40 protein-coding genes and 1 pseudogene (2 of these 41 only partly in view) are annotated in these 57,671 nt (G+C 61.6%); 24 read left to right on the top strand and 17 right to left on the bottom strand.

The features are described 5' to 3' along the window. The 4 genes in view from icmH to QCBJ_RS09935 are tightly spaced (at most 15 nt apart) and all read left to right on the top strand, a layout consistent with a single transcriptional unit that may run on beyond the window. A protein-coding gene (gene icmH / locus QCBJ_RS09950) for a type IVB secretion system protein IcmH/DotU (RefSeq protein WP_102060699.1) crosses the window boundary here: on the top strand, positions 1–208 show its final stretch. Its footprint begins 656 nt before the window's first position; only the last 208 of its 864 coding nucleotides appear in the window; the start codon falls outside the window, past its left edge; it ends in the stop codon at positions 206–208. A gap of 15 nt (positions 209–223) precedes the next feature. Continuing rightward, complete coding sequence (gene tssM / locus QCBJ_RS09945; protein WP_102060698.1) at positions 224–3,598, top strand: type VI secretion system membrane subunit TssM; 3,375 nt, start codon at positions 224–226, stop codon at positions 3,596–3,598. Beyond that, positions 3,595–4,308 (top strand): PP2C family serine/threonine-protein phosphatase, encoded by a 714-nt coding sequence (locus tag QCBJ_RS09940; protein WP_102060697.1) that lies wholly within the window; start codon positions 3,595–3,597, stop codon positions 4,306–4,308. The genes tssM and QCBJ_RS09940 overlap by 4 nt, the downstream gene beginning before the upstream one ends. Then, positions 4,305–5,150 carry a serine/threonine-protein kinase gene (locus QCBJ_RS09935; RefSeq protein ID WP_102060696.1) on the top strand — a complete coding sequence of 282 codons (846 nt, stop codon included), beginning with the start codon at positions 4,305–4,307 and terminating at the stop codon, positions 5,148–5,150. Before QCBJ_RS09940 ends, QCBJ_RS09935 begins: the two co-directional genes overlap by 4 nt. Before the next feature lie 4 nt (positions 5,151–5,154). On the opposite strand, the gene QCBJ_RS09930 is transcribed toward QCBJ_RS09935, so the two are convergent. Next, on the bottom strand, positions 5,155–5,484 hold the full coding sequence (locus tag QCBJ_RS09930) for a DUF6388 family protein (RefSeq protein WP_012724689.1): 330 nt from the start codon (positions 5,482–5,484) through the stop codon (positions 5,155–5,157). A 253-nt stretch (positions 5,485–5,737) separates the two neighbouring features. Between QCBJ_RS09930 and QCBJ_RS09925 the strand changes: the two genes are divergently transcribed. Further along, on the top strand, positions 5,738–7,813 hold the full coding sequence (locus QCBJ_RS09925; protein ID WP_043205461.1) for a PTS sugar transporter subunit IIC/EAL domain-containing protein: 2,076 nt from the start codon (positions 5,738–5,740) through the stop codon (positions 7,811–7,813). Here the strand turns inward: QCBJ_RS09925 and QCBJ_RS09920 are convergent. From QCBJ_RS09920 to QCBJ_RS09910, 3 genes are read right to left on the bottom strand one after another with little or no spacing between them, the layout of a single operon-like run. Further along, complete coding sequence (locus QCBJ_RS09920; RefSeq protein ID WP_046034769.1) at positions 7,810–8,643, bottom strand: metal-dependent hydrolase; 834 nt, start codon at positions 8,641–8,643, stop codon at positions 7,810–7,812. The two genes, QCBJ_RS09925 and QCBJ_RS09920, sit on opposite strands and share 4 nt — an antisense overlap. 15 nt (positions 8,644–8,658) lie before the next feature. Continuing rightward, complete coding sequence (locus tag QCBJ_RS09915; protein WP_046034770.1) at positions 8,659–9,549, bottom strand: SDR family oxidoreductase; 891 nt, start codon at positions 9,547–9,549, stop codon at positions 8,659–8,661. Next, positions 9,546–11,084 carry an NAD(P)/FAD-dependent oxidoreductase gene (locus QCBJ_RS09910; protein WP_102060695.1) on the bottom strand — a complete coding sequence of 513 codons (1,539 nt, stop codon included), beginning with the start codon at positions 11,082–11,084 and terminating at the stop codon, positions 9,546–9,548. Before QCBJ_RS09910 ends, QCBJ_RS09915 begins: the two co-directional genes overlap by 4 nt. A 266-nt stretch (positions 11,085–11,350) precedes the next feature. Between QCBJ_RS09910 and QCBJ_RS09905 the strand changes: the two genes are divergently transcribed. From QCBJ_RS09905 to QCBJ_RS09845, 12 genes are all read left to right on the top strand, one after another. Continuing rightward, a complete protein-coding gene (locus tag QCBJ_RS09905; protein ID WP_177410656.1) occupies positions 11,351–12,349 on the top strand; it encodes an alpha/beta fold hydrolase in 999 nt (332 codons plus the stop codon). Positions 12,350–12,643: 294 nt separating this feature from the next. Next, on the top strand, positions 12,644–13,924 hold the full coding sequence (locus tag QCBJ_RS09900) for an alkane 1-monooxygenase (protein ID WP_012724683.1): 1,281 nt from the start codon (positions 12,644–12,646) through the stop codon (positions 13,922–13,924). Positions 13,925–14,056: 132 nt separating this feature from the next. Then, positions 14,057–14,551 carry an alkane oxidation protein activator PraA gene (gene praA / locus QCBJ_RS09895; protein WP_012724682.1) on the top strand — a complete coding sequence of 165 codons (495 nt, stop codon included), beginning with the start codon at positions 14,057–14,059 and terminating at the stop codon, positions 14,549–14,551. A gap of 132 nt (positions 14,552–14,683) precedes the next feature. Further along, positions 14,684–15,187, top strand: a complete 504-nt coding sequence (gene praB / locus QCBJ_RS09885) for an alkane oxidation protein activator PraB (protein ID WP_064052143.1) — start codon at positions 14,684–14,686, stop codon at positions 15,185–15,187. Between the two features lie 127 nt (positions 15,188–15,314). After that, positions 15,315–16,730, top strand: coding sequence for an outer membrane protein transport protein (locus tag QCBJ_RS09880; protein WP_102060693.1), 1,416 nt, complete (start codon positions 15,315–15,317; stop codon positions 16,728–16,730). 657 nt (positions 16,731–17,387) lie between these two features. Beyond that, a complete protein-coding gene (gene praB / locus QCBJ_RS09875) occupies positions 17,388–17,882 on the top strand; it encodes an alkane oxidation protein activator PraB (protein WP_102060692.1) in 495 nt (164 codons plus the stop codon). A gap of 122 nt (positions 17,883–18,004) precedes the next feature. Further along, a complete protein-coding gene (locus QCBJ_RS09870; RefSeq protein WP_102060691.1) occupies positions 18,005–19,459 on the top strand; it encodes an outer membrane protein transport protein in 1,455 nt (484 codons plus the stop codon). A gap of 194 nt (positions 19,460–19,653) precedes the next feature. Then, positions 19,654–22,179 (top strand): acyl-CoA dehydrogenase, encoded by a 2,526-nt coding sequence (locus QCBJ_RS09865; protein WP_102060690.1) that lies wholly within the window; start codon positions 19,654–19,656, stop codon positions 22,177–22,179. A gap of 108 nt (positions 22,180–22,287) precedes the next feature. Continuing rightward, positions 22,288–23,631, top strand: a complete 1,344-nt coding sequence (locus QCBJ_RS09860; RefSeq protein WP_102060689.1) for a 3-oxoacyl-ACP reductase — start codon at positions 22,288–22,290, stop codon at positions 23,629–23,631. 3 nt (positions 23,632–23,634) lie between these two features. Continuing rightward, positions 23,635–24,525, top strand: a complete 891-nt coding sequence (locus QCBJ_RS09855) for a MaoC/PaaZ C-terminal domain-containing protein (protein WP_093541790.1) — start codon at positions 23,635–23,637, stop codon at positions 24,523–24,525. After that, the gene (locus tag QCBJ_RS09850) at positions 24,522–25,820 is read left to right on the top strand and encodes an acetyl-CoA C-acetyltransferase (RefSeq protein ID WP_102060688.1); all 1,299 of its coding nucleotides are present in this window, start codon (positions 24,522–24,524) and stop codon (positions 25,818–25,820) included. Before QCBJ_RS09855 ends, QCBJ_RS09850 begins: the two co-directional genes overlap by 4 nt. A 31-nt stretch (positions 25,821–25,851) precedes the next feature. Further along, entirely contained in the window at positions 25,852–27,555 is a 1,704-nt protein-coding gene (locus QCBJ_RS09845) for an AMP-binding protein (protein ID WP_064052151.1), read from the top strand. 130 nt (positions 27,556–27,685) lie between these two features. On the opposite strand, the pseudogene QCBJ_RS09840 reads toward QCBJ_RS09845, so the two are convergent. Both QCBJ_RS09840 and QCBJ_RS09835 read right to left on the bottom strand, forming a co-directional pair. After that, positions 27,686–27,871, bottom strand: a pseudogene (locus tag QCBJ_RS09840) (gfo/Idh/MocA family oxidoreductase); the annotation flags it as partial. A 221-nt stretch (positions 27,872–28,092) separates the two neighbouring features. Next, complete coding sequence (locus tag QCBJ_RS09835) at positions 28,093–29,208, bottom strand: Gfo/Idh/MocA family protein (RefSeq protein ID WP_102060687.1); 1,116 nt, start codon at positions 29,206–29,208, stop codon at positions 28,093–28,095. 306 nt (positions 29,209–29,514) lie between these two features. On the opposite strand from QCBJ_RS09835, the gene QCBJ_RS09830 reads away from it, so the two are divergent. After that, positions 29,515–30,555, top strand: coding sequence for a YCF48-related protein (locus QCBJ_RS09830; RefSeq protein ID WP_102060686.1), 1,041 nt, complete (start codon positions 29,515–29,517; stop codon positions 30,553–30,555). A 16-nt stretch (positions 30,556–30,571) separates the two neighbouring features. Beyond that, positions 30,572–32,947 carry an RND family transporter gene (locus QCBJ_RS09825; protein ID WP_012724670.1) on the top strand — a complete coding sequence of 792 codons (2,376 nt, stop codon included), beginning with the start codon at positions 30,572–30,574 and terminating at the stop codon, positions 32,945–32,947. A 45-nt stretch (positions 32,948–32,992) separates the two neighbouring features. Here QCBJ_RS09825 and QCBJ_RS09820 read toward each other — a convergent pair whose 3' ends face one another. Next, a complete protein-coding gene (locus QCBJ_RS09820; RefSeq protein WP_102060685.1) occupies positions 32,993–37,891 on the bottom strand; it encodes a dermonecrotic toxin domain-containing protein in 4,899 nt (1,632 codons plus the stop codon). A 141-nt stretch (positions 37,892–38,032) separates the two neighbouring features. On the opposite strand from QCBJ_RS09820, the gene QCBJ_RS09815 reads away from it, so the two are divergent. The 4 genes from QCBJ_RS09815 to QCBJ_RS30355 all read left to right on the top strand — a co-directional run bounded on the left by QCBJ_RS09815 (position 38,033) and on the right by QCBJ_RS30355 (position 40,103). After that, complete coding sequence (locus QCBJ_RS09815; protein ID WP_046034776.1) at positions 38,033–38,320, top strand: DUF5629 family protein; 288 nt, start codon at positions 38,033–38,035, stop codon at positions 38,318–38,320. Beyond that, positions 38,307–39,482: a lactonase family protein gene (locus QCBJ_RS09810; protein WP_102060684.1), complete on the top strand. Its 1,176-nt coding sequence runs from the start codon at positions 38,307–38,309 to the stop codon at positions 39,480–39,482. The genes QCBJ_RS09815 and QCBJ_RS09810 overlap by 14 nt, the downstream gene beginning before the upstream one ends. Before the next feature lie 156 nt (positions 39,483–39,638). Beyond that, positions 39,639–39,818: a hypothetical protein gene (locus QCBJ_RS09805; protein WP_016980181.1), complete on the top strand. Its 180-nt coding sequence runs from the start codon at positions 39,639–39,641 to the stop codon at positions 39,816–39,818. 159 nt (positions 39,819–39,977) lie between these two features. Continuing rightward, a complete protein-coding gene (locus QCBJ_RS30355; RefSeq protein WP_256530428.1) occupies positions 39,978–40,103 on the top strand; it encodes a hypothetical protein in 126 nt (41 codons plus the stop codon). Between the two features lie 157 nt (positions 40,104–40,260). Here QCBJ_RS30355 and QCBJ_RS09795 read toward each other — a convergent pair whose 3' ends face one another. The 10 genes from QCBJ_RS09795 to QCBJ_RS09750 form a co-directional block, all read right to left on the bottom strand. Beyond that, positions 40,261–40,854: a glutathione S-transferase gene (locus tag QCBJ_RS09795; RefSeq protein WP_093541800.1), complete on the bottom strand. Its 594-nt coding sequence runs from the start codon at positions 40,852–40,854 to the stop codon at positions 40,261–40,263. Further along, positions 40,851–44,489, bottom strand: coding sequence for an AAA family ATPase (locus QCBJ_RS09790; RefSeq protein ID WP_102060683.1), 3,639 nt, complete (start codon positions 44,487–44,489; stop codon positions 40,851–40,853). Before QCBJ_RS09790 ends, QCBJ_RS09795 begins: the two co-directional genes overlap by 4 nt. Further along, on the bottom strand, positions 44,486–45,727 hold the full coding sequence (locus tag QCBJ_RS09785) for an exonuclease SbcCD subunit D C-terminal domain-containing protein (RefSeq protein ID WP_012724663.1): 1,242 nt from the start codon (positions 45,725–45,727) through the stop codon (positions 44,486–44,488). The genes QCBJ_RS09790 and QCBJ_RS09785 overlap by 4 nt, the downstream gene beginning before the upstream one ends. 368 nt (positions 45,728–46,095) lie before the next feature. Further along, the gene (locus QCBJ_RS09780; RefSeq protein WP_046034781.1) at positions 46,096–47,736 is read right to left on the bottom strand and encodes a BatD family protein; all 1,641 of its coding nucleotides are present in this window, start codon (positions 47,734–47,736) and stop codon (positions 46,096–46,098) included. Next, positions 47,733–49,472 carry a tetratricopeptide repeat protein gene (locus QCBJ_RS09775; protein WP_012724661.1) on the bottom strand — a complete coding sequence of 580 codons (1,740 nt, stop codon included), beginning with the start codon at positions 49,470–49,472 and terminating at the stop codon, positions 47,733–47,735. Before QCBJ_RS09775 ends, QCBJ_RS09780 begins: the two co-directional genes overlap by 4 nt. After that, positions 49,469–50,557, bottom strand: a complete 1,089-nt coding sequence (locus QCBJ_RS09770; RefSeq protein ID WP_012724660.1) for a VWA domain-containing protein — start codon at positions 50,555–50,557, stop codon at positions 49,469–49,471. The genes QCBJ_RS09775 and QCBJ_RS09770 overlap by 4 nt, the downstream gene beginning before the upstream one ends. Next, the gene (locus tag QCBJ_RS09765; protein WP_012724659.1) at positions 50,550–51,044 is read right to left on the bottom strand and encodes a DUF4381 domain-containing protein; all 495 of its coding nucleotides are present in this window, start codon (positions 51,042–51,044) and stop codon (positions 50,550–50,552) included. Before QCBJ_RS09765 ends, QCBJ_RS09770 begins: the two co-directional genes overlap by 8 nt. Next, complete coding sequence (locus QCBJ_RS09760) at positions 51,041–51,973, bottom strand: DUF58 domain-containing protein (RefSeq protein ID WP_046034784.1); 933 nt, start codon at positions 51,971–51,973, stop codon at positions 51,041–51,043. Before QCBJ_RS09760 ends, QCBJ_RS09765 begins: the two co-directional genes overlap by 4 nt. Positions 51,974–51,978: 5 nt before the next feature. Next, complete coding sequence (locus QCBJ_RS09755) at positions 51,979–52,938, bottom strand: MoxR family ATPase (protein ID WP_003174327.1); 960 nt, start codon at positions 52,936–52,938, stop codon at positions 51,979–51,981. A gap of 259 nt (positions 52,939–53,197) precedes the next feature. Further along, positions 53,198–53,551: a hypothetical protein gene (locus QCBJ_RS09750; RefSeq protein WP_093541808.1), complete on the bottom strand. Its 354-nt coding sequence runs from the start codon at positions 53,549–53,551 to the stop codon at positions 53,198–53,200. 493 nt (positions 53,552–54,044) lie between these two features. On the opposite strand from QCBJ_RS09750, the gene QCBJ_RS09745 reads away from it, so the two are divergent. Next, on the top strand, positions 54,045–57,671 hold the 5' portion of the coding sequence (locus QCBJ_RS09745; protein WP_102060682.1) for an NAD-glutamate dehydrogenase. 1,233 nt of this gene lie beyond the right edge of the window; the window shows 3,627 of its 4,860 coding nt (coding positions 1–3,627); the start codon lies at positions 54,045–54,047; the stop codon falls past the right edge of the window.

Genomic DNA, 57,671 nt, shown 5'->3' with positions numbered 1-57,671 from the left:
TCGGCTGCCGGTATGCATTTCGCCGGAAACCGGTAGGGCCTCTCAGGCGCGGATTCGCCTTGTCTCCACCACCTGGGTCGTCATCTGTGTAGTGGCCTGTTTGCTCGCGATGTATTCAGGGTTCGCCTGGATGTTGGGCCAGGAGCGCATGACGGCGCTGCAACCTTTTCAATCTTCGGTGTCAGTCCCGTCTCGGACGCCCTTGTAACGCTGGGAGCTAGGTATGAACGCATTCTTCAAGGGCGCGGGCGCGGTGCTGCGCAAGAGTTGGGTCTGGAGCCTGTTACTGGTGCTCTCGAGTACGCTGTTGGTGTGGTTTTTGGGGCCTTTGCTGGCGGTGGATGACTACCGTTTCTGGCAAAGCCCGACCTCCCGTTTGCTGACCATCTGCGGGTTGTTGCTGCTGTGGGGGCTGGCGATGGTCGTGGTGGGCGCACGCCGCTCCGCTCGGGCCGATCAGCCTGAACACCTCGACCGTCATCAGCGGCAGGCGTTGGTCAACAACGAAATAAGCCACGTACGGGGGCGTTTCAAGGAGGCCCTGCTGACGTTGAAGACCTCTCGTCGCTACGGTGAGCACCGTCAGGGCTGGCGCAATGAACTGCCCTGGTACCTGTTGATTGGCGAGCGGAGCAGCGGCAAGACCTCGTTGTTGGCCGCCAGTGGCCTGCAGGCTCCGCTCGATCGGACCGAAGCGGCGTTCCCAAGTACTGCGGCTTACTGTGACTGGTATTTTGCCGACGAAGCCGTGATGGTCGAGATGGCCGGCCGCTACCTGGACCAGCCTGACCCCGCGGTAGATGGGGCGGGATGGTCGACATTGCTGGGCCTGCTCAAGGCGTGGCGCAGAACACGGCCGCTCAATGGCGTGGTGGTGACGCTGTGCGTCGACACGCTTTTGCGCAGCAGTGAACACGACCTGGAGCTTCACGCGCGTCACGTGCGTACCCGCTTGCAGGATATCCAGCAGACACTGAATGTGGATGTGCCGGTTTACCTGGTATTGACCCAGGCTGATCGGCTGGCTGGGTTTGCCGAGTTCTTTGATGCGCTGCAGGGCGACAGCACCGAAGATGTGCTGGGTGAGCGTCTGGTTGCAGGCCCGGCCGGCACTGATATTGAACAGGTACGCGAAGCATTCGAAGCCCTGCTGCAACGCCTGGGAGCCGAGTTGATCCCGCGCTTGCACCAGGAGCGAAACCTTGAGCGCCGTGGCCGGATGCTGGATTTTCCTCGGCAGGTTGCACGCCTCGGCGACTGTCTGTGCGTGTTTATCGAGGCTGCGTTTTCCGCCCATCGCCATCAGCGTATCAACGGTTTGCGAGGGTTCTACCTGACCGGTGCGAAGAGCGGCGATGTACGTCCCCATTTTGTCCAGGGCCTGTTCAATCGCGTGGTTTTCGCGCAGGCCGATCTTGCCGGGTTGCATACGCCGGAGCGTCGGCGCCTACGTCGACGCCATGGGTTATTGGCGCTGGCCGCATCTGTCGTGATCGCCGCGGCGGGGGCGCTGTGGCTGCACAGTTACTCGTTCAACCATCAGCGACTGGTGCAGCTTCAGGCGTTGACCCAACCCGAGTCCGCCATTCGCCCCGGTTCGGACCCGAGCCAGACGTTGCTGGCGCTGCTGGACAGTCGCTTGGCGGCGACAGCCGTATTTCCGCTGCCGGCGCAGGTGCGGTGGGTTGATCGGGCGGGCTTGTATCAAGGGGATGTCAGTCGTCCACCATTGACTAGTGCCTATGAACACGCTTTGCATCAACAATTGCTGCCCTACGTGACCACATTACTTGGAGAACAGGTGCGAGCGAGCCTGGGAGACCGTGAACGGCTGCTGGACAGCCTGCGCGCCTACCTGATGCTCAACCTGCCCGAACGACGTGATGCCAGTTGGCTGGCGGAGCAGGTGGCTGGGCAGTGGGCTACCGGGTACGCGGGGGAAGTTGCGGCGCATAAACGCCTGGCCGGACACTTTGCTCGGCTTCTTGAGCAAGGGTTCCAGGCGCCGTTGAACGATGAACTGGTCGCCCAGGCTCGCCTGGCGTTACGGGGTGAGTCACTGGCAGAGGTGGTCTACCGTGCACTGCGGGAGCAAGCCCGGAACCTGGAGCCTTACCGCCTGGCCGAAGGTCCCGCATTTTCCAGGGTTGAGCGACCCATCCCGGGTTTCTACACAAAAAAATACCTGCAGTTTTTCGAAACGCAGGGCCCTCAGTGGGTCAATGCCATTGCCCAGGACAACTGGGTGCTGGGGGAAGCCACCGACCTGAGTGTCATGGACTTACGCAAACTCATGCTGGAGCTGGAACAGCGCTATTTCAGCGAATACGCCGATGCCTGGAGTGATGCCCTGGGGCGAATCAGGCTGTTGGAAAGTGACAGTCTGAGACGCGGCACGGAGCAGCTTGCGAGCCTTACATCCGCTCAGTCGGCGTTGGTGCAGCTGTTGCAGCAGGTGCGTGAAAACACACGACTGATGCCGCTTCACGAACAACTGGGTACGGTGAGCCAACAGGTCGCAGAGTCAAGCGAGAAGGTATCCGGCGCGCTGGCCAAGGCGTTACCGCGCCAAGCGTTGCCCGATAATGCCCGGCGCGCGTTGCAACGCCGCTTCGAGCCTCTGCATCAGTTGCTCGATGAAGAGCAGAACCCCGGGGTCGAGTTGACGCAGGCATTGCGCCTGCTCGATGAGCTGTACCTGCAATTGTCGACACTGAGCCGGGACAGTTCACCGGAGCAGGCCGCGTTCAAGCTGGCCAGGCAGCGGATGGATGGGCAGCAGCCGCTATTGGGCAACCTGCGTGATGCGGCAGCGCGCTTGCCGCAACCACTCAGTGGGTGGTTCGAAGGTATTGCCGAGCAAAGCTGGCGCCACCTGCTTGATAACGCCTATGGGTACGTGAATCAGCGTTATCAAAGCGAGGTGTACGGCTTTTATACGAAGGCGATCCAACACCGCTACCCGTTCAACGCCCATGCTGGCAGCGATGTCGCCCTGGACGATTTCCAGGCGTTCTTCAAACCGAAGGGGGCCATGGAGCGTTTTTATGACGGTTATCTGCGGCCGTTTGTCAGTGTCGAGGGCACCCGCTATCGCTTGCGCGCCCTGGAGGGGCGCAGCTTGCCGATGTCACGTTCGTTGCTGGACCAACTGACCAGGGCCCAGACCATTCGCCAAGGTTTTTTCAACGAGGAGCGGGGTGATTGGGCCGTCAGGTTTACGCTGGCGCCCTATAGCCTGGATCAAGCCGTCAGCCGGGCAACGTTGCAGGTGGGCAGTCAGCAGTTGGAGTACCGGCATGGCCCGATCGTGCCGATGGTGTTCCATTGGCCGAACGCGTCCGGAAATGGGCGCACCAGCCTAGTGCTGGAACGCGGCGCCGAGCGGCCATTGGGCATCGAAAAAGACAGTGGCACCTGGTCGTTGTTCCGGTTCTTCGAGCTGATGCAAAGCGAGCCTGCCAGCGGCAGGGACGCGCAGATACTCAAGGCCGACCTGGCTGGCCTCCGTGCTAATTACCTGCTCACCAGCCAGGGTAACCCCAGCCCTTTCCAGATCGCGACATGGCGCACCTTCCGCCTGCCGGAGCAATTGTGAACCGGGCGCTGCGTTGGCGAAGTGCAGGGCGCACGGCGCAAGGCAAGGGCCGTGCGCGCAACGAGGATGCATGGCTTGATTGCCCGCAACGCGGGTGTTGGGCGGTCGCCGATGGCATGGGCGGCCATCGTGCCGGGAATGTGGCCAGTCAACGGGTGGTCAGCAGTCTTGCCGCACTGCCAGCCCATGGGGGCTTCGAGCAACGGATCGACGCGGTGCGACGCTGCTTGCGCGAACTCGACAGCCAATTGCAAGCCGCCGATGGCCTGGCGGGCATCATGGGCAGTACGGTGGTTGTACTGTTACTTGAACACGACCGTGCAGCCTGTATCTGGGCAGGTGACAGTCGATGCTACCTCTGGCGCAGTCAGTGCCTGTATCAACTGTCGCGCGACCACTCTTTGCAGCAGCAACTGATGGATAAGCAGCAACTGAGCCTGGAACGCGCTCGGGCTCATCCGGACGCCAGGGCCCTCACACGCGCCATTGGTGCCCGACAGCCACTGAGCCTCGAGATACTGGAGTTCTGTGCCCATCCAGGGGATGTGTTTTTACTCTGCAGTGATGGCCTGTATCAGGGGCTCAGCCACAGTGAGCTGGGGAGCGCCATGAGTGCGGGTACGCCGCGCAAGGTGGTGGAGCGCTTGTTCAGCGACGCGTTGCGGGCGGCGGCGAAAGATGACCTGACCGCCGTGGTGGTCCAGCGATGAACGCAGCAGCGGGCCCGCCGAGCCTGCTTGCGGGCCGCTATCAGCTTGAACGGATCCTCGGTTCAGGTGGGATGGGCGTGGTGTATCGCGCCCGGGACCTGCTGCATGAAGCGTTCGGCGAGCCGGACTGCCGTGTGGCGCTGAAGCTGTTGGGCGAGACACTCTCCGCGTGCACCGATGCGCATTTATTGTTGTACAGCGAGTTCGCCCTGACCCGCAGCCTGCGCCATGACCACGTGGTGCGCGCATTTTCTTTCGAGGTAGACACGGCCCACCAAGTGGCATTCTTCACCATGGAAGTGATGCCCGGCCTGACCCTCGACCGCATGCTCCCGGAACGCCCGCAAGGCCTGCCGTGGCAGGAGCTGCAACCGATGGCCGTGCAATTGCTGGATGCGCTGGCTTACACGCATCGGCAAGGCGTCCTGCATGGCGATGTGAAACCGGCGAATATCATGGTGGGGGAGCAGGGGGTGCGCTTGTTTGATTTTGGCCTGGGCCATGCCGAGGCGCAGGCAGGGGTTGGTTTACCGGGTTTGAGCCGCAGTCGCTTGAATGCCTGGACGCCTGCGTATGCGGCACCGGAGCTGATGGCCGGAGGGTTGCCGTCAGCCAGCGCGGACCTGTATGGGGTTGCGTGTGTGTTGTATGAGCTGGCCGAGGGACGGCGTCCCGGCGAGCGCCAACGCAATCAGCGGTTGCCGAGACCTCGGCAACTGCCCAGGCATTGCTGGCCAACGTTGTGCGCCGCACTGGCGATGGACCCGGAGCAGCGAAGGGTATGTGTCGCCGAGTTGCGCGAAGTCCTGGGCGGCAGGCGACGTCGCTGGTTCCTGGGGTAACGCGTCAATCGGCCAGGTCATGCAGTTGGCAGTATTCGACCCAACTCAGGCCGGCCATCTGCGCCACTTCCTTATGCACCTCAAGGCGCTGGGCTTCAAAGGCTTCGCCGGATTCGGCGGTCAGTTTGAGGGTTAACTCCCAGGCAAACAGGCCCTGGCGCTCGGCTTCCGCTTCGAAGGCTTCATGCAGCCGTTCGGCACGGTATTGCGCCAGGGTTTCGCCCTTGGCCTGGGCGGCCAGCGGGTTCAGGGTGTTAAGTTCAGTGGCGACATCGGGATGTTCGTCGAGGAATCTGTCCAGCGCGAGCTGATGGTTATCACCGGGTTGTGACAAGGGCTTACTCCAAACAAAGGCAACGGTAGGGTGACACTCGGATAATGCCCATTGAAGCAGATTCGGACATTGGCCCAGGTCGGAACATTCAATTATTTGGAAAAAACACGGAATTGCCTGTCATCCAATACGGAAAAATCACTTAGATGCGTGGCAAAAGGCTTTCGCTCATCGTGCCTGGACGTGTAGCGTTAGCCCGGTGTTTCCGGCCCTGCCTTCCAAGGACAGTGGGCGATGGGCAGAGGGATGGGTCATGGCGCAAACGCTGTTCAAACTTTTCTTCACCCAGCGCCTGGCCGCCCTGGCCGGCACCGAGTCGCTGCGGGCGATTCGCGAAGGGCTGTTGTGGATCCTGCCGTGCCTGCTGGTGTCGGCGGGCTTTCTGATCTTGTCTGAATCTGCCCGCGTGCTGGGCTTCGACCCGCATTGGGTGACGTTCCTGGCCGGGCTGCACAACCAGATCAGTTCCGTGATCCCGCTGCTGGTAGCCGCTTCGATTGGTTATATGCTGGCGATCCAGCATCGACTCCCACAGCTGCCCGTCGCGTTCCTGTGCCTGGCCCATGTGGTGGTTGCGACGTTTATCCTGCGTGACTACCCCCGGGCCTCAGCCACCTTCGTGCTGTTCATTGCAATTGCCTCGCCGCTGCTGAATGTGCCGGCCATTGCCTGGCTGCACCGTTATCGCTGGACTCGGCTGGTCAACGAAGAGCTGGTAGGGCACAACCTGCGGGGCACCATCAATATGGTCGTGCCGGGCGTCATCACCGCCTTGGCGTTGGTGAGCGTGCTGTCCTTGCTGCTGCAGATCCCTTATGTGGCACAGCTCCAAGGGCCCCAGGTACTCGATGCCCTGGAGTCGCCGTACGGCAGCGGTTTGTTTGTGACCTTGATGAATTCACTGCTGTGGTTTTTCGGGATCCACGGCGTGTACGCCATGCAGCCGCTGTTCAATGTGCTGGATCAGGCGGTGGTGCTGAACAGTGCTGCACTGGCGGCGGGTGAGCCGATCAAGTATGTGTTGAACGGCGGTCTGTTGGGCAGCTTTGCGTTTATCGGTGGCTCGGGCGGCGCATTGTGCCTGTTGCTGGCGATCCTGCTGTTCTCCAAGAGCCAGTCCATGCGCCTGTTGGCGGTGGCGAGTTTGCCGCTCTCACTGTTCAATGTCAGTGAAGTACTGTTGTTCGGTTTGCCGATCATCCTTAACCCGCGTTTGTTCATACCGTTTCTGATCGTACCCGCGTTGAACGCCATGCTGGCGTTGACGGTGGTGCAGATGGGGTGGGTGTCGCCGGCGGTGGTCAGCGTGCCGTTTACGGCGCCGGTGCTGCTCAATGCCTATCTGAGCACCCACGGTGATTGGGTAGCGGTGGGCCTTCAAGTGGCGTTGCTGGGGCTGGGCACGCTGGTGTATGCGCCGTATGTGCGCGCGATCCACCGCCAGGCCACCGAAGGGGGCACGGTGTACCTCAAGTCCCTGGACATGACCTTCCGTGGCCTTGAGGAAAAGGGCCGTCTGCGCGAGCTGGACCCGGTGCTCGCGTCCCACAAGACCCTGGCGCGCCAGGCCAATGAACTGAGCCGCATCCAGCAGATCAGCGACTACGAGTTCTATCTTGAATTCCAGCCACAGGTCTCGACCCGCACTGGCTTGTGCACCGGCTGTGAAGCACTGATGCGTGCCCGTGATGCCGACGGAAAAGTGCATTCGCCGTGGGAGTTCCTGCAGTGGCTGGCCCAGGCGCATTTGATGCCGGATGTGGATGTATGGGTGGCATCCCAGGCGGTTCGCCAGTACCAGAAGTGGCAGAAACTCGGTTTCAGCTTACCGATGACCATCAATATTTCCAGTGCGACCCTGACCGACGCCGCCTATGGCGAACGCCTGGTGGACATCCTCGCCCAGGCCCGCGGGCAGGTCTCAGTAGAAATCACCGAAGATGCGCTGGTGAGTGATATCCAGGTCACACGCCAGACCATTCAGAAGCTGCAAGCCATCGGTGCCAAGGTCTATATCGATGATTTCGGCACCGGGTTCTCGGCCCTGAGTTACCTGCACCAATTTCCCGTGGACTTCATCAAGATCGACCGTAGCTTTGTGGTGGCGCAGCATGACCCCAAGGGCGCCCAGGTCATGACCGGCATGCTGCGCTTTTGTGAGGCGTTGAATCTGGGCGTGGTGGTGGAAGGGGTGGAGACGGCCGAGCAGCTGGCCTTCCTGAATACGGGTGCCGATTTGATTATTCAAGGCTGGTATTTCAGCAAGGCGCTGCCGGACGATCAGTTGCAAGGCTTTGTGCGTGAGCGCGAGGCCCTGGCGCAGGGCTAGTAACCGCGCCGGACCTGCTCGATGTCCTCGACCAGCGCGTCGATACCGGCCAGGCGCGCACGGTTGTCGTGGTCCCAGGGGTGGAAGCCGGGTTTGAAGTAGTGCAGCCACGGCACCAGCATGCGTGGGAAGACTCCCTTGGGCCCATACAGAAACTTCAGCATGCGCCAGAAGCCTTTCAGGTGCCCGCCCGACTTGCGGTCGGCAATCAGCAGGCGCACGTGGAAGTCGAACACCACCAGCCAGAATAACAACGTGGTGAACAGCATGGTCCCGGTGCGCAGCAAGTAGCGCTTGGGGCCGGGCTTGATCACGCTGTTCCAGACGTCAAACGCCACCGCCTTGTGTTCGGTTTCCTCCAAGGCGTGCCAGTACCACATCTGTTGGTAGCCCTTGAGTGAGTCGCCGAAGCGCGACGGGTCGCTCAACAGGATTTCGGCAAGCATCGCCGTGTAGTGTTCAAGGGCAATGGTCACCGCGAGGTTGAAGGACGCCGGCAAGTGTTTTTTCTGCAGGTCGAGGATGAACTTCAGGCGCCGGTCGAGGGCGTGCGCGGGCAGCCCCGCGGCTTGCAGCAAGTCGTTGTAGGCCACGTGCTCGCGGCTGTGCATGGCTTCCTGGCCGATAAAACCCTGGATCTCTTTCTTCAGTTCAGGGTCGTCGATGCGCTGGCGGTAGTGGCGCACACTGTCCATGAAAAACAGCTCGCCCTGCGGAAACAGCAGCGACAGGGCATTGAAGAAATGCGTGATGAACGGGCCTTGCTCGTGCCAGTCCTTGATGCGTTCGGCAGGCAGGGCGAAATGGATGTCACGGCGGATCGGCAACATGCTGCGTGCTCCTGTTCAGAGACGGGACTCGTCGTTGGTTTCAAACACCCGCGTGCGGGGCTTCGGGGCCATGCGCCTGCTGGCGAACACCACCAAGGCTTGATAGGCCGCCGGCAGGCAACGGGCGAGCAGGTCGAGGAAATAGGCGTCGCGGCCGATCAGCACGCGACGTTTGTTTTTACGTACGCCGTGCAGGATCACCTTGGCGGCCTGGTCGGCGTCGGTAATGAAGAGCTTTTCGAAGTCGGCGCGGGCCTGCTGTTCGCTGTGGATCAGGAAGCCGGTCATGTTCGCGTCGATACGGCTGCTGCGGCAGATATCGGTGCGAATGCCGCCGGGGTGCACGCAGGTGGCCGAGACACCGCAGCGTTGCATGTCCAACTCCTGGCGCAGGGATTCGGTGAAGCCGCGCACGGCGAACTTGGTCGCGTTGTAGCCGCTCATGCCAGGCTGGGCGAACAGGCCGAACACGCTGGAGGTGTTGATCACGTGGCCCTCGCCGCCGGCTTTCAAATACGGCAGGAATGCCTTGGTGCCGTGCACCACGCCCCAGAAGTTGATGCCGACGATCCATTCCAGGTCGGCGTAGTCCACGCCCTCGACAGTGCTCGACAGGGCAACCCCGGCATTGTTGAACACCAGGTTGACCTTGCCGTGGTCGGCCATGCAGCGCGCGGCCCAATCCTCCATGGCCTGGCGGTCGGACACATCGAGCACCTGGGTAGTGATCAATACGGGCGCCAGGGTTGAGGTCTTGATCAGCGCCAAGGTCTGCTCCAGCCCCTGGCTGTTTTTGTCGGCCAGCGCCAGGTGGCAACCTTCCCGCGCCAGGGCCAATGCCAGCGCTCGGCCCATGCCGGATGCCGCACCGGTAATCGCGGCTACGCGGTCGTTGAATGATTTCATGACAGGCTCCCTTCAGGCGTGGAGTGGGGCGTCGCCAGGGGGCGGTTGGGCGCGTCGCCCGGTTGCCGGTTGGCGACATAATCCTTGAGCGCAAACTGCCGGGTGACCTGCTTGAAACGCCAGGTCGAGCCGGGCCATAGGGTGGTGTTCTTGCCGGTGCGCGGGTCGAGGTACCAGCTTTGGCAACCGCCGGTGCTCCAGATGGTGCGTTTGAGCTTGGCTTGCAACTGCTGGTTGTAGGCGCTCTCCACGCCGACTTTGACGTCCACTGTGGCGATGCCGTGCCGTTGCATGCGCTGGAGGGCGTCGAGGATGTAGGTCACCTGGGCTTCGATCATCAGGATCATCGAGTTATGCCCCAGGCCGGTGTTGGGCCCGATGATCAGGAACAGGTTGGGATAGCCGGGCACCGTCGTGCCTTTGTAGGCGTGCGCGCCGTCTTGCCAGGTGTCCATCAAGTCCACGCCGCCGCGCCCGATGATGCAGTCGCGGGGTAGGGGATCGGTGGCCTGGAAGCCGGTGCCGAAGATCAGGCAGTCCGCCGGATGCTTGATACCGTCGGCGGTGATTACGCCGTCGGCCTCGATGCGCAGCACGCGCTCGGTGACCACCTCGACATTGCTGCGCGACAGCGCGGGGTAGTAGTCATTGGAAATCAGCACGCGCTTGCAGCCGATGGTGTAGTCCGGGGTCAGGGTCTTGCGCAGGGACGGGCGAGCCACTTGTTTGTGCAGGTGGCGCAGGGCGATTTTCTGCACCATTTTCATCAGGCGTGGGTGTAAGGCAAAGCCGACGACACGGCCTTCCAGTGCCCAGTAAAAAGCGCCGCGTACCAGGCGTTGGGTAAAGGGCAGGTGCTTGAACAGCCAGCGTTCAAAAGGTGAGATCGCCCGGTCGGGTTTGGGCATGATCCACGGTGGGGTGCGTTGGAACAGGTCCAGATGGGCCACGTGCGGCGCGATCTTCGGCACGAACTGAATGGCACTGGCGCCGGTGCCGATCACCGCGACGCGCTTGCCCTTCAAGGCATAGTCGTGGTCCCACTGTTGGGAGTGAAAGCGCTTGCCCTTAAAGCTGTCGAGACCTGGAATGTCCGGCAACGCCGGGCGCGACAGACCGCCCATGCCCGACACCAGCACCCGCGCACTGACCTGGCGGCCATCGCTGAAGCTCAGTTGCCAGCGTTGCTGGGGCTCATCGAACACCGCGCGCTCGAGGCCCATGCCAAAACGCAGGTAGGGCGCCAACCCGAAGCGCGTGGCGCATTGCTCCAGGTAAGCACGGATTTCCGCTTGCGGCGCGAACTGCCGTGTCCAGTCCGGGTTGGGCGCAAACGAAAACGAATACACATGGGACTGCACGTCGCAGGCGCAGCCGGGGTAGTGGTTGTCCCGCCACGTGCCGCCGAGGGTGTCGGCCTGCTCGGCGATAAAGAAGTCGGTGAACCCGGCTTCCTTGAGCTTGATCGCCATGCAGAGCCCGGCAAAGCCTGAGCCGATGATGGCGATGTCGATTGAATCACTCTGGGCATTCATAAGCATTCCTTCGTGGGCATCGGGGTGCTCCTTTTCTTGTTGTGTCTTTTAGATAGAACACCATTGCAAAGAAAAATTGAATTACTTATTTTAAAAAAGATTTTAAATAATCTACCTGAAAATATCGCCTACGCTAGTCCCAGGTTCCTCATGTGCGACTTGTCCGACGGACAGGCACGACGTTCGGGTCCAGGGTGTGGACGATGGCTGAGGCCTTGATCAATACCGGTCGGGTCGCCAGCAGCGGGGATGCAGAGGACCGAGCTATGGCTGTTGAATGGGTTATCGCGGCGGCTGTGTTGATAGGCGCGAGCGCGGTTTTATGGGGGTTCAGCGTCTGGATGACGCGGCGCATTGAAGCCGCCGTTCCGAACAATGGGCGTTTTGTGGAGGTCGACGGCGAGCGCTTTCATTATTACGAGGAAGGCAAGGGCCGTCCGTTGGTGATGATTCATGGGCTGATGGGCAGCAGTCGCAACCTGACCTATGCCTTGTCCGGGCAATTGCGTGAGCACTTTCGCGTCATCACCCTCGACCGACCGGGGTCCGGCTATTCCACGCGCCATACAGGCACCGCCGCCGACCTGCCGGCCCAGGCGCGGCAAGTGGCAGCCTTTATTCACACCCTGGGCCTGGATAAACCGCTGGTGCTGGGGCATTCCCTCGGTGGCGCGATTTCCCTGGCGCTGGCCCTTGACCATCCCCACGCGGTATCCGGGCTGGTGCTGGTGGCGCCATTGACCCATCCCCAACCCACCTTACCCCTGGTGTTCTGGTCGCTGGCCGTGCGACCGGCCTGGCTGCGGCGGTGGGTGTCCTACACGCTGACCGTGCCCATGGGGCTGTTGACGCGCCGTGCGGTGGTCAAGGGAGTGTTTGCACCGGACAGTGCCCCTGAGGACTTCGCCACCCGCGGCGGCGGGCTGCTGGGCATGCGTCCCGAGAACTTCTATGCCGCGTCCAGCGAGATAGCGCTGGTCAACGACGAGCTGCCGGACATGGTCAAGCGCTACCCGCAACTGACGCTGCCCATCAGCCTTATCTATGGCGCACGCGATAAGGTCCTGGACTTTCGTAAACACGGTCAGGCCCTGGCCGACAAGGTCCCGGGCCTGAAGCTGCAGGTCGTGGAAGGGCGCGGGCATATGCTGCCGATTACCGCCACTGAGAGGGTGGTGGAGGCGGTGCACCAGTTGGCCAAGCGTGCGCGGCCGCTGGAAACAGCCGAGATCCTGCATCCGCCGTTTGCCTTGGCAAACAAATAATCGTGGCCTTTATTGCGGGTTGTACGGTCCGAAATGCTTGCGCTAGAGACCTGACCAAACGGCTGAAAAAGAGACTGCATGGTCACGTAGGAAAGGCCTCGAAAAAATAGTTGACGACCTATCGATTCCGCGCTATTTATTTAAAAAAATATTTCAATGTTTGTTTTGAAATGATTTTTGAAATGCCTAAGAGCGAATAAAAATGAAAAAAACGTCTTTTATCGCATGGTTGATTCCCCGGAGCATTCAGTGCTCCCTGAACCTGCTTTCCGCTGCCCTGCCACGGAGGCTGCCATGAATCAGACACTGGCAGCCCCAAGCATATGGACCGACGGCAAGCGTCATCTGTGGTGGCTGGGCATCATGCCCCTGGCCACTCCATTGCTCTCGGGTGCCCTGGCCATCACCACCGGTATCCAATCCCTCTGGTGGGTCGGTGTGCTGGTGATCTTCGGCTTGATCCCGCTGATCGACGGCCTGCTCGGTGAAGACGTGAGCAACCCGCCCGAATCCGCCGTCGGCCACCTTGAGTCCCAACGCTACTACCGTTGGATCGTCTACACCGGCGTGCTGTTCGTCATCTCCTCTGTGGTGATCACCGGCTGGCTCGCCGCCGGCGGTATCGACTGGATCATCCAGGGTGGCCTGTTGCAGGCTACCGCTAACCTAGAACCGTCCAGTTGGCTGTCCCACGCCGCCAGTTACATCACCGCCCGCACGCAGCTGCATGGCGAACCGAGCTGGTTCACCTACCTGGGCATGGCGATGTCGACCGGTGCCGCCACCGGCATCGCGATCAACACCGCCCACGAACTGGGTCACAAACCCAATGCGCTGGAAGTGTTTCTCGCCAAGGTCACGCTGGCCCCGACCTTCTACGGGCACTTCTACACCGAACACAATCGTGGCCATCACGTGCGCGTCGCCACGCCGGAAGACCCGGCCAGCTCGCGCCTCGGGGAGAGCTTCTGGGCCTTCCTGCCACGTTCGGTATGGTTCAGTGCCCGTTCGGCGTGGAACCTGGAGCGTGAACGCCTGCGTAAACTCGGCCTGCCGGCGTGGCACTGGCAGAACGGCGTGCTCAGCGCTTGGATGTACAGCGTGGTGCTGTGGGGGGCGATGATCGCCTGGCTGGGGGGGGCCGTGATTCCGTTCCTGATTATCCAGGGCATCTACGGTTTCTCGCTGTTGGAGGTCGTCAACTACGTCGAACATTACGGGCTTAAACGCCAGAAGTTACCCAATGGGCGTTATGAGCGGTGTTCGCCACGGCATTCGTGGAACAGTAATCGCATTGTTACCAATATCTTCCTGTTCCAGTTACAGCGTCACTCTGATCACCATGCTAACCCGACCCGTAGTTATCAGTCGTTGCGCCATTTTGATGAGTCGCCGCAACTTCCTTACGGTTACGCAAGCATGATTGTCTGGGCGTACGTGCCTTACTTGTGGCGCCGCCGCATGGACCATCGAGTGCTGAATCATTACGGCGGTGATATCACCCTGGCGAATCTTCAGCCGTCACAGCGGTTGAAGTATTTGGAGAAGTACAGCAACAGCGCCACACCGTTCTAAGTTTAAGTAACACGTTGTTTGCGTACTCGGGCTTGTATTCCGTGCAGGTTTCTGTCGCCCGAGGTTTTCCAGATCAGTGGCAAGAAAGTTGTTTGACCCGAACAAAAATAATTAAAGGGAAGGACGTACACGATGCAAGCACCTGCCAAGTTCACCACCCATATCGTATTGGCCGCGCTGGGCCTGATCGCCTATCACCAGGCCCAGGCTGCGCGCATCGAACCCGCCGGCAGCGCCTTTACGGCCCAAGGCCCTATCAGTTTTTCCAAAGGCGCGCTGATCAGCGCCGATTGCACCATCAAGGTGGCGGGCAAAGTCGCGGCGGATGGTACTTCGGTGAATGTCGACACCGTCGAATTCGAGGGCGGCCTCAAGTGCAGCCGGGTCGAAGCGATCAACTTGCCCTGGGTATTAGTCGCCAAAGACACCAAAAGTGGCTCCATGTCGAAGATCAGCGTGGACGTGCACGCGTTTGGCCTGGGCGGCAAGTGCGGGCCCTCTACCGCCAACGGCACGTGGGACAACGCCACCGGCAAGTTGGAAGCCGCCAATGTCCCGATCGGCGAAGACTGCAAGATCAAGACGGTGTCGATCAAGATGCCGCCGAACTTCAAGGTTGTTGAATAAGCGTCGAATGCGACTGCGGTAATTGAATTGAGATTTGGCTGGAAAGGGAAGTTCTGCAGTTTCACCGTGACCTCTCGTTCATGGCCATTACCCCTGGCGAAATGACTTCGCCATAACATGTGAGGAAAAACAATGAAAAGCTTGAAAACCCTCGTTTGTGCAACGTCGTTCGCCCTGTGCTTCGGCGCCGTTTCGATGGCCAATGCGGCCACTATCGCACCGGCCGGTGCTGCATTCACGACGGCAGGTTCGATTACTGTTACCTCGCCTGCCTCCCTGAACCTTCCGGTCACCTGCAGCATCGTCTTTACCGGGACTGTTGCAGCCAACGGCTCTGGCGCATCCATCACCGGCGCCACTGTCAGTGGTTCCAACTCGCTCTGCGCCGTGCCTGTGTTGCAGGGGCTGCCATGGTCGCTCGCCGTCACCGGCGGTGGCCCGACTGCCTTTACCGGCACGGTTTCGGGCGTGAAATTCAAGATCCTGTCTGACTGCAGCGCTTCACCCGTGACAATCAATGTGGGCTTCAACAACAGCACCAATACTCTGAGCGTGCCAAGCGCCCAGACCGTGGGCTCGTGCAAGATCACGGCGCTGACTGCGGTGCCAAACCCTGCCTTTACCGTTTCTCCATAAGCGGTGTAACGCGCTTGACGTGATGATCACACGTTGAAAAAAGCAAGTGCCTCGAAAGAGGCACTTGTTGCGGCAGGCCAGATAGGAACGCCCGACTCTGGTGGATAAAAATAATAAGGAGTGGATCATGAATAATAAGAAACAACCGGCGCGCACGTTGTTGAGCCTGGCGATCATGGGGGGGCTCCTGGCTGCAACAGGCACCGTGCAAGCTGGCGGGTTCTCAACTCCGACTTTCGGGGCGGAAGGGTGGGGACGTGCGTTCGGTGGTGGTTCCATGTTTAAAAATGATCCGTCAGCGGCCTATAACAACCCGGCGGCGATGGCGTTCATTGACCACAATATCTCGCAGTTCAACGTTGACTATGCGCGCATCAATATCAAGTACAAGGGAACTGCCAAAGACTATGCGGGCAACCCTACTTCAACAACGACCATCGACCCGGATACGTTTGCTTTCAACTCGGTGCCCCGCACGGGTGACGGCGGGCAGGGTGGTTTTACCGCCTGGCTGCCGACTGGGTTTATGGTCATGCCCATCGGTGACCGCTTCGCGTTTGGCCTGAGTCAGGTCGTGCCCATGGGCGCACGTACGACGTGGGATCAGGACTGGAAAGGGCGGGACTTCGCGGTTGACACACGTATCGAAACCGTCGGATTGACAGGGTCGCTGTCATTCAAGGTCAATGATGAATTTTCTATCGGCGGTGGTGCCATTGTTCAGCACACCAAAGGTTTCGTCAGCCAGAACGTTGACTTATATGCTGCTGCCGCACTTGCTCCGAATTCGATCCCATTCCCGGCGGGGATTGGTTATTCGTTGATGCGAGTCAAAGTCGATAATACCTCGGTAGGCTGGTTTGCCGGCCTGGCCTGGAAGCCCACACCACAAGACACCCTGGGCTTGAACTACCACGCCAAGATCAAGAATAAACTTGAGGGTAAATACAACATCTACGCCGACCCAGGGTCGCAGGCCCTGATTGACGGCGGATTGCCGGGTATTTTGTACCCGGGCCTGAATCTTCAAATGCAGGGTAAAGCCACGACGCAGCTGGATGTGCCTGCCAATGCCTCTTTCGACTGGGTGCACCAGTTCACTGATCGTTTTACCCTTGGTGCGAGCGTCACCTGGACCCAGTGGTCATCGTTCAAGAGCCTGACCCTGAAGTCCGAGGGCTCGACGATTGTTGCGATTCCCTATAACTACAAAGATGCCTGGATGGTCTCGCTGGGTGGCGACTACAAACTCACCGACGACTTCACCCTGCGCGCCGGTGTCGCCACTGACCAGACACCCACCCGTAACTCCACCCGTGACCCGCGTATCCCGGACGGTGATCGCATCTTCACGTCTCTGGGCTTCGGTTACAAAATCCGGGCTATCCCAGGCCTGGGTATCGACGGGTCCTACTCTCACCAGTTCGTGGAAAAGGCCAAGTTGAAGACGCACAACCAGGACCGTCTAGGTGGTGCAACGCTGGATGGGAAAGCCGATGCCTACGGCGATGTCGTCAGCCTGGGGGTCACCTACGAGTTCTGATCCCCGCAACACCCCGCAATGCCCGTGTGAGCGGCTAGTCAGCGCCTCTTTCTGCGGGTTCACGCGCTCACTGCATCGACGGGTCGCCCTGGCGACCCGTCCGGTTACATTGGCTCCGGCCTAGTCAGCCGCTGCCTACCTCGACGCTCAACGCTCCTGCGGCTGGGCGTGTACTGCTTGTCACCCCATCGGTGTTGATCACCGCTCGCTGTGCCACCTATCTCGCCTTATTGCCCCCTCATATTCCGATATAGCGGTATATCGTTTTCCCTGCCTATGTAACAAAATTTTGGCGGTAACATAGTTTTTCATCGCTCAGATTTTTCCTATTCCGGCGCATGCTTAGTTGCAAGAAAGTTGTTCTACCCGAACAAATACAATTTCAAGGGAAGAACACTCACTATGCAATTGCCCAGCAAATTGCCCACGCACGTTCTATTGCGTATGTCCGGCCTGATCGCCTATTGCCATGGCCCTTACGGTCATCGCCGCCGATTGCACCCTCATTCAAAGTTGTCCGAGAAGTCCAGTTTTACTGGGGCTTGATAATTGAGTTGATGATTTGATCTGGTCGAGAAGTTTCGTTGTCTTATCGTGACTTCTTAATTAGGTCATTACCCCTGGCGAATAACTCGCCTTTCTATGTAAGGAATAGCAATGATGAACTTGAAATCTCTTGTGTCGTTGTCTGCCCTGGTTGTTTGCATGGGTGCCGCTTCCATGGCCAATGCGTACAGCATCACGCCCATCAACACCAACTTCACCGCGCCAGGCACGATCTCGGTGAAATCGCCGTCCTCCTACCAGGCCCCCGTTAACTGTGGGGCTACCTTCACCGGTAACGTCGACGCCTCCGGCGTCGCGAAAATCACCGGCGTTGCCATCACCGGCGGTGGTCTTTGCGACCTGCCCAAGATCACTGGCCTGCCTTGGACATTGACGGCTAATGGTGTCGCGGTCGGCTCAGTGTCGAATGTCGGGTACACCATCGCCGGTTCGATTCTCTACCCCGTCTCCAATTGTGGCGCTTCCACCATCACCGCCAACTACAGCGGTGGCGTGTTGACGGCTTCCAATCAGTCCCTGGCAGGCAACTGCACGGTGGTGAGCCTGAGCGTCAAGCCTACTCCGGCATTCACCGTTGTTCCCTGATTGTTCCTGGATAGCGACTGAAACCAAGGGCTGATCGCCCGCTGAAAGACGGGCGCCTCAACGAGGCGCTCGTCGACGATAGGGCTCGGGCGGTTGAGTGAGAGAGCAGTAAGGAGTCGGGTATGAATGATAAGAAACGACAGCTACAGGTTTTCCTGGGACTGGCGTTGATGGGCGGGCTGACGACCGCAGTGCCTGTGCAGGCTGGCGGTTTTTCCACGCCGACGTATGGGGCTCCAGGCTGGGGGCGAGCGTTCGCTGGCGGCTCGCTGTTCAAGAACGATCCGAGTTCGGCGTTCAACAACCCCGCGGCCATGGCCTTTGTGGACCGCAGCATTGCGCAATTCACGGTCGACTACGCACGCGTCAAGATCCAGTACAAAGGCGCCGCCTTTGATTATGCAGGCAATCCGATTTCCAGCACGCCGTTGGGCGGCGACGGCTTTCCCGACGGCTCGGCGACCACAGCCAACAACAATGAGGGTGGACAAGGTGGATTCACGGCCTGGTTGCCCACGGGGTTTATGGTGATGCCGCTGGGGGATCGATTCGCCTTCGGTTTGAGCCAGGTCGTCCCCCAAGGCATGCGTTCCACCTGGGATGAAGACTCCAAACTGCGCGGCTTTGCCGTGGATACCAAAATTGAAACCGTGGGGTTGACGGGGTCCTTGTCGTTCAAGCTCAACGATCAGTTCGCCCTCGGTGGCGGCGTGATCATTCAGCACAGTAAAGGTTTTGTCAGCCAGAACGTCGACCTGTTGTCAGCGGCAGCGGTGTCCGATTCCGAACTGGGCGGTACACCGTTCCCGTCGGACGTCGGTGGCGCCCTGATGCGCATCAAGGTCGATAATATCTCGGCCGGCTGGTTTACCGGCGTCGTCTGGAAACCCACGGAAAAAGACACGCTGGGCCTGAACTACCACGCCAGGATCAAGAACAAGATGACCGGCAAGTACTCCATCCGTGCTGACCAGTTTTCCTACAACCTCCTGACACAACCCAGCCCGTTTGGCGGTAGCGGTACGTTGGTGGGCACGGCGTATCCGGGGCTTGAGCTGTTTCCGGACGGTGCCCACGCCAGTACTCAATTGGATATTCCTGCCACGGCGGGCGTTGACTGGTTGCACCGGTTCAATGATCGATTCACCCTGGGCGCGAGTGTGGTCTGGACGCAGTGGTCGTCGTTCGAAGACCTGACGCTCAAATCCGGCGACATGACGATTGTCTCGATTCCCTACCATTACAAAAACACCTGGATGTACTCCGTCGGTGGAGACTGGCGTGCGACCGATGAGCTGACCTTGCGTGCCGGTGTGGCGATTGACCAGACACCGACCCGCAACTCGACCCGTGACCCTCGGATCCCCGATGGTGATCGCACATTCTTGTCGCTCGGGGCGGGGTATGAGGTCAAAGCCATCAACGGGTTGACGCTGGATGCTGCCTATTCCCACCAGTTCGTTCGAGAGGTCAAGTTGAAAACCAAGAACGTCGATCGGCTGGGGGCTGCAAGCCTGGATGGCAAGGCTGCCTCGTCCGGCGATGTCGTCAGCCTTTCGGCCACCTACGCGTTCTGAGGTTTCAGGGGGGACCTCTTTTCGGCGTGATTGACCAAGCGACCGGTTCGGTCGTTTTTTTTGGCTGCGCATTAAATAATAATTTCAAAACAAAATTTGAATATAGTTTTCGAATTTTGTAGTGTGGCGTTACGCCGCAGTTCATCCGACCTGTTGCACGTAGGCCATACCCTGAATCGAATAGAGGTATCCCCATGGTTATCTGGTTATTGGTGGGCGTCGCAATCGCGATTGCCCTGGCGTATCGACAAGCTGTCGCCACCCTCTGGTTGGGCGCTGGCCTTCTCTGGCTGGCGGCGGGTTACCTGTTCAACGTGGTGGCGGGTGTCGGCACCGCCGTTGCGGCGATCCTGGTGGTGTTGCCCGCGTTGCTGATGACAATCAAACCCCTGCGCCGCAGCGTGCTGACCAGCAGGGCCCTGGGCCTGTTTCGTACTATCATGCCGGCCATGTCTGACACCGAGCGCGCGGCCATTGAGTCCGGCACCGTGTGGTGGGACGCCGAGCTGTTCAGTGGCAAGCCCAATTGGCAGCGCCTGCTGCAGGCGGCTCCCGCCAGCCTGAGCGCGGAGGAGCAAGCCTTCCTCGACAACGAAGTGGAAACCCTGTGCGACATCGCCAACGACTGGGAAACCACCCAGGTCTGGCAGGACATGTCTCCCGAAGGCTGGCAGTACACCAAGGATGCCGGGTTCCTCGGCATGATCATTCCCAAGCAGTACGGCGGCAAAGGTTTCTCTCACTATGCGCACTCGCAAGTGATCATGAAGCTGTCGACGCGCTGCTCGGCGGCAGCGATTTCGGTGATGGTGCCCAATTCCCTGGGGCCGGCTGAATTGCTCTTGCATTACGGCACCGATGCCCAGCGCAATTACTACTTGCCGCGCCTGGCGCGGGGTGAGGACATCCCGTGCTTTGCGCTGACCAGCCCGTATGCCGGCTCGGATGCCGGCGCGATCCCCGACCTGGGCATCGTCTGCAAAGGCCTGCATGAAGGCGAGGAAGTGCTGGGTTTCCGTGTGACCTGGGACAAGCGCTACATCACCCTGGGCCCGATTGCCACGGTGCTCGGCCTGGCGTTCCGCGCCGAAGACCCGGACGGTTTGCTCGGCCAGCCCGGCTCGCTGGGGATCACCTGTGCGTTGATCCCGACGTCCCACCCTGGCGTCAACAGCGGCCGTCGGCATTGGCCGTTGAATGCGGTGTTCCAGAACGGTCCCACCACCGGCAAGGATGTCTTCATTCCGCTGGAGTGGGTGATCGGCGGCCGTGAGCAAATCGGCAACGGCTGGCGCATGTTGATGGAATGCCTGGCGGCCGGCCGGGCGATTTCCCTGCCATCCTCCAACGTCGGCCTGGGCAAGGTCGCGGTGCGTGGTACGACGGCCTATGCGGCGATGCGCAAACAGTTCGGCTTGCCCATCGGTAAGTTCGAAGGCGTGCAGGCGCCCCTGGCGCGCATGGCCGGGCACCTGTATGCGTGCGATGCGGTGCGCAAAGTCTCGGTGGCGTCCCTGGATGCCGGTGAGAAACCCTCCGTGATCTCGGCCATTGCCAAGTACCACGTCACCGAGCGCGCGCGGATGATCGTCAATGACGGCATGGACATCGTCGCCGGCAAGGGCATCTGCATGGGCCCGAACAACTTCCTCGCGCGCGCTTACCAGCAAAGCCCCATCGCCATCACGGTGGAAGGCGCGAACATCATGACGCGCTGCCTGATCATCTTTGGCCAGGGGCTGATCCGCTGCCATCCCTATGTGTTCAGCGAGATGGAAGCGGCGCGTAACCCGGACCGGCGCAAGGCCCTGGAAGACTTCGACCGGGCCATGTTCGGCCATGTGAGTTTCGTGCTGGCTAACACCGTGCGCGCGGCGGTGCATGCGCTGACCGGCGGGCGGCTGCTTTCCGCGCCGGCCAAGACTGACCCGGCACTGGCGTCCTACTACCGCCAAGTCAATCGTCTGTCGGTCGTGCTCGCGCTGATTTCGGACATTTCCATGGGCGTGCTCGGCGGTGCCCTCAAGCGTAAGGAAAGTATCACCGGGCGCCTGGGGGATATTCTGTCGCAGCTGTACATCGTGTCCTGCGTGCTCAAGCGCTTTGAGGATGACGACCGGCCTCAGGCGGATCTGCCGCTGGTGCACTGGTCGGCCCAGGACGCGTTGTTGCGCGCCCATGAAGCGCTGGCCGAAGTGCTCGATAACTACCCCTCGAAAGCCGCCGCTATGGTCATCAGGGCGTTGACGTTCCCGTTCGGCATACCGCTGCGCAAACCCTCGGACCGCCTGCTGGCCCAAGTGGCCGACGTGGTGCAGACACCGGGCGACACCCGCGACCGTTTGCTGGCCAATTCCTACGTCCCACGCCCGGAAATCGACAAGCTGGCCTACGGCGAACTGGGTTTCCGCTTGTTGCCGCAAGTCGAATTGATCGAGGCCCGTCTCAAGTCCGCCGTCAAACAAGGCCTGATCGAACCGATGCCGATTTCCGCCACGGCCTTCACGGTCTGGCGCGTCAAGGCGCGGGCGCTGGACCTGATCAGCGACGAAGAAGACACCCTGCTGGGGCGCTATGTGGAATACGCCGATCACGGTATCCAGGTGGACGACTTCCCGCAGGACTTCGGGTTGCTGGAGGCCTTGCAGCAACGCAAGCACGCGTTGGAACCGGCCCCCAAACGCCGCAACAGCCAAAGCGAAAACGCCTCGGTCAACTAGGAAAAACCCAATCGATGTGAGAGGGGGCTGAACCACCGCTATCGGGGGCAAGCCCTCCCACACAGACCGGGTTTACACGGCCAGTATGTGTTGTGAGTGGATCTATCTATGAGTGACAGTTACCTTTCTTTCGTCAATTCCCCCTGGGGCCGTCGCCTGGCCCAGGCCATCGGCTTGCCGCAACCGTTGCCGCTGCAACGCCATCGCAGCGGCCAGCACGGCCTGGCCAACCCGGTGATCGTCGCCGGGGCAGGGCGCCTGGTCGCCGAAGTGCAGCGGGTGTTCGCGGCCACCGACACGGTCACCGCCACCCCGGCCACGCTCAAGGCGCCGTCCACGGTCAAGGTGCAGGGCGCGGTGTTTGACGCCAGCGCCGTGGCGGATCTGCAGCAGCTGGACGCGTTGTACGGGTTCTTCCACGCCAACGCCAAGCGCATTGGCCAGCATGGCCGCGTGGTGGTGCTCGGCACCGCGCCGGAACAGTGCCAGGACCTGCCCCAGGCTATCGCCCAGCGCGCCCTTGAAGGCTTGGTGCGTTCGCTGGCCAAGGAGCTGCGTCGGGCGATCACCGTACAGTTGATCTACGTCGCACCCGGCGCCGAAGACGCGCTGGACAGCAGCCTGCGGTTCTTCCTGTCGCGTCGCTCGGCGTATATCTCGGGGCAGGTGATACGCCTGGAAAAACCAGTGGACGGCCACGTCAGCGTCAATTGGGACAAACCCTTCGCCGGCCGTCGCGCGCTGGTCACCGGCGCCTCCCGTGGCATCGGCCTGGCGATTGCCCAGGTGTTGGCGCGGGACGGCGCCCATGTGGTGTGCGTGGACGTGCCCCAGGCCCAGGCGTCGCTGCAACAGGCGGCGGACAGTGTCGGCGGTTCGGCGCTGCCGCTGGACATTACCGCCACCGACGCGGCCTCGCTGTTGCAGGCCCACGTCAACCAATACGGCGCCTTCGATGTGGTGGTGCACAACGCAGGGATCACCCGGGACAAAACCATCGCGAAGATGACCGAGGACGCCTGGCGCAGTGTGTTGGCCGTGAACTTAGAGGCGCCGTTGCAGCTCAGTCATGCGTTGCTGGACAGCCAGGGCTTGAACCCTGGCGGGCGCATCGTGTGTGTCTCGTCGATTTCCGGCATCGCCGGTAACCTTGGGCAAAGTAATTACGCCACCTCCAAAGCCGGTGTGATCGGCATGGTGCAGGGCCTGGCACCGCAAGCGGCGACGCAGCACGTCACGGTGAATGCGGTGGCGCCCGGGTTTATCGAGACCCAGATGACCGCGAAAATCCCGCTGATGATCCGCGAAGCGGGGCGGCGCATGAACTCGATGTCCCAGGGCGGGCAGCCCGTCGACGTCGCCGAGACCATCGCCTGGCTGGCGCACCCCGCGTCGGGCGGGGTCAACGGCCAGGTTGTACGCGTGTGCGGCCAAAGCCTGCTGGGAGCCTGAGCCATGGACTACATAACGCAGATCATCGACCCGCCGCCATCCCGCACGCGCTTGCTGCTGGATGGCGTGCGTGCCCTGCGCAAACCCACGCTCGACGGTGCGCCGGTGCTACCCAAGGAACGTCTCGTGCGGTCGGCAGCGCAGTTGTCCGCCGCTGGCATTGAGGCGTATGGCCGCGCCTGTGGTTTTCGTCGCGAGCAGGGCGTGCCGCTGTCCTACCCGCACGTGCTGGCGTTCCCGTTGCACCTGATGTTGCTGACGCGACCGAGCTTCCCGTACCCGGCCAGCGGCATGGTGCACCTGGCCAATCGCATTCGTCAGCATCAGCGCCTGCATGCAGGCCAGGCCTTGCGGCTTGAGGTGTACTGCGAGCGCTGGGTCGCCCATCCCAAAGGCCAGGCGCTGAGCATCGCCACCCGTGCCTACGGCGCCGACACACTGGTATGGGAAAGCGACAGCCTGTACCTGCGCCGGGACGTCAAGGGCCCGGTCGGCGAACCGTGGGATGACGGGCTGCCGTTGCAGGAAGAGGGGCTGTTGCGCACCCAACGCTGGGTGCTACCCGCCGACCTGGGCCGGCGTTTTGCCAAGGTGTCGGGGGATTTCAACCCGATTCACACGTCGGTGATCGGCGCAAAAATATTCGGCTTTCGCCGCGCCATCGCCCATGGCATGTGGACCCTGGGTCGTGCACTCGCCGCGCAGCAACCGCCCGGTGGGTTGGACCAGGCCGAGGCCCATTGTGATTTCAAGCTGCCGATCTTCCTGCCGGGCCAGGTTGCGCTGTGGAGTCATCCTGTGACCGGCCCGCGCCGCGAATTCGAAGTGCGCAATTTCGCCGGCGACAAACCCCATATGCGTGGACTGTTCATCTGGAAAGAGAGCGTGGAATGACTGACTACAGCTTCAACCCGGCCCCGGTTCGCCGCGTGGCGATCATCGGCGGTAACCGTATCCCGTTCGCCCGTTCCAACACGGTGTACGCCCACGACAGCAACCAGGACCTGCTGGTCGCCGCCCTGCAGGGCCTGGTCGACCGCTACAACCTGCACGGCCAACGCCTGGGTGAGTTTGCCGCCGGGGCGGTGATCAAGCACTCGCGGGATTTCAACCTGGCGCGTGAGTCGCTGCTCTCCACCACGTTGTCCCCGGACACGCCGGCCTACGACGTGCAACAAGCCTGCGGCACCGGCCTGGAGGCGGCCTTGTTGGTGGCCAACAAGATCGCCCTCGGCCAGATCGAGGTCGGCATCGCCGGCGGTGCCGACACCACCTCCGACGCGCCCATCGGTATCAACGAATCCCTGCGCCACACCTTGCTCGCGGCCAACCGCGCCAAGGGCATGGGCGACAAGCTGAAGGCGCTGTTCAAGGTCCGACCGTCGATGCTGTTCAAGCCGTTGTTGCCGCGCAATGGCGAGCCACGTACCGGCTTGTCCATGGGCGAACACTGCGAAGAAATGGCCAAGCGCTGGCAGATCAAGCGCCTGGCCCAGGATGAATTGACCCTCACCAGCCACCAGCGCCTGGATGCAGCCTATAAACGCGGTTTCTTCGATGACCTGATCAGCCCCCATCGCGGCCTGGCGAAGGACAACAACCTGCGCGCCGACGCCAGCCTGGAGACGCTCGCCGGCTTGTCCCCGGCCTACGACCGGCAAAACGGCACGCTCACCGCGGGCAATTCCACGCCGCTGACCGATGGCGCCTCGGTGGTGTTGCTGGCCAGCGAGGAATGGGCGGCCGAGCACGGTTGGCCGGTGTTGGCCTACCTGCGTACCGGCGAAACCGCCGCCGTGAATTTCGTCGACGGCACCGAAGGCCTGCTGATGGCCCCGGCGTACGCGGTGCCGCGCATGCTCAAGCGCGAAGGCCTGAGCTTCAACGACTTTGATTTCTTCGAGATCCACGAAGCCTTCGCCGCCCAAGTGCTGTGCACGCTCAAGGCCTGGGAAGACGCCGACTATTGCCGCGACCGTCTAGGCTTGGACGCGCCGCTGGGTGCCATTGACCGCGCCAAAATGAACGTCAACGGCGGCTCCCTCGGCTGTGGTCATCCGTTCGCCGCCACCGGTGGCCGGCAATTGGCGGCGCTGGCCAAGCTCATCCATGAGAACGGCGGCGGGCGCGGCCTGATTTCCATCTGCGCGGCGGGCGGGCTGGGCATTACCGCCATCGTCGAAAAGTAGCTCTATCAAAAACAACAACAAGGAGACTGCCATGAACGCTGTAAGCCTGGAACACACCGAACGGATCTGGTTGAACGCTTACCTGCCCGGCGTCCCGGCGGATATCGATGCCGGTATCGAAGACTACCCGTCGCTGCGCGAGGTGTTCCTGGAACACCTGGAGAAGTTTCGCGAGCGAGTGGCCTACGTCAGCATCGGCACCGAAATGACCTACGCCGACTGGCAGGTGCAAGGCATTGCCTTTGCCGCCTGGCTACAAGGGCAGGGCGTCAAGAAAGGCGACCGCGTCGCGCTGATGATGCCCAATTGCTTGCAGTATCCGATCTGCCTGCTGGGCACGATCCTGGCCGGCGCGGTGGTGGTCAACGTCAACCCGCTGTACACCGCCCATGAGCTCAAGCATTTGCTCAAGGACAGCGGCGCCGAAACTGTGGTGATCTTCGAAAACTTCGCGCATACCCTGGAAAAAGTCATTACCGGCAGCAGCGTGAAACGCGTGGTGATCGCCGCCATCGGTGATTTGCTCGGCACCTTCAAGGGCGCGGCGATGAACTTCATCCTGCGCAGCGTGCAAAAGCAGGTGCCGGCGTTCAACCTGCGTGGCTCGGTGCGCTTCAACCAGGTGTTGAAACAGGGGCGGGCGCTCAACCACTTCCCGGTGGAGATGCACCTCGACGACCTGGCCTTCCTGCAATACACCGGCGGCACCACCGGCGATGCCAAGGGCGTGATGCTCAGCCACCGCAATATCATCGCCAACCTGTTGCAAGCCAAGGCTTGGGTGGGGGATCAACTGGACCAGGACAAACAGGAAACCAACGTCACCTTGCTGCCGCTGTACCACATCTTTTCCCTGACGGTGAATTGCCTGATGTTCATGTGCCTGGGCGGGCGCAATATCCTCATCGCCAACCCGAGGGACGTGAAGCGGGTGCAGATGATCCTGCGCAAGGAGCGCTTCAACGGCATTGCCGGGGTCAACACCTTGTTCAACGGTTTGCTGGAGAACAAGGCGTTTTGCGCGCGGGACTTTTCCGACCTGCGCATGGTGATTGCGGGCGGCATGGCCACCCACACGGCGGTGGCCAAACGCTGGAAGGAAGTCACCGGACTGCCGATCATCGAGGGCTACGGCCTGACCGAGTGTTCGCCGGTGGTGAGCATCAGCCCGATCAACATTGCGCGCATGCGCGAGATGGAGTTCACCGGCAGCATCGGGGTGCCATTACCCTCGACCTGGGTACGCTTTCTGCGCGAAGACGGCGCGCTGGCCGAGATCGGCGAGCCGGGCGAACTGCAAGTGCGCGGGCCGCAGGTGATGCAGGGCTACTGGAAACGCCCGGAGGCCACCGCCGAAGTGCTGGATGCCGAGGGGTGGCTGTCGACCGGTGATATCGGCGTGATGGACGCGCGCGGTTACATCCGCCTGGTGGATCGTAAGAAGGACATGATCCTGGTCTCCGGCTTCAACGTGTACCCCAATGAAATCGAAGATGTGGTGGCGTTGCACCCTGGGGTGGGGGAAGTGGCGGCGATTGGGGTGGAAGATGGCGTGACCGGGGAGAAGGTCAAGATCATCGTGGTGCGCAAGGACCCGAACCTGACCCAGGAACAGCTCCTGGCGCATTGCCGGGAGTACCTGACGGGTTACAAAATGCCGAAGTATGTGGAGTTCCGCACCACCGAATTGCCCAAGACCACCGTGGGCAAAGTGCTGCGTCGGGCCTTGCGCTAGCGCGAACGTGTTGATGATCCAAATGTGGGAGGGGGCTTGCCCCCAATGGCTGTGCATCAGCTAGAAATACACTGGCTGACACTCCGCCATCGGGAGCAAGCCCCCTCCCACAGGGGATCTTTACTGTGTTTCAGACCGCGTTCACGGTGACCCAGCGCTCTTCACGGGCCGCCACGCGAATCGCCGTCGCCAGCCGTTCCACCTCCAGCGTCTTCAGTTCGTTGTACCCCAACTGATGCCCGGCCGCCGGGCTGAAGGCCGCATAACCCGCAAGGGCAGGGCCGGCGAGTAAACGCTGTAAGCCGTGCTGACTGACGGGTTACAAGATGCCGAAGTATGTGGAGTTCCGCACCACCGAGTTGCCCAAGACCACGGTGGGCAAAGTGCTGCGTCGGGCCTTGCGCTAGCGCGAACGTGTCGATGATCCAAATGTGGGAGGGGGCTTGCCCCCGATGGCTGTGCATCCGCTAGAAATACACTGGCTGACACTCCGCCATCGGGAGCAAGCCCCCTCCCACAGGGGATCTTTACTGTGTTCTAGACCGCGTTCACGGTGACCCAGCGCTCTTTACGGGCCGCCACGCGAATCGCCGTCGCCAGCCGCTCCACCTCCCACGCCGCTTCAAAGTCCGTACCCTCCGCACCCTGACCGGCCACGGCCATGATCAGCTCCTGCACCTCCAGCGTCTTCAGTTCGTTGTACCCCAACTGATGCCCGGCCGCCGGGCTGAAGGCCGCATAACCCGCAAGGGCAGGGCCGGCGAGTAAACGCTGGAAGCCGTCCTGACCCTCGCGACACACCCGCAACTCGTTCAAACGCTCTTGATCGAACGCCAGAGTGCCTTTGGTCCCGCTGATTTCAAAGCTCAGGTGATTCTTGTAGCCCTGCTTGAGCCAGCTACTGCTCACGGTGCCACGTGCGCCGTTGGCGAAACGCAGCAGGGCGTGCACCTGATCATCCACTGCAATCGACTTCAGCTCGGCGCTGCCTTTGACGGCCGGGCGCCGGGCGTGAACGGTCTGCGTATCGGCACACACACTCACCACATCACCGACCAGATAACGCGCCATCGACAACAAATGACTGCCCAGGTCCGCCAAGGCGCCACCGGCATGTTCCACTTCGCAACGCCACGACCATGGCGAGGCCGGGTCGGCCATGAAGTCCTCGCTGAATTCACCCTGGAAGCTGATGATGTCGCCAAGGTCGCCATCGACAATCATCTGCCGTGCCAGCGAGATCATCGGGTTGTGCTGGTAGTTGTAGCCCACCCGCGTCACCACCCCGGCCGCACTGGCGGCGCGGCGCATGGCGTCGGCTTGTTCCAGGCTCACGGCGAGGGGTTTTTCGCAGTACACCGCCTTGCCCGCGGCAATCGCCGCCATCGCCATGGGGTAGTGCAGGTGGTTGGGGGTGGTGATGGCCACCACGTCGACGCTGGGATCATTGATCAATGCTTGCCAATCGCCATGAGCCTGGGCGAATCCCCAGGCCGTGGCGCAGCGCTGCGCGCGCTCGGTGTCGGCATCGGCCAGGGCGGCCAGCTTCAGGTGTACCGGCAACTCGAACACTGCGCGGGCGTTATTGAAGGCCAGCGCATGGGCGCGGCCCATGAAGCCTGTGCCGATCAAGCCGATTCCGAGTTCACGCATCGTCGTGGTCCTTTGCATTATTGTTTTCAGAAGGCGTATTAATGGAATAAAAATTCCCATATTTCAATAGATAGAATAAAAATTCATTGATGCGTCGACGATCACCTCGGCGAATAGAGCTACATTCACCATGCGGCCAAATGCCTTCAGTTAACAAAAGATAACGTAGCGCCGATTGTCAGACGATTCGAAAGCCCGATAGGATGGCCCCTGCTTCCTCCAGGCGCTCTAGATTGCAGGTTTCAAGGCCCCGGAAGGCAGGCGATAACAATAATAATGGGAGAAAGGTCTATGAGTGAGCCTGTCATGGGTTGGGTTGTTTGCCGCCCACGTGCCGCACGCAGGGTTGCGTTGCTGGCCACAGCGCTCTCGTTGCTGGTCGGTGGCGTGTCAGTCACGCCGGCACTGGCAGCCAGCGATACCGTCGCAACGCCTGCGTTTGCGATTGAATCCCCCAAGGCCGCCAAAGGCCTGATGATCGACGTCGTCCACGCGGGCAAGCGGCTGGTGGCGGTCGGTGACCGCGGGCACATCCTCTATTCCGATGACCAGGGCAGCACCTGGACCCAAGCCAAAGTTCCCACCCGGCAACTGCTCACGGCGGTGTTTTTCGTCGATGACAAACAGGGCTGGGCGGTCGGCCACGATGCGCAAATCCTTGCCAGCTCCGACGGCGGCGCCACCTGGACCCAGCAATACCAGGACCTCAAGCGCGAAGCCCCTTTACTCGATGTATGGTTCAACGACGCCAACCACGGCCTGGCCGTGGGCGCCTACGGTGCGCTGATCGAAACCACCGACGGCGGCAAGACCTGGCAAGACGTCAGCGACCGCCTCGACAACGAAGACCAGTTCCACCTCAACGCCATCGCCCACATCAAGGACGCCGGCCTGTTCATCGTCGGCGAGCAAGGGAGCATGTTCCGCTCCAGCGACGACGGCCAGACCTGGGAAAAACTCGAAGGCCCCTACGAGGGCTCGCTGTTTGGTGTGATCAGCACGGCGCAGCCGCAAACCCTGCTGGCTTATGGCTTGCGCGGCAACCTGTACCGCTCCACGGATTTCGGCAGCACCTGGGAGCCCGTCGAATTGAACGCGGCGCGGGGAGCGCTCGAGTTTGGTTTGTCGGGCGCGACCTTGCTGGAGGATGGCTCCCTTGTCGTCGTTGGTAACGGCGGCAGCGTGGTGGTCAGTCATGACGATGGGGTGACCTTCAGCGTGTTCAACCGCCCGGACCGTATCTCGCTGTCGTCCGTGACGGCGGCGGGCAACGGTAACTTGATTCTGGCCGGGCAAGGCGGTGTGCGTGTTGCCACGCCGACCGGCGCTGAACCGACAAAACAATAAGAAGGGCGGGGATAGAATGAGCAGTCATCACAACGATAAAGCGACCTTTCTTGAGCGCCTGATTTTCAACAACCGCCCGGCAGTGATCGTCATCTGCCTGCTGGTGAGTATCTTCCTGTTCTGGCAGGCGACGTTGATTCGCCCGTCCACCAGCTTCGAAAAAATGATCCCCCTCAAGCACCCCTTCATCGAAAAGATGATGGAGCACCGTAACGACCTGGCGAACCTGGGCAACACCGTGCGGATCTCGGTGGAAGCCAAGGACGGTGACATTTTCACGAAGGAGTACATGGAGACCCTGCGCCAGATCAACGATGAGGTGTTCTACATCTCCGGCGTCGACCGCTCGGGCCTCAAGTCGCTGTGGAGCCCCAGCGTGCGCTGGACCGAAGTCACCGAAGAGGGCTTTGCCGGCGGTGAAGTGATCCCGCAGAGCTACAACGGCTCGCCACAAAGCCTCGACCAGCTGCGCAACAACGTGCTCAAGTCCGGCCAGGTCGGGCGCCTGGTGGCCAACGACTTCAAGTCGAGCATCGTCGACATCCCGCTGCTGGAGTCCTACCCGGACCCGCAGGACCAGGGCAAGCTGCTGGCCTTGGACTACCGCAAGTTTTCCCATGAACTGGAAGACAAGATCCGCGACAAGTTCGAAGCCCAGAACCCCAACGTCAAGATCCACATTGTCGGTTTCGCCAAGAAAGTCGGTGATTTGATTGATGGGCTGGTGATGGTGGTGCTGTTCTTCGGCGTTGCATTCGTCATTACCTTGATCCTGTTGCTTTGGTTCACCAACTGCCTGCGCAGCACGGTCGCTGTGTTGAGCACCACGCTGGTGGCGGTGGTCTGGCAACTCGGCTTGATGCACTTTTTCGGTTTCGGCCTGGATCCGTATTCGATGCTGGTGCCGTTCCTGATCTTCGCCATCGGTATTTCCCACGGTGTGCAAAAGATCAACGGTATCGCCCTGCAATCCAGTGACGCGGACAACGCGCTGACGGCTGCGCGGCGCACCTTCCGGCAACTGTTCCTGCCGGGGATGATTGCGATCCTGGCCGACGCGGTGGGCTTCATCACACTGCTGATCATCGACATCGGCGTGATCCGTGAACTGGCCATCGGCGCGTCCATCGGTGTCGCGGTGATCGTGTTTACCAACCTGATCCTGCTGCCGGTAGCGATTTCCTATGCCGGCATCAGCCAGCGCGCCATCGCCCGGAGCAAGAAGGACGCACACCGCGACCATCCGTTCTGGCGCCTGCTGTCGAAATTCGCCAGTGCCAAAGTGGCGCCGGTCTCGATTCTGCTCGCGCTGGTCGCCTTCGGCGGCGGCCTCTGGTACAGCCAGAACCTGAAGATCGGCGACCTCGACCAGGGCGCGCCGGAACTGCGTCCGGACTCGCGCTACAACAAAGACAACAACTTCATCATCAGCAACTATTCCACCAGCTCCGACGTGCTGGTGGTGATGGTCAAGACCAAGGCCGAAGGCTGCTCGCGCTATGAAGCCATGGCGCCCATCGATCAGTTGATGTGGAAGATGCAGAACACCGAAGGCGTGCAGTCGGCGATCTCGCTGGTGACCGTGTCCAAGCAGATGATCAAGGGCATGAACGAGGGCAACCTGAAATGGGAAACCCTGTCGCGCAACCCGGATGTGCTGAACAACTCCATCGCCCGTGCCGATGGCTTGTACAACAACAATTGCTCGCTGGCGCCGGTGCTGGTGTTCCTCAACGACCACAAGGCCGAAACCCTCGACCGCGCCGTGCATGCGGTGCAGGACTTCGCCAAGGAAAACAACAAGGACGGCCTGGAATTCATCCTCGCCGCCGGTAACGCCGGGATCGAAGCCGCCACCAACGAGGTGATCAAGGAGTCGGAGCTGACTATCCTGATCCTGGTGTACCTGTGCGTGGCGACCATGTGCATGATCACCTTCCGCTCCTGGGCGGCGACCCTGTGTATCGTGTTGCCGCTGGTGCTGACCTCGGTGCTCGGTAACGCGCTGATGGCGTTCATGGGCATCGGTGTCAAGGTCGCGACCTTGCCGGTGGTGGCCCTGGGCGTGGGGATTGGCGTCGACTACGGCATCTACATCTACAGCCGCCTGGAAAGCTTCCTGCGCGCTGGCTTGCCGCTGCAAGAGGCGTATTACCAGACGCTCAAATCCACCGGTAAAGCCGTGCTGTTTACCGGCCTGTGCCTGGCAATCGGCGTGTGCACCTGGATCTTCTCGGCCATCAAGTTCCAGGCCGACATGGGCCTGATGCTGACGTTCATGCTGCTGTGGAACATGTTCGGCGCTCTGTGGCTGCTGCCGGCGCTGGCGCGGTTCCTGATCAAGCCCGAGAAGCTGGCGGGGCAGAAGGGCAACTCGTTGTTTGCCCACTGAGCCCTGTGGTGAGGGTGTTCACGCCCTCACCACAGAGAGGCCGTATCACTGGCTTGCGCGCTGCCCTGGCGCAATCGCCAGGAAAATGCTGTCGACGGGTGGGGTGATCAAGACGTAGATGATACGGCTGAGCGGCACGCCGCCGGGTTCTTGCTGGTGGCGCAAAGCGTCTTGGACGTGTTGTTTAAGCAGGTCCTTTTGCGTGTATTTGCGCTGCTCCGGCAGTTTTAGGTGCGCACGGGTGTAGCGATTGGGGGCTGCGTCGGCGGTTGCGTAATGGAAGTGGGCGTACCACAACACCTGCGCGGGTTTTTTGGCTGTGTCGTACACGGCGTATTCGGTGAAGAAGTCGCCACTGAGGGTCGGACGTTCCGGGTCCGCCCGGCTCGTCAGGTTGATATCGATCTGTTGATGTTCCCACAAGTAATTGAGGCTCTCCTGCGTCGGCCATTGCCGCTTGTAGGCCTCACTGCACACGCACTCCGCCAGCCGCGTGATGTCCCGGGCTTGCGCCAGGTACTCATCGATCAGGCGCTGGACCGCGGGTTTGCCGGCAAGGTGATCCCGTTTCAGTTCATCGGCCAGGGCCGTGAATTTATTCGCGTGCCGGGTCAACAGTTCATCCCAGTCTGCTGGGTTGACCTGTTGTCGGGTGAGCTGGGCGTCGAGTTTCAGCTGGTCTGCGCTGATCACCTGCTCAATGCCTTTGCGTTGCGCTGTCAGGTCCTGCGCCAGACCTTTGAGCGTGGCCAGCGTGCGGGCCTGCGGTTGGGGTTTCGCTGGAGGAGAGGGGGCATCGGTCTTCGCTGCCCAGCCGTCTGCATGTGGGCTGAATGAAGCAATGGTTTCGCCGGTCAGCGTATCGGTGAGGGTGAACTGTTCCTCGGCACCCGGTGTATCGGCCGGCTTGAAGTCACCGATGAGGTACGCCTTTTTCCTGGTTTTGAACACCCGCTTGGCCGGACTTTTGGGCCGTAGGGTTTTTGACAACGGCAGCTCGACGTCCAGCGCTTCCTGCTTGCGCACCACTGACTCCAGCTCGCGTTGCGCCAGCGCCTGGGCGTATTCAAGCCCCTCCAGCAGGCGGTCGGCCTCCGGGCGCAGACGCCGTGGGTTGAGGGCCTTGAGGGCACGAATGGCATCCTCATAGCGGCGGTACTGCTCGAGGATGGTCTCATACACATTACGCTGCTCGGCCAGCGTGAATTCGACGCCGCTGCGTACTTCGACGTGAGACTGCAGGGCTTGGATCAGGTCGGTCTGCTCAAGGCGATTGAGGTAAAAGTCTTCTTGGGGTGGCAGCAGCCGATCGGCGGTCGCCACACTGGCGGCGGCGAGATAGTTCAGCGCATTGAGTTTCAGGTTGTCGGAGAAAAAATTCTGCGGGTACTGGATCTGCGCCAGGCATTCCTGGCGCAGTGCGCGGCCTGCCGACGAGTCTTGCTCCAGTTGTTCAAGGGTGGTTTCCATCGCCGCGGACACCTCGGCCATGTGTTGGCGGATGTTCGCCGACTCCACGGTGTTGCTGATGTATTCGTCGTAGATCGTGGAGTCGCCCAGCAAATGGTCGATAAACATTCTGCCCCCCATCTCTGCCATCGGTTCACCGGCGATGGAAAAACGCATGGAGTTCAACCGGCCCAAGAGCAGGGTACTGATGAGCAATTGCTGGTCCCAGATGGTTTTGAGGATTTTCGCCCGGTCATGCACATGCACGCTGGCGCCGCCGACTCTTTCCAGTTCCTGGCCAAGCTTGACCATTTCCAGGCGTGGGGTCAGCGATTGGGCAAATTGCACTTCCAGGTTGTGCAGCAGAACCTGAAACTCGGTACGCAGTTCCCGGTGCTTAAGTGCCTCCTTCATGTGGCGCGCTTCAAGGGCCGGCTGTTGTGCTTCAGTGGCTTTTTGCAGCAGATTCCACACCAGTTGCGCGGTTTTACGTTGCTTTTTCAGGGCCTCAAGCGCCGGTGATATTCGGCTGATTGACGACTGGAACGGCGCCATCACTTCCGTCATTTCGGCGTTGAGTGCGTACATGTGTGCGACCAGTTGGTCCTTTCTACGCAGGTTTTCCTCGCGCAACGCCGCCATTCGCTTCGGGCCGCCGCCTATCAGCTTGATCCCACGGTCCAGGGACCAGTGGCCTTTGCCATCGGATTTAAGCTTGATGCCCGGATGGTCTATTTTCTCTGGATGAATGATGAAGACTTCGTTGAAGCCCGGAACAATACTGACCCTGAACAACAGCGCCGCGACCGAGGCATGCCATCGGCCGTTGATAGTGTACAAACCCTGATGGGGGCCGATTTGGATCGGCTCCGGCGCCGGCACAGGCCAGGGGACGTTGACCGCCCGCAGCTTTTTCAGCAGTTTTGCCGAAGCGCCGTCGCCGGCCAGGGAGTGGTCAAAGTCCAGCAGCGTGCGGCCGCCGCCCGGCGGTTCGGCGGGCAGGCCGACGGCGCCCCGTTCAACCACCGGCGCCCGGCTCGCTCCCTGGCCGGGCACGGGCTGGCGAATGAGGGGCTGCTCATCGAGCGCGGCGCTTTCGTGGGGCGTGCTGGGGAACCCATGATGCAGCATCAGCATGCCAATGTTGAGCAGCAGATCGACCCACGCCAGCTCCCGAGCGGTGGGGTCGTGACGCTCGAGTGCCGGCAGGTCGTGCTGCAGGCCTTGCGCCAGTTGCATCAGCCAACCGACGGCCGCGAGCGGTCCGCGCACGGCGATCAACAGCGTGTTGAACCCTAACTGCATACCTTCGAGAATCAATGCCCAGCGGCTTTCGTTGTTGGACGTTGACTCACGTGCGGCCTGGTCCAACAGCTGCCGGGTTTCACTGCCAAACAGGTACTCCATGAGTGTGCCATTGCCGAGGGCCTGACGGATTTCGTCGCCCGTCTCGTCATCCGCCTGGGCCAGCTGTGCGGGCGCCGGCACCCTGGGCAGGCTGTCGAAATCCGAACCGATGCCGACACGTACGTAGTGGGGCTGGGTAAAGCCGCCGTTGCTGTAGATCGCCCTGGCGAGGTCCGGCAGCCACGTCAGGATACTGTCCTGCAGTGGGCCAGGTTGCACGATGGCGGCGAGCAGTTGCTCGCGGCTGGCAAACTCCTGCAGCGAATCGCGATAGGCTGGGCGATAAAGCAGGTGCGGCCCCTGCCGGGTATCAAGCGGCTCGATGATGAACATGTTTTGCACCACGTCCGCCGTAGCGCCGGGTTTGCGCACAAACGCCAGCGGGCGGATGACGATGTCGTCGCCGTCGACCTGGCGCTCAGCGGGGTCCAGGTTGACCACGGCATTCACACAACGAACCCCGCGCAGCGTCAGGCCCGCTTCGGCCTTGATCTTGTGTTCCAGTGCCTGGGTTTTCAGGTGCACAGGCCGCTGCTGCTGAAACAACTGCCGGCGTTTTTGCGCCGCCTCGGTGTCGCTCATCAATGCTTGGCGCAGGTATTCAGGGTAGTTTTTGCCGATGTCGACACGCTGTATCAACCTCAGGATATAGTCGGCGGTCAACCACGCTTCCAGCGCTCTGCCGGTGCGATGGCTGAGTGTCAGGCGGCCTTTGGGTTTCCCTGAGAGGTTTTTCAGCGCCAGCTCTACCAGGCTCATGGAAACCGGCTCGACATAACCGCCTTCAAGGCTGCCCACTGCAACGTGAAAGGTCAGCACCAGGTCGTCGGCACGGTACCCGCTGGCCAGTGCGCCGGCATCGCAGGTGCGCTGGCCGCGCAGGGCGCCGGCGCGGTCCAGGCACAGTTGGTGGTCCAAATGCTGGGCTGCATAGCTGCGCAGTGTATCCAGGCCATCGAAGTCTGAGTCGCCGAGTGTCAGGCGCCGGATACCGGCTTGTTCAAGCACGCATTGGCGGTAGGCAATGCGGTCACCGGCGCTGGCGTTTTTCAGCCAGTCGGGAAGAGCTGCCTGGAGGCGCGGCAGGCCGGACAGGGGCAGGGCGGATGCTTGGGTGAGCAGCCGTGCCGGATCAGTGACCCGCGCAAACAACTGCTCCAGCGCCTCTACGCTGGAACGCGCCGGAAGCTGGAGGGCCGCGAGATCTTCCAACTGCTGGTTCAGTATCAGCCCGGCTTGGACTTCGAAAATATCGCCATCGGGTTCGTATTGCTGCCAGGTGATTTTGTCGGCGCTGAAGCGCTGTTGCAGGGCGTCGCCCCATGCTTTGCCGAAGGCATCCAGGTCGGGGAATGGCGTGACTTCCCCTGACAGGCGACACAGCAAGACGTGCTCGCGGCAGACCAGCAAAAGGTCGCAGGCTTGCCGGGCGAGTTGAGTGCCCGCCTGAGTCACCTGCGTTTCCAGGGTATAGGCGTGGACCGCGTTATCGGGCCAGGGTCGGCGGGCGCGTGTGCTTCGGTCAGGGTAGCGGTTCAATGCGCTGATGACGTTCAGGTACTTGGCGTTGGCGCCCACCTGGCGAATGGCTGAGTCGAGCAGCGCGCCTTGCAGCACCACGGCCAGCCACTTCCAGCGGCTGCCACCGGCGTCGCTGTCCTGGCTCCAATAGTTGGCCAAGGCGTCTTGGAAGCTGACGAACAGAATCAGTGGCAGCTCTCTGATGACCGCTTCGATGACCTCCAGATCATAGTCGCGAGGTCCATTGGCGTCGTAGCGGAGCCGAGTGCCGGTGGCGTCGCTCAAGTAGCTGTCCAGGCCACCGCGTGGCGACACGTCGGGAAAGCTGCCGTCCGCCATATGGGTGAGCGCCACGTCCAGCAGCGGGAGCAGTGCCCGGCCGCCACCCTCCCGGGGCACGGCCAGCCGCAGGTCATAGAGGGGAGTCGTCAGGGGAGGGTATTTTTCCGCCAGGTGGAAGGCCAGCAACTGCGTGGTGACGGAGCGCACTGTCGGTCGCGTGAGAAATTGAGCCTCAACCACTTGTCGGGTTGGGTGTGCAGGCGGGAACGAGTTCGGGTCTGTCATGGGTATTCCTTTACAGGGGATAAAGACGCGCCAGCCCAAAGTAAAGGGTTGCGTTGCCGCGAAGCGGTAGCCCGTTATGGTCTTAGGCCTTGGCGGCAAACTGGCCTATGATGAGCCCTTTGAACCTGATGAAAGACTGTGATGACTGAGAATTTGCCTGCCGTCCTGGAAACGTCCGACATGCTTGAAATCGACGGGCTGCACGCCTTCGACTTCGAACTCGATAACGAAAAACTGCTGATCACCGCCATGGACGGCCGTGCGGAAAAACGTTGGCGCTTCAGCCTGGAGCAGGTACAGGCCGCCACCTTCGATGACACCTTGCAAAGCTGGACCCTTACCGGTGATTCGGGCGAGCACCGCCTGATCTGCATGAGCGCGTTCACCGGCAACAATAACGACGAGGATCAAGCGGATGATGATGCGTAAATTCTGGCCCCTGCTGATGGCCGGCAGTGTCGGTGCCATGTCGGTGCAGGCCGCGCCGGTCGACACTTATGAACTCTTGGTGGGCAGCTACACCGCCGGCAGCAGCGAAGGGATCTACCGCCTGCAATTCGACAGCCGTACGGGTAAGTTCAACGGTCAGCCGGTGCTGGCCGCGAAGGCCGCCAACCCATCGTGGCTGACGGTCTCCAAGGACCAGAAGCATTTGTTCGTGGTCAACGAGAATGGCCCAGGCCAAAAGGACGCGGTAGGGCGCGTCAGCAGCTACCGCATCGACCCGAACAGTCATCAACTGACCCTGATCAATCAGGTGCAAAGCCTGGGCAATGAGCCGACCCATTCCAGCGTTGCTGCTGATGGGCGCTACCTGTTTGTCGCCAACTATTCGGTACTGGAAGATCCGGGCGGCAGCCTGGCGATCCTGCCGGTGGATGCCGAGGGCAAGCTGTCGGCGCCCGTCCAGTTGAGCGGGCATCCGGCCAGCCGGGTAAATCCTGAACGCCAGACGTCCAACCATGTGCACTCGGTGGTGTCGTCGCCGGACGGCAAGTACGTGTTTGTCCAGGACCTGGGGGCGGACAAAGTGTTTGCCTATCGCTACGACCCCAAGGCCAACCACGAGCTGCCACTGACCCCGGCCAACCCGGCCTCGGTGCAACTGCCACCGGGCAGCGGCCCGCGTCACCTGTTGTTCAGCGGCGATGGCAAACACGCCTGGCTGACCACCGAGATGAGCGCCCAGGTTGCGGTGTTTGACTACAAAGATGGCCAGCTGACCCAGACGCAATTGGTGGATTTCGCCGCCGGGCAACCGGTGTCCGACAAGGCCGGCGCCGCGCTACATGCGTCCAGTGATGGCAAATTCCTCTACGTGAGCAACCGTGGCACGGCCAATCAGTTGCTGGTGTTCAGCATCGACCCGGCTACCGCGCACCTCAAGGAACTGCAACGCCGTTCCGTGGAAGGCGACCACCCGCGCGAGTTCAGCCTCGACCCGAGCGGCAGGTTTTTGCTGATCGCCAACCAGAAAAGCAATGAAATCGTGGTGATTGAACGCGACCCCAAGACCGGTCTGCTGGGTAAAACCGTGCAGAAATTGCCGATCGAGGCCCCCAGCGACCTCAAGTTCCTGGTGCGTCAATAAGCCACAGGCCCCGCACTGCGGGGCCTGATCCTGTGTATTAATTCTATTAATAGCGGCTACTGTTTCAAAGCATTTCTAAGGTTCAACCCTCGGGCGTAAGTTGGGTTCCAAGGCCTTCCCAGGCCACCCAACCAAACGAACACAAGGGTTACCGACATGAACTTGAATCTCTTCTCCATCATTGCCGCTTCCGCTGTTTCCGCCACTGTCGCCCTGCCAGCGGCGGCCAGCGTGGAAGTTTCCGGCAAAAAATCCAGCACCAGCGCCTACACCCAGAAATACCTGCAACAAAGTGCCAACTTCTACGCCGCACTGGATCACAAGACTCAGCAATAACCTGCACAAAAGCAGACGCCAAACCACTGGAACGAAGCCTGGCTCGTTCGAGTGGTTTGGCGTTTGTGCATCTGCAGAATAAAAATGATTGATATCACATTGCCATGTGTTTAAATTTGACGCTCAAATATTGACGCATTTATTCCTGGAATCGACAGCATGGCACTCCGACTCGCCGCACTCATCCTGGTTCTCTACTCCGCCCCCATCCTGTCTTCCGTACAAGGGGTGGACGGTGAGCCGGAGATTGCCCGTGAGCGGTTGCTTAACCTGGTTGAAGGCTAAACCGAATCCCAGTAGTGAGCGGGCTTGTCCCGCGCTGGGCTGCGAAGCAGCCCCAAAACCAGGCGCCGAGGAATACCTGACACCGTGCGGCGTTTTCGATGGGGCCGCTTCGCAGCCCAGCGCGGGGCAAGCCCGCTCACTACAGAGCCCTGTCGGGTCAGGTCTTTGCCATTACGGCAATGAACAGCGGCGATTGCAGGAAGCACTCCAGCCACTGCTGTAACCGGGGATACGGTGCACCGGCAAACCATTCCCGATCCACATGGGCGAACTGACGCACAAACGGCGCCAGGGCCATGTCTGCCAGGCTTGGGTGATCGGCGAATAAGTACTCGCGATTCGCCAATAATCCCTCAAGTGTGCGCAAGAACACCTCGCCCTCGGCCCGATAATGTTCCATCGGTTGTTCCGGGTAGCGTTCGGCATACTTGTATCGATTCAAGTGATACTTGAAGCCCACATCGTTCTCGGCAATCAACGCCAATACCGCCGGGTCACCCTGCAGCAGCCAATCATCCGGGTCGTGCTGCGCCAGCGCCCACTGCATGATCGCCAGGCTTTCATCGATCACCACGCCATTCACACTCAACACCGGCACCGTGCCTTTGGGTGACAGCGCCAGCATTTCGGCCGGCTTGGCCTTGAGGCTCACTTCGATAATGCGCACGGGCACGCCGCAATAGCGCAACGCCAGGCGCGCACGCATCGCATACGGGCAGCGTCGAAATGAATACAGCAGCGCCTCGCTCACTTGACCTCCAGGGTGCTCAAGCCATTGCCTTGGCGCTTGACCTGGATCTGCACCGGAATGCGCTCGTGCATTTCCTGCACGTGGGAGATCACCGCCACTTTGCGGCCCTGGGCCTGCAAACCGTCCAGTGCGTCCATCGCCAACTGCAGCGACTCGGGGTCCAGGCTGCCGAAGCCTTCGTCGATAAACAGCGACTCGATCTTCAACGTGCTGGAGGCCATCGACGCCAGGCCCAGCGCTAGCGCCAGCGACACCAGGAAGGTTTCACCACCGGACAACGAATGCACCGAGCGCAGTTCATCGCCCATTTCCGTGTCCATGACCAACAGGCCCAGCATGCTGCCGCCGCGCTTGAGGCGGTAGCGGCGCACCAATTGGCGCAGTTGCACGTTGGCGTGGTGCACCAGCAGGTCGAGGTTGTAAGCCTGGGCGATCTTGCGGAAGGTGTCGCCGGTGGCTGAGCCGATCAGCGCATTCAGGCGTGCCCAGCGTTGCCATTCGTCATAGGCCTTGGCGATCTGTTCGGCGAAGGCCTGATTGGCATCCTGGCGGCGCTGGTCTTCGGACTGGCGCGCGCGCAATTCGGCGCAGGTTTTTTCTCCCTCAGCCAACTGTTGGTTGAGCGTAGCCAACGCGCTGTCCAGTGCTTCGGCTTCAAGGTTGCCGTTGTGCAGGGCTTGGTGCTCGGCCAGGCGTTGCTCGCGTTCTTGCAGCAGGACCTTGGCTTGTTCAACGGCTTTTTCGCTGTGCTGCAACTGCTGGCGCAATTGGCTGACCTGGGCGTCATCGTAGGCCAGCAAGCGGTTGAGGCCATCGTTATCGAGCTCCGGGTGCCGGGCTCGCCACTCGCCGAGGCGTGTGTCCAGCGATTGCTGTTCGGCCTGTAACGCTTGCTGGCGCTCCTGCTGGGCCTTGAGATCGGCGGCCAACTGGATCAATGCGTTGTGGATCTCTTGCAACTGCTTGTTGGCGTCGGTTTCACTCTGGCGTGATTGGGTCACGGCCTGATCCAACTGCTGTTGCCAGTGTTCGGCACTGCCGTGCTCGCCAAGCAACGCGCCGAGTTTTTCCTGAGCTGCTTGTTGCTGGGCGGCCAACTCGTTGACCTGCTGATTCAGCGCATCGAGTTGCTGCTGGCGGTGCTGCTGATGCGTCTGTTCTTTCTCGATCGCTTGTTGGCGTTCTTGTTGCTCGGCCAGCTCATCACGTTGATGGCCGAGCTGTTCAAGGCGCTGGCTGACCTGTTGGTCCAGCTGCATGAAGGTTGCGGCCGGCTCGGCACGCAAACCGTCCAGGGTGTCGGCGGGCAACAGGCTGGCGAAGGCATTCAGTTCCTGCTCAAGACGTTCGCGGTCGCTGGCCAGCTCGCGTTGCTGATCCACCAGCAATTGACGGGCCTGCTGGCTCGCTTCCTGGGCGGCTTGCAGTTGTTGCTGCAGACGCCCGGCGTTTTGTTGCAGGTTGAGCAGGGCACCTTGGCGTTGTTCGTCCTGGGCGATGCTCTGGGTCAGTTGACTCAACTGTTGATCAAGCCAGGCGCTGCGTTTGGCCTCATCCTGGTTGAACAGCGCGGCCGACAGTGGGTGCGCATCCAGGCTGGGCTTGAGTGCTTGTTGTTGCGTCGCAAGTTGCTCCTGCTGTTGCAGGTATTCCTTTTGCTGGGCGATCAAGCCGCCGACTTCGCCGCGCAGCTCGGTGAGTTTTTCCTTGAGGGTGTCGACGGCTTTCTGCGCCGTGGCTTCCTCGTTTTCGTCATGGCGACCTAGGCTCTGCAGCAGCGCTTCGGGCTGGTGGTACGGGTGTTCGTGGCTGCCGCACACCGGGCAGGGCTGGTCGTCCTGCAACTGCTCGCGCAATTCTTCGACACTGGCACTGCGGGCCAGGCGCTGGCGCTCAAGCAGTTGCTTGGTCACCGTCAGGGTTTGTTCGGCAACGGTCAGCTCCGCCTTGGTTTGCAGGCCGGTCTGGTTCAGTTGCTCGCGTTGCTGTTGGGCGTCGGCAAGCTTCTGCGTCAGTACGTTGGCCTGCTGGTCCAGCTGCTGCTGGCTGTCCCACAGGCGCGTCAGGTCTTCAAAGGCGCGTTGCTGTTTGCGATTGTCTTGCAGCAGGCTGGCCAGCAACTGGATTTGCTCGGCCACGGCATGCGGCTCGGCACCGGCCTCCTGATACAGCAGGTCCAGAGCCTCGCGTTGTCCGGTGAACTGTTCGGCTGCGCGGGCCGCGCGTTGTTCCAATTGCGGCAGTTCGGCCTGGCCTTTGTTCAGGCGATTGCCTATCAACATCAGCTGTTGCAAGCGATCGCGGTAGGCGGTCCAGGCGTCGCTCAAGGGGGCGAGGGCGGCGCTGCGATCAAGTTCGGTGGCCAGGCGTTGGAGGCGTTCGGCGACTTGGCTTTGCTTTTCCAGCAGACCGTTAAGCCGGGCCTGGCCTTCGGTGCAGGCGTGTTCGTGCTGCTGTTTGTCCTCGGCGCGCTTGGCCAGCGCTTTGGTCAAGTGGGCGAGGGTGCTCTGCTCTTCAAACGCTTGGCGCAGCAAAGGCACGGCATCGGCCTGGTTTTTCAGTGCCTCGGCCAACGCGGTTTGCGCGGTGGCTTGCTGTTGCTCGGCCTGCGTCTGGCGACTATGCAGTTGGCCCTGTTGTTCGATATGCAACTGAATCTGCACGGCCAACGGGGCAAGCACGCTGTTGAGTTCGGCTTGGCGCGCGAACTGATGACGTTGCGGTGCCAACTGCTCCAGGCGTCTGAGGTCCTGGCGTTGCAGGGCCTGGGTGTCCCACTCCGCCTGCGCGCGCCGCAGCTGTTCGGTCGCGGCGAGTTGGCGTTCCTGCCATTCGCGCAGCTCCTTGAGCCACGTGTGCTGCAGCTCCAACTGCTTGAGCTGGGCCTGCTGGGCCTTGAGCTGCTGTTGCGCCGCGTCGAATTGCTGATCCAGTTCGGCGCGGGCTTCGGCGGCCAAGGGCACCACGCCGGTGGCCTGGTCCTGCAACTGCTTGTGCGCGTCCCTGGCGTCTTTGGCCTTGTCAAAGGCGCGCCGCCCGAGCTGGGTGTAAAGCGCGGTATCGGTGAGCTTTTCCAGCAGCTCGCTGCGCTCGTTGTCATTGGCCTTGAGGAACGCGCTGAACTCGCTTTGCGCCAGCAACACGGCGCGGGTGAATTGTTCGAAGTTCAGGCCCAGGGCCAGTTCCAGCTGGGTCTTGTATTCGGTTTTCTGGCTGGCCAGCAGTTGATCGCTGTCCAGGTCGATCAGGCTCTGGCGGCTGTTCTGCAACTTGCCGCTGGCCTTGTCGCGGGCGCGGTTGGCTTCCCAACGCGCCCGGTAGCGACGGCCGCTGACGCCGACAAAATCCACTTCAGCATAACCGCCGCCCGTGCCGCGCCGCAGCAGGGTGCGCGGGTCGCCGATGGAAATATCGCTGTCGGCATCCGGCATCTTCGCCTGGCCGGTATCGCCCAGGCGGGGCACCGCGCCAAACAGCGCCAGGCACAAGGCATCGAGCAAGGTGCTTTTACCGGCGCCGGTCGGCCCGGTGATGGCAAACAAACCGGCACTGGCCAGGGGCTCGGCGGTGAAGTCGATCTCGAACGGGCCAGCCAGGGAGGCGAGGTTTTTCAGGCGGATGGCGAGGATCTTCATGGCTGTTCGCCCTCCTGTTGCACTTCCTGGAGCAGCACGGCGAAGTCCTTCAAGGTTTGTTCATCCACTTCACTGCCGTAGCTGTCCTGCCAGGCGCGGCTGAACAATTCCTGGGGCGTGAGCTGGTCGAGTTCGATCAGGCGCTCCTCACAGGTGTCGTCGCTGCCGCGCTTGCCGGCGTATTCGGCGGCGATGCGCACCAGGCGCACGGCCTTGCCTTGCAGCGCAGTTTCAATCTGCTGGCGCAGGTCGGGCTGCGGCTCGTCGAGGCGCACACGGACTTCGAGCCAGGGGTGGCGCTGGGTCTCGGCGAGCAGGTCGACGTCCGGCAACTCGGCCAACGCCTTGAGGATGTCGGCCAGGGGCGCGGCTTCCAGGCGTTGCAGGTCGACCGAGCGGGGGATCAGCAGCGGTTCGACACTCACCAGGCATTGGCCCTGGAACGTCACGTCAAGGATCTGATGCTTGTAGCCGATTTCGGAAAACGACAGCGGAATCGGCGAACCGCTGTAGCGAATGCGTTCTTCGCCATTGACCTTTTGCGGCTTGTGCAAGTGGCCGAGGGCGACGTACGCGACGCTTCTATCGAACAGACTGGCCGGCAGCGCCTCGGCATTGCCGATGATCAGGCTGCGTTCGGAGTCTTCCGACACCGAACCACCGGCCATGTGCGCATGGCTGATGGCAATCAGCGCCTGGCCTTTTTTGCGTTTGGCGTTGGCGGCGGCGATCAGCCATTCATGGACCTGGCCGATACCGCGCAGGTAATCGTCACCCAGGTGCGCGCCGGTGACTTCCGCCGGCCGCAGGAACGGCAGCGCCAGGCACCACGCGGCGACCTTGCCTTTGGCATCCGGCAGCGGGATCAGCAGGCGCTCGGCGTCGAGTTCGCCATCATCCAGCCACAACACCCGGCCGAGGGCGTGGGTGCGCAGACGGCGCATCAGCGGCGCTGGCAGTTCGATACGCGAGCCGGAGTCGTGGTTGCCGGCGATCATCACGATGGTCAGCTTCGGGTTTTGTTCATGGGCGCTGATGATGAAGTCATACAGCCGCTCCTGCGCCTTGAGCGGTGGGTTGACCGTGTCGAAAATATCGCCGGCGATGAGCAGTACATCCGGGCTATGGGCGTTGAGTTGGCCCAGCAGCCACTCGAGGAAACAGGCGTGTTCGAAGTCGCGTTCCTGGCCATGGAGGTTTTGGCCCAGGTGCCAGTCGGAGGTGTGAAACAGACGCAAGGCGAACTCCGTAGAAAAGATGAAAAGGAGGGGAGTTTACCTGTAATGCGACCATGCTGCCCCCAGGCGACACAGATTCAATGTGGGAGGGGGCCTTTTAACCATCCAAGACACAACGTAGAGATTGATTGCGCAGCGCTGTTGTGGGGAGCGGGCTTATTGTGGTGAGCGGGCTTACTGTGGTGAGCGGGCTTGCCCCGCGCTGGGGTGCGAAGCAGCCCCCATCCAGACGACTCAATCATTCAGCCAGACCTCATTGGCAGGTTTTGGGGCCGCTTCGCAGCCCAGCGCGGGGCAAGCCCGCTCACCACAGTAAGCCCGTTCACCGCAACAGGCCGGCTCACCACACAAGACGGTTTTAGAGTGGACTATTTGGGATACAGCGGCGGCAAACTGGTGGTATCGGTCGCCGGGTCCAGTTCACGCTCAGCCACCGGAATGGCCTTGACCGCGCGCCACAGGTCTTCGCCCAGCCAGAAATGCCCGCTCTCGCTGTACAGCGCGCCATTCAACCCATCAAGCGCATCCGACAGCGGCACGAACCGCGCCGCCATATCCGCCAGGGTTTCCGGCTGTTGCCGCGCCCAGGCATCGAGGGCCTGGCGGGTGGCCTGGGGGTCGTTGGCTTGGGTGGCGCGCTTGAGGTCGTCGAGCAGGGTGCGCGGGCTCGGGCCGGTTTGCGCGGCGCGTTGTACGGCCGGTTGCCGACGTGCGCGCCACCACAGGCCAAAACCCAGCAGGGTCGTGCAGGCGAGGATCAATGTGCTCAGTTGCCACAGCCACAGGCGTTCATCGTCCGGGGCGGTGATCACGGTCGGCGTGGCGGGGGTATCCACGGCCAGGCTCGGGTTGATGGCGACCTGCAACGTGCGGGCCGGCAAGCTGGTGCGCTCAAGGTGGTCTTCATGGGTGTTCCACCACACCACGTCCACGGCAGGCAATTCCAGTGCGCCGGCGCGGGTCGGCACCAGCGCTTCGCGGTCTTCGCGGCTGCCGATCAGGCCACGGTCACTGGTCTGGTTGCTGAGCACCGGTTGGTCCGGGTAGCGGCGCAGGCCGTTGATGTCGGTGCTGGGCAGGGCGGGCAATTGCGCGCTGGACAGGCCTTCGGCCTTGACCGTGAGGCTACGGGTCAGGGAGTCGCCGACCTGCACATGCTCAGGCTCTGGGTTCCAGTTTTCGCTCAGGGTCAGGCTGCGTGCCGGCAACCAAGGCGTATCGGCGGGATACAGCGCGGGCTTGGGCTTGACCGTCAGCGGCGACGGCGCCGAGCTGACGTGGATGAGCTTGCCGGGCTTGGTGCCTTGCAGGGTGTTTTCCTGCGGCGGACGCGATTCCACCAGGGTTGCACTGAACGTCTGCGCGGGGACCTCCAGGGTGCCGCTGTGCTGAGGGTAGATCGCGTAGCGGGTTTCGATCACGCCATGGCGGATGCTGTTGATGACCTTTTCGTAGGTGCGCGACTCGCCCAACTGCTCCACGCGTGCATCGGCAATCTGCAAGGGCGTGAGGCTGCTGTCGTCATACAGCGACACCGAGTGGTACACGCGCACGGTCAGCAGCGCCTGGGCCTGGACGTAGACGCTGGACTGGTCGAGGTTGGCCTCGACGAACACCGGCGCCAGTTCGGCGGCGGTGTTCTGGCTGGCGGTTTCCACCACTTGCAGGCTGATCGGCTGGGTCTTGTACTCGCCCACTTGCAGGGGCGGGATGACCACCGTGCCGTTTTCCTTGGGCAGCAGGGTGATGATCCAGCGCGTGGTGGCGTGGTTATCGCCGTCCAACGTGGTGAGTTGGTTGATCTGGCGGGTGCCGCTGACTTCGAACTGCGCATCCAGCGGCGACAGGTCGGGCTTGCCGAACTGCGTGACATCGCTGGACTCCACCGTCAATTCCACGGTTTCTCCGGAATTGACGCGGCTGCGGTCGACGCTGGCCACCAGGTTCGCCGCCTGGGCATGGCCTGTCGACAGGGCGAGCAGGAACAGTAGGGTGGTGCGGCGGCTCATCGCGTCTTGTCCTGATGTTGTTGCTGTTCGTACCAGAATTTGCGGCGCAGCAGTTCGCCGGGGTTATCCGGGATCTGCTGCAGCCATTGCTCCAGGGCCTGGCGATGTTCACCGTCGAGGCTGGCGTCAGTGGGGCGCAACGGCGGGGTGGTGGTGTGTTCGTCGCCCAGTTCGCTGCCCGGTACTTCATTGCCTGCGGTTTGCGGCGTATTGCCGGTTTGGGTGTCACCGGTGCCGGCTTCACCCTGGCCTTGGGACGACTGCTCGCCGCCCGTGGTGCTTTGCCCGCTGGCGCCCGGCTGCGCAGTTTGGCCGGGTTGGGTGGTTTCGTCATCCTCGTTTTCGGCAGGTTTGCTTGGCTCCGGCTGTGCCTGTTCCTGCATCAGGGTTTCCACCAGCGCTTTGTTTTTCAACGCGGGTTGCAGGTCGGGCTGGGCTTCCAGGGCCTGCTCGTAGGCGTCGATCGCCGCTTCCAGTTCACCGGACTTGGCCAGGGCATTACCCCGATTGTAGTGGGAGTAGGCGTCATTGCCCTCGGCGAAACGCTTGATGGCTTCGGCATAGTTGCCGGCTTCGTACAGTGCTACGCCTTGCCACTGCGGGTCTTCGAAATGCTCGGCGGCTTCGGCGGGGCGTTTTTTCTTCAGCAGGTACTGGCCTTGCTGGTCGGGACGCAGCCACAAATCCTGCAGGCCGAAGGCATAGCTGGGTTGCGGTGCGCTCAACAGCAGCAGCGGCAGGCAGAACAACCAGCCACGCCGCCCGGCGCAGGCGGCGAGCAGCAACAATGGCAGAAGCAGCCAGTAACCCTGGTCAGCCCAGGTGTCCAGGTGCAGCAGTTGACCGTCGTTGCGCAAGGCTTGCGGCGGGTCCAGCACGCCGAGTTGGCGCAGGTCCTTGTCGTCCAGGCGCGCAGCACGGTAGCGGCCGCTCATTTCACTGGCGAAGGCCTTCAAGGTGGGGCTGTCGAGGCGTGGCACCAGGATTGCGCCTTGCTCGTCCTTGAGAAACTCACCGTTTTCCTGGGTCACCGGCGTGCCTTCACGGCTGCCGATGCCGAGGATCGACAGGGCCGGCGCCTGGCCGCTTTGCAGCAGCAGGCGGATGCCCTGGCGTTCCTGTTTGGACAGCGAGGAACCAATCAGCAGCAGGCGACCCTGGCCGAGGCCACCTTGCTTGAGCAGGCCCAGGGCTTTCTCGACAGCCAGGTCGGCACGGTGGCCGGGCTCGGGCATGATCGACGGGCGCAAGGCTTCCAGCAAGTTGCGGCTGGTGCCGAGGTCATCCGATAACGGCACCAGGGTGTGGGCGCTGCCGGCGTACACGACGATGGCGGTTTGCGCATCGGTGCGCGCCTGCAACAGGTCGTACAGCTTGCGCCGCGCCTGCTCCAAGCGGTTCGGCGGGCTGTCGGTGGCGAGCATTTCCGGGGTCAGTTCCAGCAGCACCACCAACGGGTCGGACGGCTTCTGGCTGGACTGCTCGACTCTTTGCCAGCTGGGGCCGAGCAACGCCAGCACCGCCAATAGCCAGGCAATGCCGAGCACCACCCAGGGCGATTTGCTCTCACGGCCGTTGCCACCACTGAGTAACACAGCGTGGAAGGCCGGGGGCAGGATCACCTGCCAGCGCCCGGCGCGCTTTTGCCGGTGCCACAGTTGCCACAGCAACCAGCCGAGCAACGGCAGGAGCAACAGCCACCAGGGGCGGAACCAGTGCGGCCAGAGGTCGATCATCGACGCCTCCGCAAGCGCAGGCGTTTAAGGCGTTGGCGCCATTCCGGGTGTTGTTGCAGGAAAATCCCCTTGCTCGACCATTTGTTGAACAACCGTTGCAAGGCGTTGTTCGGCCAGCGTTCTTGAATCACCAGCAGCATGCTCAGTACCAACGCCAGGGCCAGCGGCGCGCTGTACAGCGCCAGCGCCGGGCGTGCCTGGGTGGGCTGTTGCTCGACGGGTTCGAGGGTGTCGAGGGTTGCCTTGATGGCCTGCAATTCTTCGCCATCACGGGCACGGAAATACTGGCCACCGGTGGCCTCGGCGATAGCTTTGAGCGCCGGTTCGTCGAGGTCCAGGCTCGGGTTGACGCCGAGGATACCCAGGGAACCGGTCTGTTCCGGGTCGGCGCCGATGCCGATCGGGTAGATTTTTACGCCTTCTTCGGCGGCCAGGCGCGCGGCGGTCAGCGGGTCGATCTGCCCGGCATTGTTGGCGCCGTCGGTGACCAGGATCAGCACGCGGCTCTGCGCCGGACGCTGGCGCAGGCGTTTCAGGGCCAGGCCAATGGCATCGCCGATCGCGGTGTTTTTACCGGCAATGCCGATCCGCGCTTCATCCAGCCAGGTACGCACGGTGCGGCGGTCGAAGGTCAGCGGCGCTTGCAGGTAGGCCTGGCTGCCGAACAGAATCAGGCCGACGCGATCCCCTTCGCGACCTTCAAGGAAATCGCCGAGCAGGTGTTTGACCAGGCTCAAGCGACTTACGTCTTCGCCCTGCCAATTCATGTCGGGGAAATCCATGGAGCCGGACACGTCCACCGCCACCAGCAGGTCGCGGCCACTGGCGGCGATCGGCAACGGCTCGCCCAGCCATTCCGGGCGCGCGGCGGCGGTCAGCAGCAGCAACCACAACACCACGAACGGCGCTTGCTGGCGCCAGCCGGGCAGGTTGACACGGGCGCGGCGACGGGCCAGGCCTTCGAGGTCGCTGAGGTAGCTGACTTTCAAGGCGGGCTCGCCGCTGTCGGCTGTCGGCAGCACCAGGCGCATCAACCAAGGCAATGGCAACAGGACGAAGACCCACGGCCAGGCGAACTCAAACATGTTTGCGGATCCAGGTGTCGACCGCTTGGGTCAGGCCGGCGATGGCCTTGTCGTCGAGTTTGCATTCGGGTTTGTAGGCGCCTTCTACCAGCACCATCCAGCGCGTCAGGCCCGCGGCCGGGCAGCGGTTATCCAGGAACGCCAGCCATTTGCGACCATTTAACGTATGGCTTTGGCTGTAGGGGTAGTCATTGCGGCACAGGCGCTTGAGCAGCCCGTTGAGTTGCTGCAGCCAGGCCCCAGCGGGGGCGCCATCGTAGGGTTTGGGCATCAGCGCCAGTTCCGCCAGGGCGGCGATGCGCAGCGGGTCCAGCGGTTGTTCGGCGCGGGCGATGGGGCGCCGTGCAGGCAGGAAACGGCGCAGTGACCACAGCCCCCAGCCGAGCAATGGAATCACCAGCAGCAACAGCCACCAACCCGGCGCAGGCGGCCAGAAACCGATGGCCGGCGGCGCGATCAGCGGTTGCAACTGGTCGAGGCTGCTCATTGCTTTTTAACCGGGCGTTGCGGGTTGAGGTATTCGCGCAGTTGCTCGACCATTTCGCTTTGGGTGCTTAACGGCATCAGCAGGATTCGCAGTTTCTGTGCAAGCAGTTCCCAGCGGGCGATGCGCGCTTCGGCCTGGGCTTTGTAGGCCTGTCGCAAATCGTAGTTCAGTGTGTCCAGTTCCAGCTGGGCGCCGCGTTCGGCAAAACGCAGCAGCCCGGCAGCGGGCAGGGCGTGGTCCAGCGGATCGGAAATCGGCAGCAACAGCAGGTCGCAATGCCGTGACAACAGGCTCAATTGCTGCTCGGCACCTTCGGTGAGTGCGCGTTCATCGCAGATCACGATCACCAGGCTGCCGGGGCGCAACACTTCGCGGCCACGGCGCAAGGCCATGCCCAAGGCGTCGGCTTCGGGGCGGCTTTCGGTGTTCAGGCTCTGGTTCACCCGCACCAGGCGATTGAGCAATTGCAGCAGGCTTTGCTTGCTGCGCCGGGGCTTGATTTCGTAGTGCTCGCTGTCGCCAAACACCAGGCCGCCGACCCGGTCGTTGTGCCCCAGCGCCGCCCAACCAATCAGGCTGGCCGCTTGGGCCGCCAGCACCGACTTGAACATCTGCCCCGAGCCGAAAAACAGCCGGCAGCTTTGCTCGACCATGATAAAAATCGGCCGCTCGCGCTCTTCATGGAACAACTTGGTGTGCGGCTCCTGGGTCCGCGCCGTCACGCGCCAGTCGATGGTGCGCACATCGTCGCCAGCCTGGTACACGCGCACCTGGTCGAAGTCCACCCCGCGTCCGCGCAGCTTGGAGTGGTGCAGGCCGATCAGCGGGCTGCGTTGGCTCGGCGTGGAAAATAGCTGTACTTCGCGCACGCGGTGACGCATCTCGATCAATTCGCTGAGCGTGACGCGGATCCCGTCGCTGGCATTCATGGGGTTCAAGCGACGGCAACGACGTCGAGAATACGTTGCACCACACGGTCCTGGTCAATGCCCGCGGCTTCGGCTTCGAACGACAGAATGATGCGATGGCGCAGCACGTCGAACAGCACCGCCTGGATATCTTCTGGGCTGACGAAGTCGCGACCGGCCAGCCAGGCATGGGCGCGGGCACAGCGGTCGAGGGCGATGGAGCCGCGTGGGCTGGCGCCGTAGGCGATCCACTCGGCCATTTCCGGGTCGAACTTGGCCGGGGTACGGGTGGCCATGACCAGTTGCACCAGGTACTCCTCCACCGCATCAGCCATGTACAGGCCGAGGATTTCCTTGCGCGCGGCGAAGATCGCTTGCTGGCTGACGCGGCGCTCAGGCTTGGTTTCGCCGTTGAGCGCTTCGCCACGGGCCTGTTGCAGGATGCGCCGCTCGACGGCGGCGTCCGGGAAACCGATTTTTACGTGCATCAGGAAGCGGTCGAGCTGGGCTTCGGGCAGCGGGTAGGTGCCTTCCTGCTCGATGGGGTTTTGCGTGGCCATCACCAGGAACAGCGGCGACAAGTCGTAGGTGCTGCGCCCGACGCTGACCTGGCGCTCGGCCATGGCTTCCAGCAGTGCCGACTGCACCTTGGCCGGCGCGCGGTTGATTTCGTCCGCCAGCACCAGGTTGTGGAAGATCGGCCCCTGTTGGAACACGAAGCTGCCGGTTTCCGGGCGATAGATCTCGGTGCCGGTGATGTCGGCGGGCAACAGGTCGGGGGTGAACTGGATACGATGGAACTGCGCTTCGATGCCTTCGGCCAACTCTTTGATGGCCTTGGTCTTGGCCAGGCCCGGTGCGCCTTCCACCAGCATATGGCCGTCGGCGAGCAGCGCGATCAGCAGGCGATCGATGAGTTTTTCCTGGCCGAGAATCTGCGTAGAAAGAAAGGTTCGCAGCGCAAGCAGCGCTTCACGATGTTCCATCGATGACGGTTCCTGGAAAGATGAGCCCGGTGATCGAGAGCAAACGCCGGGCTAGGGAGGCTTACTTTAATGCATGGAGGGGTGTGGCGACTAACGGCGTGACGGGTATTTTTGGCAAAACTTGTAGGAAATTTGTGTGGGAACACGGTCAATGTGGGAGGGGGCTTGCCCCCGATAGCAGTGGGTCAGACACAGATGCAGGAACTGGCCCGCCGCTATCGGGGGCAAGCCCCCTGCCACATGTGATCGTGGGTGCCGCTTAAATTCGGGTGAAAGTGCCGGTGCCGTTGAGGATGTTTTGCAGGGTTTGCTCCACCTCGGTCAGGTCGGAGGCGGCCGTGGCGTGGGTGATCTGCAATTGGTCCTTGCCACCCAGGGCATCGGCATCCCCGGCAGCCAATTCGATCAGCAGGGTGGTATCACTGAGCGTGACCTTCAACCCATCCAGGGTCGACGGCTCGTAATCCCAGGTCAGCTCCACTTCGTCTTCATCCGGGTAGCGGGTCAGCATGAACATCTCGCCGCCTTTACCGTGACAGCAGAGCATGGCCATGTTGTCTTCTTCTTCGTCGCACGGTGTAACCATGAGGGCGTCGGTTTTCAGCTGCAGCATGGGGAATCCTGTCTGGGGTAGGGCGTGATGCGGGCAATTGTGCCATTGCGGCGAATTTTGTGCTGCATCCTGTGTCATACCTCGTGCATGACCTGACAGTCAATACCAGTCATTTTCGGTACTCTGGGCCAGGAAAACAGCTGGTTTTAGTGCCCTGAAATCCGGGTTGCCCAAGTCGCAACCCCAACCCTGCTTACCGATGACCGAATATGTCGCAGCACCGCAAGCAGCGGGCTTCCTACACTCGTTAAGCTGCGCAACGGATGTGCCCTGTGCCGGGAGTCTGACCTGCCCGTCGTACCGTCGCCTGGCAAGGTGTACCTCCAGTGGAAGTTGTATGTGACCTGACTGTCTTGTCCAGCTTCACCCACCTGTCACCCTGATTCGTTTATGGTGTTTATCATCGTTACCAGCGAACAGAGCTGACGGTCTCCCCGCAAGGGGATAACACGCGACGCTTCCATCAATAACAAGCCCAAGCGGAGTACCACAGATGGCGTTCTTCACCGCAGCCAGCAAGGCCGACTTCCAGCATCAACTGCAAGCGGCACTGGCGCAGCACATCAGTGAACAGGCACTGCCACAAGTGGCGCTGTTCGCTGAGCAATTCTTCGGCATTATTTCCCTGGACGAACTGACCCAGCGTCGCCTTTCCGACCTGGCCGGTTGCACCCTGTCTGCCTGGCGCCTGCTTGAGCGCTTTGACCACACCCAACCGCAAGTGCGGGTCTACAACCCCGATTACGAACGTCATGGCTGGCAGTCGACCCACACCGCGGTCGAAGTGCTGCACCATGACCTGCCATTCCTAGTGGACTCGGTACGTACCGAGCTGAACCGCCGTGGCTACAGCATCCACACCCTGCAGACCACCGTGCTCAGCGTACGCCGTGGCGCCAAGGGCGAGTTGCTGGAAATCCTGCCCAAAGGCACCCAGGGCGACGGTATCCAGCAAGAATCGCTGATGTACCTGGAAATCGACCGTTGCGCCAATGCCGCCGAACTGAACGTGCTGAGCAAAGAGCTTGAGCAGGTACTGGGCGAAGTGCGCGTGGCCGTGGCCGACTTCGAACCGATGAAAGCCAAGGTCCAGGACCTGCTGGCCGGTATCGACGCCAGCCCGTTCAGCATCGACGGCGAAGAAAAAGCCGAGATCAAGAACTTCCTGGAATGGCTGGTGGGCAACCACTTCACCTTCCTCGGCTATGAAGAATTCGTGGTACGTGACGAGGCGGATGGCGGTCATATCGAATATGACGCCGATTCCTTCCTCGGTCTGACCAAGCTGCTGCGCGCCGGTCTCACCGCCGACGACCTGCGCATCGAAGACTACGCCGTGGCCTACCTGCGTGAACCGACCGTGCTGTCGTTCGCCAAGGCCGCGCACCCAAGCCGTGTACACCGTCCGGCGTATCCGGACTACGTGTCGATCCGTGAGATCAGCGCCGACGGCAAGGTCATCAAGGAACACCGTTTCATGGGCCTGTACACCTCGTCGGTGTATGGCGAAAGCGTGCGGGTCATTCCGTATATCCGTCGCAAGGTCGCGGAAATCGAACGCCGTTCCGGCTTCCAACCCAAGGCTCACCTGGGTAAGGAACTGGCTCAGGTCGTGGAAGTGCTGCCGCGTGACGACCTGTTCCAGACCCCGGTCGACGAGCTGTTCAGCACCGTGATGTCGATCGTGCAGATCCAGGAGCGCAACAAGATCCGCGTGTTCCTGCGCAAAGACCCGTACGGTCGTTTCTGCTACTGCCTGGCCTACGTGCCGCGCGACATCTATTCCACCGAAGTGCGCCAGAAGATCCAGCAAGTGCTGATGGATCGCCTGAAGGCCTCGGACTGCGAATTCTGGACCTTCTTCTCCGAATCCGTGCTGGCCCGTGTGCAGCTGATTCTGCGGGTCGACCCGAAGAACCGCCTGGACATCGACCCGCTGCAACTGGAAAAAGAAGTGGTGCAGGCCTGCCGCAGCTGGCAGGACGACTACTCCAACCTGGTCGTGGAAAGCTTTGGCGAAGCGCACGGCACCAACGTGCTGGCCGACTTCCCGAAAGGCTTCCCGGCGGGCTACCGCGAGCGTTTTGCCGCGCATTCGGCTGTGGTCGACATGCAGCATTTGCTCAGCCTGACCGAAGCCAACCCGCTGGTCATGAGCTTCTACCAGCCGCTGGGCCAGGTTTCCGGCCAGCGCGAGCTGCATTGCAAGCTCTACCATGCGGACACCCCGCTGGCGCTGTCCGACGTGTTGCCGATCCTGGAAAACCTCGGCCTGCGCGTGCTGGGCGAATTCCCGTACCGCCTGCGTCACGCCAATGGTCGTGAGTTCTGGATCCATGATTTTGCGTTCATTGCCGCCGAAGGCGTGAACCTGGATATCCAGCAGCTTAACGACACCCTGCAAGACGCGTTCGTGCACATCGTGCATGGCGACGCCGAGAACGATGCGTTCAACCGCCTGGTACTCACCGCCGGCCTGCCATGGCGCGACGTCGCGCTGCTGCGTGCCTACGCCCGTTACCTGAAGCAGATCCGCCTGGGCTTCGACCTGGGTTACATCGCCAGCACCCTGAACAACCACACCGACATCGCCCGCGAGTTGACCCGGTTGTTCAAGACCCGCTTCTATCTGGCGCGCAAGCTCACCGCCGAAGACCTGGAAGACAAGCAGCAACGCCTGGAGCAAGCGATCCTCACCGCCCTGGACGATGTTCAGGTGCTCAACGAAGACCGCATCCTGCGTCGCTACCTGGACCTGATCAAGGCCACCCTGCGCACCAACTTCTACCAAACCGACGCCAACGGCCAGAACAAGTCGTACTTCAGCTTCAAGTTCAACCCGCACGCGATTCCTGAGCTGCCTAAGCCAGTGCCGAAGTTTGAAATCTTCGTGTACTCGCCACGTGTCGAAGGCGTGCACCTGCGCTTTGGCAACGTCGCGCGCGGCGGCCTGCGTTGGTCCGACCGTGAAGAAGACTTCCGCACCGAAGTGCTTGGCCTGGTGAAAGCCCAGCAAGTGAAGAACTCGGTGATCGTGCCTGTGGGCGCGAAGGGCGGCTTCCTGCCGCGTCGCCTGCCATTGGGCGGCAGCCGGGACGAGATCGCGGCCGAGGGCATCGCCTGCTACCGCATCTTCATTTCCGGGCTGTTGGACATCACCGACAACCTGAAGGACGGCGCCCTGGTGCCGCCGGCCAACGTCGTGCGTCATGACGGCGATGACCCGTACCTGGTCGTGGCAGCGGACAAAGGCACGGCAACCTTTTCCGACATCGCCAACGGTATCGCCATTGACTACGGCTTCTGGCTGGGTGATGCGTTCGCTTCCGGTGGTTCCGCCGGTTACGACCACAAGAAAATGGGCATCACCGCCAAAGGCGCGTGGGTCGGTGTGCAGCGTCACTTCCGTGAGCGCGGCATCAATGTGCAGGAAGACAGCATCACGGTCGTGGGCGTCGGCGACATGGCCGGCGACGTGTTCGGTAACGGCCTGTTGATGTCCGACAAGCTGCAACTGGTCGCGGCCTTCAACCACTTGCATATCTTCATCGATCCAAACCCGAACCCGGCGACCAGCTTCGTCGAGCGTCAGCGCATGTTCGAGCTGCCGCGTTCGGCCTGGACCGACTACGACACCAGCATCATGTCCGAAGGCGGCGGTATCTTCTCGCGCAGCGCGAAGAGCATTGCCATCTCGCCACAGATGAAAGAACGCTTCGACATCTCGGCCGACAAGCTGACCCCGACCGAACTGCTGAACGCCTTGCTCAAGGCTCCGGTGGACCTGTTGTGGAACGGCGGTATCGGTACCTACGTCAAGGCCAGCACCGAAAGCCACGCCGATGTCGGCGACAAGGCCAACGATGCGCTGCGCGTGAACGGTAACGAGCTGCGCTGCAAGGTGGTGGGCGAGGGCGGTAACCTGGGCATGACCCAGCTGGGTCGTGTGGAGTTCGGCCTCAATGGCGGCGGTTCCAACACCGACTTCATCGACAATGCCGGTGGCGTGGACTGCTCCGACCACGAAGTGAACATCAAGATCCTGCTCAACGAAGTGGTGCAGGCCGGTGACATGACCGACAAGCAGCGCAACCAGTTGCTGGCGAGCATGACCGACGAA

This window comes from Pseudomonas sp. QC2, assembly GCF_002859085.1.
Lineage (GTDB): Bacteria > Pseudomonadota > Gammaproteobacteria > Pseudomonadales > Pseudomonadaceae > Aquipseudomonas > Aquipseudomonas petroselini.
This window is presented reverse-complemented; position numbering and strand designations above follow the sequence as displayed.

Coding starts and splice junctions, on each gene's coding strand:
- tssM (WP_102060698.1), top strand. CDS start 224: ATGAACGCATTCTTCAAGGGCGCGGGCGCGGTGCTGCGCAAGAGTTGG.
- QCBJ_RS09935 (WP_102060696.1), top strand. CDS start 4,305: ATGAACGCAGCAGCGGGCCCGCCGAGCCTGCTTGCGGGCCGCTATCAG.
- QCBJ_RS09925 (WP_043205461.1), top strand. CDS start 5,738: ATGGCGCAAACGCTGTTCAAACTTTTCTTCACCCAGCGCCTGGCCGCC.
- QCBJ_RS09920 (WP_046034769.1), bottom strand. CDS start 8,643: ATGTTGCCGATCCGCCGTGACATCCATTTCGCCCTGCCTGCCGAACGC.
- QCBJ_RS09915 (WP_046034770.1), bottom strand. CDS start 9,549: ATGAAATCATTCAACGACCGCGTAGCCGCGATTACCGGTGCGGCATCC.
- QCBJ_RS09910 (WP_102060695.1), bottom strand. CDS start 11,084: ATGAATGCCCAGAGTGATTCAATCGACATCGCCATCATCGGCTCAGGC.
- QCBJ_RS09905 (WP_177410656.1), top strand. CDS start 11,351: ATGGCTGTTGAATGGGTTATCGCGGCGGCTGTGTTGATAGGCGCGAGC.
- QCBJ_RS09900 (WP_012724683.1), top strand. CDS start 12,644: ATGAATCAGACACTGGCAGCCCCAAGCATATGGACCGACGGCAAGCGT.
- praA (WP_012724682.1), top strand. CDS start 14,057: ATGCAAGCACCTGCCAAGTTCACCACCCATATCGTATTGGCCGCGCTG.
- praB (WP_064052143.1), top strand. CDS start 14,684: ATGAAAAGCTTGAAAACCCTCGTTTGTGCAACGTCGTTCGCCCTGTGC.
- QCBJ_RS09880 (WP_102060693.1), top strand. CDS start 15,315: ATGAATAATAAGAAACAACCGGCGCGCACGTTGTTGAGCCTGGCGATC.
- praB (WP_102060692.1), top strand. CDS start 17,388: ATGATGAACTTGAAATCTCTTGTGTCGTTGTCTGCCCTGGTTGTTTGC.
- QCBJ_RS09870 (WP_102060691.1), top strand. CDS start 18,005: ATGAATGATAAGAAACGACAGCTACAGGTTTTCCTGGGACTGGCGTTG.
- QCBJ_RS09865 (WP_102060690.1), top strand. CDS start 19,654: ATGGTTATCTGGTTATTGGTGGGCGTCGCAATCGCGATTGCCCTGGCG.
- QCBJ_RS09860 (WP_102060689.1), top strand. CDS start 22,288: ATGAGTGACAGTTACCTTTCTTTCGTCAATTCCCCCTGGGGCCGTCGC.
- QCBJ_RS09855 (WP_093541790.1), top strand. CDS start 23,635: ATGGACTACATAACGCAGATCATCGACCCGCCGCCATCCCGCACGCGC.
- QCBJ_RS09850 (WP_102060688.1), top strand. CDS start 24,522: ATGACTGACTACAGCTTCAACCCGGCCCCGGTTCGCCGCGTGGCGATC.
- QCBJ_RS09845 (WP_064052151.1), top strand. CDS start 25,852: ATGAACGCTGTAAGCCTGGAACACACCGAACGGATCTGGTTGAACGCT.
- QCBJ_RS09835 (WP_102060687.1), bottom strand. CDS start 29,208: ATGCGTGAACTCGGAATCGGCTTGATCGGCACAGGCTTCATGGGCCGC.
- QCBJ_RS09830 (WP_102060686.1), top strand. CDS start 29,515: ATGGGTTGGGTTGTTTGCCGCCCACGTGCCGCACGCAGGGTTGCGTTG.
- QCBJ_RS09825 (WP_012724670.1), top strand. CDS start 30,572: ATGAGCAGTCATCACAACGATAAAGCGACCTTTCTTGAGCGCCTGATT.
- QCBJ_RS09820 (WP_102060685.1), bottom strand. CDS start 37,891: ATGACAGACCCGAACTCGTTCCCGCCTGCACACCCAACCCGACAAGTG.
- QCBJ_RS09815 (WP_046034776.1), top strand. CDS start 38,033: ATGACTGAGAATTTGCCTGCCGTCCTGGAAACGTCCGACATGCTTGAA.
- QCBJ_RS09810 (WP_102060684.1), top strand. CDS start 38,307: ATGATGATGCGTAAATTCTGGCCCCTGCTGATGGCCGGCAGTGTCGGT.
- QCBJ_RS09805 (WP_016980181.1), top strand. CDS start 39,639: ATGAACTTGAATCTCTTCTCCATCATTGCCGCTTCCGCTGTTTCCGCC.
- QCBJ_RS30355 (WP_256530428.1), top strand. CDS start 39,978: ATGGCACTCCGACTCGCCGCACTCATCCTGGTTCTCTACTCCGCCCCC.
- QCBJ_RS09790 (WP_102060683.1), bottom strand. CDS start 44,489: ATGAAGATCCTCGCCATCCGCCTGAAAAACCTCGCCTCCCTGGCTGGC.
- QCBJ_RS09780 (WP_046034781.1), bottom strand. CDS start 47,736: ATGAGCCGCCGCACCACCCTACTGTTCCTGCTCGCCCTGTCGACAGGC.
- QCBJ_RS09775 (WP_012724661.1), bottom strand. CDS start 49,472: ATGATCGACCTCTGGCCGCACTGGTTCCGCCCCTGGTGGCTGTTGCTC.
- QCBJ_RS09770 (WP_012724660.1), bottom strand. CDS start 50,557: ATGTTTGAGTTCGCCTGGCCGTGGGTCTTCGTCCTGTTGCCATTGCCT.
- QCBJ_RS09765 (WP_012724659.1), bottom strand. CDS start 51,044: ATGAGCAGCCTCGACCAGTTGCAACCGCTGATCGCGCCGCCGGCCATC.
- QCBJ_RS09760 (WP_046034784.1), bottom strand. CDS start 51,973: ATGAATGCCAGCGACGGGATCCGCGTCACGCTCAGCGAATTGATCGAG.
- QCBJ_RS09755 (WP_003174327.1), bottom strand. CDS start 52,938: ATGGAACATCGTGAAGCGCTGCTTGCGCTGCGAACCTTTCTTTCTACG.
- QCBJ_RS09750 (WP_093541808.1), bottom strand. CDS start 53,551: ATGCTGCAGCTGAAAACCGACGCCCTCATGGTTACACCGTGCGACGAA.